The sequence below is a fragment of the Streptomyces sp. S3(2020) genome, assembly GCF_013044505.1.
Taxonomy (GTDB): domain Bacteria; phylum Actinomycetota; class Actinomycetes; order Streptomycetales; family Streptomycetaceae; genus Streptomyces.
Genome location: NZ_JABERD010000055.1, coordinates 1 through 53,100, shown reverse-complemented (window position 1 = coordinate 53,100; position 53,100 = coordinate 1). Strand labels below are relative to the sequence as shown.

Genomic DNA, 53,100 nt, shown 5'->3' with positions numbered 1-53,100 from the left:
CCCCTCACCTTCTCCCTTCCCCTCCTCCCCGGACGACCCCGTCGCGCTGATCTTCACCTCCGGCTCCACCGGCCGCCCCAAGGCCTCCCTGATCAGCCACCGCGCCCTGGTCTCCCGCGTCGACGCGCTGCAGACCACGCACCCGATGACCGAGGACGACCGGATCGTCCACCACACCACCTGCACCTTCGACATGTATCTCGCGGAGATCTACTGGCCGTTGCTCTCCGGCGCCACCCTCGTGCTCTCCGCCCCCGGCGGACAGCGCGACGCCGACCACCTGGCCGCGCTGATCCGCGACCACCGCGTCACGACGATGTACTTCGGGGTGTCGCTGCTGGAACTGTTCCTGCTGGCCCGCGACGAGAGCGAGCGCTACGACGGTCTGCGCCAGGTCCTGACCGGCGGCGAGCCGCTCCCCGCCGACCTGGTGCACCGCTTCCACGCCCGCTCCACCGCCTCCCTGACCAACCTCTACGGCCCCAGCGAGTGCACGATCCACTGCACCGCCTGGGTGTGCCCGCGCGACCCGGCCCTCGACATGGTCCTCATCGGCTCCGCCGTCCCCGACACCGAGCTGTGGGTCCTCGACGACGAGGGCCGTCCGGTGCCCGAGGGCGAACCCGGCGAGCTGTACATCGGCGGCGCGGGCCTGGCCCTGGGCTATCTCGACCGGCCCGAACTGACCGCGGAACGCTTCCTCGACTCACTCCCGGTGGCACCGGGCCACCGCCTCTACCGCTCCGGCGACCTCGTACGGGCCCGTCCCGGGGGCGAGTTGGAGTTCCTCGGCCGGGTCGACCGGCAGGTGAAGATCCGCGGGGTCCGGATCGAGCTCGGCGAGATCGAGTCGACGGCCCGGCGCTGTGCGGGGGTGCGTCAGGCGGTGGTGGTGGCGCACGGCACGGGCGTGGAGAAGGCGCTGGCCGCCTTCGTCGTACCCGAGACGCCGTCCGCACCACCCGCCGAGCTGACGGCGGCGGTCCGCGAGACGCTGCGGGCCTGGCTGCCGCCCACGATGGTCCCGGCGACGGTGGAGACGCTGGACGCCCTGCCGTTCACGCCGAACGGCAAGGTGGACCGGCTGCTGCTGGAGGCCCGGGCGGCCCGTACGACGCCGTCGCGCCCGGCGCCCGCGGCCGGCGCGGGGATCGAGGAACTGGTGGCCGCCGTGTGGTGCGAGGCCCTCGGGCTGGACTCCGTCGAGCCCGACGACGACTTCTTCGACCTGGGCGGGAACTCCCTCTCGGTCGTCCACACCGTCACCCGGCTCAGGGAGCGGCTGGGCGCCGAGATCCCGCTGGCGGCGCTGCTGGAGGAGCCGACCGCGCGGGGGTTCGCCGAGGAGGTACGGCGGGTCACGGAAGACGCGGGACGGCCGGCCGTTCCCTGAGCCGGGTCGTCACCCACGCCCCGACCAGGGCCACCGCCGCCATCGGCAGGAACACCGCGGCGAACGCGGCCGGGTGGGAGCCGGTGGTCTCCGCCGCCGTATGGCTCACCGTGCCCCCGCCCAGGGCCGCGAACGCGGCGCCGCCCATCGCCAGCAGGACGACGTTGAACAGGGCGTCGGAGATCTGGAGGGAGGCGGAGTTGGTGCCCGCCTGGGCCGGGGCGGAGAGCTGGAGCAGCAGCACACTGGTGGCGGCGATCACCAGGCCCATGCCGAAGCAGCCGAGCCCCCAGACCACGGCCAGCGTCCAGACGGGCACCGCGGCGATCAGTACGCTCGGCGCGGCGGCGATCGAGGCGGCGACCAGGACCATGCCCAGCGTCATCAGGCGCTGCCGGTAGGGCTCCACCCGTGGCCGTGACTGCACCCACGAGCCGAGCGCCCAGGTGACGCCGCCCGCGGCGAGGGAGAACCCGGCGAGTGTCGGGGACAGTCCGCGCTGGGTGACCAGCATCAGCGGTACGAAGGACTCGGCGGCGATGAAGGAGCCCGCGGCGACACCGCGCAGCAGCACCACGGAGGGCAGTCCGCGCGCCGCCCGGTAGGTGCCGCGCGGGAGCAGCCCGAGCACGGCCGGCACCAGCAGCGCGGCACCGGCGACGCCGGGGACGAGGGAGAGCCAGCGGAGGTCCTGGGCGGCGTACTGGAGGAGTCCGGCGCCCAGCGAGACGGCGAGGGCGAGCCGGATACGGCGGCGGTCGAACGCCCCGGCGCCCGTGCCGTCCACCGGGCCCGCGGCCCTCCGCCGTATCTGCGGCAGCGCGAGGGCCAGCGGAAAGACCACCAGCACCGGGATCCCGACGAACACCCAACGCCAGCCCAGATGCTCGGTCACCGCGCCCGAGGCGAGCGGCCCGACGATCGACGGCACGATCCAGCCCGCCGCGAAGGCCGCCATGATCGCCGGCCGCAGCCGCTCGGGATAGGCCCGCCCGACGACGACGTAGAGGGCGACGATCACCAGCCCGCCGCCCAGCCCCTGCACGGCCCGCCCGAGGATGAACAGCCACATGGCGCCGGCCGTCCCCGACAACAGCAGCCCGGCCGCGAAGGCGGCGATCCCTCCGGTCAACGCCCCGAGCGGCCCCCGCCGGTCGGACCACTGTCCGGCGAGCACCATCCCGAACAGGCTCGTCGTGAAGTACCCGGAGAACGCGAACGCGTACAACGACACCCCGTCCAGCTCCCGCGCCGCGACGGGCATAGCCGTCCCCACCGCGGTCGCCTCGAACGCGATCAACAGCACCACGGACACGATCCCGACGCTGAGCGCCCGATAGGACCGGCTCAGCACCCCCTCCTCGACGACAGTGGCCAGGTCGGGGGCGGTGTCCGCGGCATCGGCGCCGCGCGGTTCGAGGGCAGTCATGGTCGCCAGCGTAAGGTCCACGACCCGGTTTGACCCCTGTCGAGAGACGGTACGACGCCACAACCTTGGTCGTACGACCACCGACGGACTCCCCCGTTCATGAACGGCGTATGGCAGTCCCGTTGCAGCCCCCGCGATCCCCTTGAGTCACCCCCTCCCCCCGCCATACGGTCGTTTCACCCAGTCCGGGAAGGAGTCCACGCCTCCGCCCCGAACACGGCCGTGTGCCCGAGTGGTTCAGGGACTCGCCTGCACCGCATCCATCAGCGAGCTCCGCTCGCGGGGAGTTACGTGGGTTCGATTCGCACGGCCGTGGACGGGAAGCCCGGAGCGGGCACAGCCAGCCAGGGCTACACCTCCGCGCGAACGAGCAGCGTACCGATATGCCCAGCCTTGGGAGGTTCGATGACGACTGCCTCAGCCGCGAGGAACCCGGCCCCGGTCAGTAGCCGCTCCCAAACTGCGGGCCGGTAGCTGTAGCGGTACGTGTACATGGCCTTGCCCGCGAAACCACCCTTGTACATGCCCTGCGGGCCGTACGCGCCAGGGATGGCCGGTGGCTGCGAGAACACGAACACCCCGCCAGGACCGAGGCGCTCACGCACCAGGGGGAACAGGCGTCCGGGGTCCGCGAACCAGGCCGCGCCGAAGATCGAATAGACCGCGTCGTAGGTGTCCGTGCATGCGGCGAGCCATTCGATGACCTCTCCGCACGCGAAACTGGCACCGGTGTCCGCCCACCGTTCGCTGGTCTTCTTCACCATCACCGGAGACAGGTCGACGCCTTGGGCCTCGATCCCCCGCTGTGCCAGATGGGCGAGGGCGCGGCCCGTGCCGCAGCCGATCTCCAGCACCCGGGCGGGACTTCCGAGAACCTCGGGTCCCGGACCGTGCCCGGCGTACTGGGTCCAGCAGAAAACCGGCGCAGCGTCCGGTTCGAAAGCGGACTCGGCGAAGGTATCCCACAGTTCGGTCTCCGCGGCGATGTCGTGCGGTACGGGCACGGCGAGTTCCTCTGCGTTGTCGGCGTGTGCGGGCCCCACACCCCCCAGAAACCCAAGGGCGGGGCGACTGTAGCGAGCTCAGTGGCTGTCGGGCACCTTGTTGTCGCACGGCGAGCAGTTTGTGCCGTCGATGGCCCACAGCTCCTCGTCGATGTCGAAGCCGATCGACTTCAGGAAGTCTGCCGTGCGCAAGCACAGGCCGTCGCGGCGGCGCTCGATGAACGGGGCATGGTGCTTGTAGGCGCCGCCGTTGTAGAGGCGGCAGATGCCGAACCAGACGGGCGTGTCGAGGATGAGTTGATGGACACCGACATCGACGAGCTTCCCCACTCCAAGATGCACTTCGGGGTGTTCGATGCAGCCGACGGTGTACATGACGGCATTACCGAGGATGCGTTCGGCCATGTCACGGACCATCATGTGATCGCGCAGCAGGAGAGCGATCTCGCGGTCCCACAGATTCATCCCGGAGTCGAACACGTTGAGGGTCAGTTCCGTGATGTGCGGTGCGACCGCGTTGAGGAGTTCCCTTGGGTCCCGCGTACGGGTGTTGGCAGGCTGCTCGATGATGACCGTCATGGGCTTTCCCTTCTGAGGTGTCGTGCACTACAGGGGTGGCCCGTCCCGAGGCTGGGTCCGTCCAGGGTTCCGGGCTCGGGACGGGAGTTCAGATGTCGGCCTGTCGGCGAAGGGCCAACGGGCGCCGCTCGGCTACGGGATGCCGCTGCCCTCGTCCTCAAGCGCCTTCGCCACGGAGGCCTGTCCCGCGGCGATGATCCGCGCGACCGCGAGCGGCGTACACAGCGCGAACTCGGGTGACAAGGGCACTGACCAGTACGACGTGTGGGTCTGTTGGTCGAATCGCACCGCATCCACCCGCGGCACACCCAGGTATGTGCCGCCTCCCAGGCAGGCCACGTCGAGCGCTCGCCATTCCTCCGCTGCCGCATGCCACGCGATGGGCACGCCGACTGGCACGAGTGCGTAGTAGCGAGGTCCGACCGGATCGCAGATGACCGGGCCGCCGTCCAGTGCCTCGTCGAGAAAATCGTCCACTTGTACGAGTTCCGGGCGGCAGCGGCCAGCCGCCAGGACCAGTTCGCCAGGCAGCCGGACGGCAGAGAAGAGCGTGCCCAAGGCGAGCAGCGCCACCCGGTGCTCCTGCCACTCCGTCCGGATCCGATCGTGGCTTTCTGCTGGTTGCGTCGACAGGAGCCTGTGCTCGGTCGCAAGTCGTCGGTCGGAGCCGGCATGCACGAGCACGCCGGGCTCTGTCTCTACGGGGCTCAAAACCTGAGGCCGCCTTTTGGAGTTCATCCGCCCGCCTCCGCAGTCATCGTGGTCCGTCTCACATCGGGACCGTAGGTCGCGGTACAACAGCAGGGGGCACACAGAGCGTGTGCCTTGTCTGGGGGCGCGCATTGGACACTTCAGGCATCGGCCGACGCATCGCCTACTGGCGAGACCGGCGCGGCTTCACTCAGAGCGACTTCGGCCAGCTGATGGGGCAGACGAGGCGCTGGGTGCAATCCCTTGAGGGTGGGCAACGCCAACAGGACCCACGCCTGTCGGTGCTCATGCGCGCGGCCGATGTCCTGCGCGTCCCCCTGGAGTACCTCTTGTCCGACCGTCCGTTGCCGCCACCCACGGGAAGCGCCCCGCCCGGCGAGGCGCTCTCCGTCATCGACGCCCTCTACGCCCCCGCGCCCGACTCCGAGCCGCCCACGCTCGCCGCCCTCCGGCGGAGGCTCGCCTACTGCTGCGAGGCGTTCCAGGCCTGTCACTACGGAACGCTTGCCCGGGAGCTGCCCGCCCTGATCACCGGTGCCGAGCAGACCGCACACGCCGTCGGCCGGTCCGACGCGCAGGGGGTGCTGTCCCGGGTCTACCAGCTGGTGACGTCGTATCTGCACAAGTACGGAGCCGGAACCGCGATCCCGGCCGCACTCGCCGCCGACCGAGCCCAGGTCGCTGCCGAGCGGTCCGGGGACCCGGTACAGATAGGGGCGGCAGCTCGCAGGGTGGCCAAGAGCCTCGTCCACCAGCAACGCCCGCAAGCCGCCGTCGAGTTCGTGACCGCGGCCGCCCGCCGTCTCGAACACGGGCTCGTCGAGCAGGGCGCGCTCGGCCTGTCCACGCTCGGCATGCTGTACCTGTCCGCGGCCGTCGCCCTGTCGTCCGAGGACCGCACCACCGCGCGGGTGCGCACGGCCCACGAGTATGTCGACGAGGCGGCTGACGTCGCCGCCCGGCAGGGCGCCGACCTGAACGAGGACTGGACCATGTTCGGGCCGACCAATGTGGGACTGCACCGGGTGGACATCATGATTCGCTTCGAGGACGGGTGGTCGGCGCTCGAAGCAGCCGACGCTCTGGAGCCTGGCGCGCTGGCTCAGATGACTCGGGAGCGAAGGGCCGGACACCACGTCGCCATGGCACGGGCTTCGCTCCTTACGCGGCGCAAGGACGATGCCGCAGCCGCGTTGCTGGAAGCCGACAAGCTGGCGCCGGAGGAGGTACGCGGCAGGCCGGAAACCGTCACTCTGGTCAAGGACGTCGTCGGAGCGATCTCCGCCCCAGGCGGTGAGTTGCGCGCCTTGGCGGGACGCTGTGGACTGCGCGCATGACTCGCGTGCTCTACCTCATCGCCTGTGCCGCAGGGCCCACCCAGTACATCGATGAAGGCGTTCGCGCCGCCCAGGCCGACGGATGGGACGTATGCCTGATCCTCACCCCGTCCGCAGCGCTCTGGTGGGAGCCTCGAATGGAGGAACTCGTCGATCTGACCGGACACCCGGTGCGATCCCGATACAAGCTGCCCTGGGAGCAGGACGCCCTGCCGAAAGCGGCCGCGATACTGGTCGCGCCGATGTCGTGCACGACGCTGAACAAGTGGGGCGCCGGCATCTCGGACACGGTGGCCATCGGGATCCCGTCCGAGGCGGTCAACATGGGCGTTCCCGTCGTGGCAATGCCCTACTTCAATCAGGCCCAAGGTGCGCAGCCCGCGGTGACCCGCTCTGTCGCCATGCTTCGACAGCAAGGTGTCGTCGTACTTGACGGGCCCGACGGGTACGAGTCACATCCGCCGAAGCAGGGAAACCCGAAGGCTTACCCGTGGGAGAAGGCTCTCTCTGCTGTGCGGCACCGAGCCGGCATGTGACGAAGGACGACACTCGACGAAAGGCCCGATCGTGTCTGTGTGGCAGAACCTCGGCGAGCGCGTCGTGTACGCGAACCGGTGGGTCGACGTCGCCATGGCCGATGTGGAACTGCCCGACGGGCGGCGCCTGGACCACACCGTCATCCGGCTGCGTCCGGTAGCTGTCGCCGCGGTGGTGAACGAGGCCGACGAGGTGCTGCTGCTGTGGCGCCACCGGTTCATCACCGACGCCTGGGGGTGGGAACTGCCGTCGGGCGGTGTCAACGAAGCCGAGGACCCCGCCTTCGCGGCCGCGCGCGAGTTCGAGGAAGAGACCGGTTGGCGACCGGGCCCGATGCGTCTCCTGCTCGCCGTCGATCCCATGCCGGGGATCTCCACGAGTCACCACCGCGTGTACTGGTCGGATCAGGCCCAGCAGGTACGGGACGTACCGGTCGACGCGATCGAGTCCACGCGCCGCGACTGGGTACCGCTGGAGAAGGTTCCCGAGCTGGTGACTCGCGGCGAGATCCGCTCAGCAAACGCAGTGGCCGCGCTGCTGATGCTGCATCACCTCCGTCTCGGCTGACAACCCGGACAGACCGTGGTCGCACACCCGGAGGCGGACACCTCCCATTCGTGAACGGCGTATGGCAGTCCCATTGCAGCCCCCGCGATCCCCTTGAGCCACCCCTTCCCCCTGCCATACGGTCGTCTCACCCAGTCCGGGAAGGAGTCCACGCCTCCGACCCGAACACGGCCGTGTGCCCGAGTGGTTCAGGGACTCGCCTGCAAAGCGAGTTACGTGGGTTCGATTCCCGCCACGGCCTCCACTACAGGGTCTGACCAGGATATTCCTCGGTCAGACGCACTCCCCCAGGGCTGTGACACCCAGTCCGAACGGGGCTAGGTAAGTCGCTTGGTCCACTCCGGCTTGCTTAGCCCCTGACCAAGGGGAGTCACACCCATGTCGGCACAGCCATCCAGGCGTACGGCGCTGAGGAGCGCCACCAGGACGCCGGAGAGCCAGGCGCAAACACAACCCACCTCCGCCCCCTTGCGGGTCGTCAGTGGCCACTCAGGGGCAGACATCCGTACGGCCATGCTCGATGAACTGGACCTCCACCTCAGCACGATCACGAATAGGTACGGACGGCCGTTCCAGCGCAAGAGCATCAATGCGTACAAGTTCGCAGGGGTGGCTCTGAACAACTGGATGACGGAGGGCGGGATCGAGGGGGACTTCACCACCTGCGACGTGCCCACCCTCAACCGGTTCTTTCGTTGGTACTACGAGACCTACGACGTACCCAAGAGCCAGGACGGAAAGGGCGGGTACACCGGAGGAACCAACACTCTGCAAAGGAACCTGCGCCCCCTCTTCAAGTACTTGGAAGAGGAGTACGACCACACCAGCCCGTACAGCAGCAAGAAACTCCACCGGTACGCCACTCCCCCTCTCGGCAAGCCGAAGACCCTGTCTGAGGAGTTCGTGGCGGATGTACTCAAGGCGACTGGCAACGGGTCATCCAAGGTGCGGGATTTCGAGACGGTCAGAGACCATGCCATGATCCGGGTTCTCACAGAGGGCCTGAGAGCTGAGGAGCTGCTGAACCTCCGCGTACAGGACTTGGACCTCACGGGACACACGTTGGTAGTGGTGCCGCTCAAGATGGACCGCAACAGCCTTGACGGCCGGACCATCCCTCTCCAGCCCAAGACGGTAAAGGCGCTTACTCGCTATCTCAGGGTGCGCTCATCTCACGCCCTAGCCGACTCAACCCCGTTCCTGTGGCTTGGCACTCGGTCACGCAAGCCCATGAAGTACATGGGGCTGTACCGGATGGTGAAGAAGAGGGCCGAGCAAGCCGGATACGACCCTGCCGAGGTAACCCCTCACTCGTTCTGCCACACGTGGGCGGATGACCTTAAAGCAGCTGGAGTCTCCGGGGAGCACATCATGGCTATCCGGGGCTGGAGGAGTCCCGCCATGCTCCGGAGATACGGAGCAGACATGGCCAGCACGAGGGCCGTGAACGCCGTGAAGGGTCTTGGCGACCGGTACTGACCGAGGGGACTGAGGGGCGCACGCAAGGGCGTTGCGCCCCTTCTCCATGTTCAGGGGAGGCCCACGGTAAAGATGCGGAAATGATCACCATCCCGTAGAATAGGAGGTACAGCAGGTGCGCCCGGAAACGCTCACCCGCCGAGTGCACTGCATCACACCCCAAGGATGTCCTGTCCCAGAACCGTCAAGTGACGGGTATATACAGGGTGAGGGGGTTCCCGCAGGGTTCAGCTCCCCAGCATCCGTTCACGGTTGGTCCCCGTGGCATGAGTGGTTATACGGCTTGAGGGTCGGTTCTCTCCCCCGAGAGGATCGGCCCTCTTGCTTTTACCCAAGGTTTCAAAACTCGCCACGGACCAACGAAACAGGACCACAGCCCCAGCACCCCAAGGTGCGTGGGGCTTTTTCTATGACCAAGTGTTTCAACATATGAGGAGTACCAACGTGAAGCGCCACTACGCCCGCACCCTAACCGGCTTCAAGTGCGTACTGTGCCGACAGGAGTTCAGCACTCGCAAGCAGTTCGGTCAGCATTGCGGTAACCCGAGAGCCAAGTGCACGCATCCACTATCCATGGGACTAACGATCAACCTAGATGTATCCCCACGGCACTGGACCGAGGCAGCGTGACATGTGGGAGACCAGACTGATTGACGGAGTACCCGCCAGAAAGTGCCCATATTGCGGGGCAACATTCATCTTCATCTCTGAGGCCAGGAACCATTCGAACCAGTGGCTGAGGAAGTGCCAGCAGAGAGCCATCCGAGAGTCACTGCCGGACGAACGAAGGCCGAACCCGCCCCAGGGGCTAGACAACCATCTGGTCAGGTAAATATCTGCCAGACATCAGAACCACTCATGAGGCCGGACCCAATGGGGTCTCGGCCTCTTCCTGTAAGGGGCCACGAATGACCACGGGAGACAACGCAAGTGCGATAGTCGCGGGAGCCTGCGTAGCAACCGATACCGAGACTGGCGGAGTATGCGGGAAAGAAGGGAATCCGAAGCGGGTGCTCTCGTTCTCCTTCCCGCTCTGCCCAGAACATCAGACAGAGTTCTACAGCTACAAGCAGCACCTAGCGGCAGCGGTTACACACCGACTCGACAGGGACGGAGTTCTGTGGGGAACCAGCCCCGGACACACTTACGTTGTCCGGCTCAAGGATGGGAACGTGAAGATAGGCAAAACCACGACCATCCTTCTAAGTCGCCTGACGAACGTGAGCCGGGATTACAACGAGGGTGAGCCAGTAGAGATCCTGGCAGTACTTCAGGGCGGAGAGAGTACCGAGCTACTGGCACACGGCAAGTTCAAGCACCTCCGCCTAACCAAGCAGACAGGCGAGAGGTTCCGGCCTGAGCCGGAACTCATGGCATGGATCGCAGAGAAAGGCATTGCCAACTCTGCCGGTGAGCAAGTGAAGCAGTACGAGGAATGGCGACAGACTCGGCTCAAGCAGCGAGAGAATCTGGCAGCCATCAAGCAGGTGGCCAGGGCCACCTTTGACCAGTTCGACGATGACGATTGGAAATAGGGACATGAAGGTACCAAGCAGCACAGTGCGGAATGACTTCACAGACCTGATGAACCGAGTAGTTCAGTCTGGGGAAGTCATCGAGATTCAGAAGTACGGAACGACGCAGATAGTGATGATCTCGAAGGAGCACTACGAAAGGCTCACCAGAGATCTCATGCGGGGCGACTGAGCCCATTCGATTAGAGAAAGACCACACCTGAAGGGCCCCGGCTTATGGCTGGCGGCCCTTTCTCATGCAATCACCGCAGAGAGTCAACACATGAACAACAACGCATTCGGTATCAAGCGACTGTCAGAGGTAACCCCCTCCAGCGAGACCCCGTTCCTCATCGAGGGACTGGTGCACAGGACGGCCACCATGATCTATGGCAGGCCCAAGGCCGGTAAGTCCTTTGTGGCACTATCCGCAGCAATGGCCCTGGGTGAGGGAACTCCCTGGCTCGGCCGAGAGGTAGAAGCTAAGAACACTCTCCTATGGGCACTCGATCCTGGACAGGAAGACGAGACTTGGCAAAGGTTCAATACCGCCAATGGGGCTAAGGAATCTCGCCTTTTCATTACGGATGTGAGGCCAGAAGACACAGACGAGTGGTGGGCAGAGTTCTCAGATGTACTGCTATCCACTGGTGTTGAGGTTCTGATAGTGGACAACCTCTCGGCCCTACTCGGCCGAGGTAGCTACAACAACGACGCGGACGTAAGGCCAGCACTCGGAAGGCTTCAGGCTCTGCTGGATGAGGGCATTGCCATTGTTCTCGTACACCACGCAGGAAAGTTCAACGAGGAGCAGGGTTCCCAGAAGAGTCCTATGGGCTCTACTGCCATTGAAGCTTGGGGGCGACAGTTCGTGCAAGTGACGGATGACCAGGAGCTACGCATCCTGCGGGTCTATGGAAACAACACTCCCGAGAAGGAGCTAGGTATTGCCCTGAACTTCAACGGTGAGGGAGACGATGGAGCGTTTGTGACGCTCATCGGTGAGGAGGAGACGGTAGCCATGTCGGCAGAGCATGAGGAGCTGGTAGCAAAGGCCCGAGCACGTTGGGAGTCTCGCAAGGAGAGGCAGAAGAAGCAGGGGCGCAGTCCTCAGCAGAAGGCAGGGAAGAAGCTTGAGACCGTCAGGGCGCCCAAGACCAACGGAATCCCTGAGCGCATCATCGATGCTCTGCGAGAGAATCCGGTGGGCATGGGGTGGAACGAGCTGGACAAGGCCGTGACTGGAGCCTCTGGAGCAAAGAGCAAGGCAGCGAATGAAATGGTCCAGGCAGGAACGCTCACCCGCTCCAAGGAGGGCAACCGCACCATCTACCGACTGGCCCGCTGAACGGTTCTGGTTCTCGGTTCCCCCCATACGTATATGTAGAACCGAGAGAAGCGTTCGGTTCTCCAATACTCCCCCCGCTTGACAGTTAGAACTGACGGGCTACGGGGGCTAAGGCCCTCCGCCCGTATCCATCGGAGAGGAAGTGGCAGTGACTCTGGTGGTGAAGCCCTAGCGGAACCACCAGCAGGACTGACCTTGTTAAACCCTATGCAACTCAAGCGCCGTGCGGCTTGTCGAGAAGCGGGGCATGGCATCTAAGGATGCCAGCCCCTTGACCGGAGGATGAGTGGCGAAGGTCCAAGGGTCCTGATTCTCCCTCCGTCAGAGCGAAGCGGCAGGCGCCTTAGCGACTGGAGCGGGAGCGATACACAGAGCCGCACGGCGATTGAGTTGCATGAGGGCTGGCCAGGGATTAAGTGGCTCGACTTTCCCCCAGTCAGTCACCATCCAATCCTGCGGGATCGCTCCTTGGGGTCGCTTCCCCGATCCCCCGCTCCGGCATTCCCTCTCCGTTAGAGCGATAGCGGTGCAGCGCCTTAGCGCTGTGCAGCGGTAGCGATGTCCGTTAGGCCGCGCGGCCTGAGCTGCACAGGACTAACTATCCGTCCTGTCGAGAGTCGGCATCCAGCATTAGCGATGCCGTTGGCTCACCCCGTTACTCATCCTCCACTAGCCGTTACTGGCCAGCGTTACTCAACCAAGGAGATTCGATGTACGACGTTACCAACGAACTGCGTTCCATCCGATGTACCCGTAAGACCGTCAACGCGATGGTGTGGGTCATCGTTACTGGAGCAGTTTTCTACAGCCTCATGACTACGACTCCGTTAGTCGCTGCACACTCGGAATGGGAGTGGTCTGGATGGGCTCTAGGAGTCCTCACTGATGCCGCATTCATTCTCTCCATCAGTGCAGATGCAACCCTGTCCAGACATGGGGTCAAGGGGGGAAGGTGGCCAACGGTATTCCGTTGGGTCACCGGTCTTGCTTCCCTCTTCCTCAACACGTGGAGTTCAGTAGATACCGGGGATTTGGTGGGAGTAGCTATCCACTCCATCTCTCCGGGAATCCTCATCTGTGCCGCCGAGGTTTCACCTATCTACCGCCGTAAGTTCCGAGACCTTGAACTAACGCTAACGGAGGCAGTAACGGTGAAGGTAGTAACGCAGTCACTAACGCCAAAGAAGAGTCGGCCGGCCAGGGCTGCTAACGGACGGAGGAAGACGGAGCAGAACAAGGCAGCTATCCGTCAGGCATACCTAGACGGACTAACGCCCACAGAGGCAGCAAAGAGCATCGGAGTAACGAGGGGGTACGTCTCCCAGCGTTACAAGGAGATCAGGGAAGAACTGAAGCTTACGACATAAGAAAGAGGGCACACCGACAAGTGTCGGTGGCCCCTCATCCTGAACAACTTTAGTCCCGAGACTCCCGATCCTTGTTGTAAAGGGCCACTCCACCCCAAGCTATGAGTCCAGCGAGCGCTATTGGGGCGTAACTCTTGAAGTCATCATCTGCAACGGTAGCAACAAGGAAACCACCGAACGGAGCGAGCCCCGCCCCGACTGCCTGCCCGATAGGAGGTCTCGCCAGTATGCCGATGATCCATGCAACAGCTATGAGAAGGAGAGACCCCCACCAAGGAAGGAAGAAAGAGGAGCCAACCACACTTAGCCCAAACACGAAACCCAAGCATCCCAATTCCTGCACAATCCCTCCCGATTCAGTTAACGGAGGGAGTATGACAGCAACTCCCCCCAGGAACACAAGAGACCGGGGATCAAAGGGCCCCCGGTCTCCTCTTCCTGCCTCTCCGTCTCCCTATTCAGTCAGCACACGCCGAAGCCTCGTCCGTGGTTCCTGTGCCCCTTCGCGCCACCCTGAGCACTGCTCAGCCCCCATGTCGAGCCGGTTTCCTGTTCTGGCAACTCAACACCCTTGCGCCTGTGGGTTGGTGATGGCCAGCATCGGGCAGGGACATCAGCAGACCAGGGAGGGACTCCATGAAGGTGACCATGCTTGCGACTACCTGTGACATCAAGGACTGCCCCACCATCTACGCCACGGACAGGGGAACGCTTCTCTTCCAGGGTGAGACTCCCACCGACCACGGCCTAGAGATTCCCGCTCATGAAACGGTCGTTGAACTCCCCGTGGAACTCATCAGGAAGGCCATTGCCGATGGGCTCATCTAAGAGCCTTGCTGAACTCTTCGACACGTTCGAGCGGGAAGCCTTCCGACTTGAGACCCTGGACGACTACAGCAACTCGGGAAACACGAACGCCTATCAAGCGTTCCTCGCCAGCGAACCTCAGCCGGACGACTACAACAGTGCTTGGGTGTCGGAACTCCTCTCCCACACGAGGAAGGGCAAGCGGGTCTATCGGGTGCACATCCTGTCTCGTCCTCTCACTCCCTACCTCCGGTTTGAACTCGGGTGGGGCTACCGGAAGAACGCGACGGGTGGTGAGGAGTTCTTCATCCTCGACACCACGGATAGGCCCAATCCTCTTGACGGAGTAGGAGACTTCTGGCTCTTCGATTCTGCGAGCGCTGCTGTCATGAGCTACGACGACAATGGAGCATTCACGGGGTCTGAGGTTCTCCCAGAAAGCCGGGCACAGGAGTTCATCGAGTACCGGGACAGGGCACTCTCTCAGGCTGTTCCGTTCCTCGAATGGTGGACGAAGTACGGCGAGTGAACAGAGGAGAGCTAGGGGCCGCACTACGGGCACTTCGGCAAGCATCCGGAAAGGAAGCCAAGGCCGTCGCCCGTAGTGCAGTCATGTCCACAAGCAAGCTGAGCAAGATTGAAACGGGGAAGGTTGCCCCTTCTGTTGTAGACGTGGAGAGCATCCTCACGGCCATCGGTGTCTCTGACGAGGTCAAGGCCGAATACCTGGAAGTCGTCCGGGCTTCTACGACGGAAACCACAGCTTGGCGACTTGTCCGACGCATGGGAGTCCATAAGGCTCAGCAGCAGACCAGGGCTCTAGAGACCCAAATGACTTTGCTGCGTCTGTTCCAACCCGCCCTGATTCCCGGACTCCTGCAAACCCCTGAGTACATCCGGGCAATCCTCTCTCGACATGACCTCACTGAAGACGTCCTGAATCGGACCACTACCGCACGCCTTGAACGGCAGCAGGTTCTCTACGATGACGACAAGGCTCTGCGTTTCGTCATCACTGAGAATGTCTTGCGGTGGCGTATCGTGTCGGCCCCCAGGATGGCCGAACAGGTAGACCGGCTCATCTCTCTTTCTCGCTTGCCCAACATAGACATTCACATTGTCCCGTTCACTGCTTCACAGATAGACATCGCCAATCATGCATTCGTTATTCGGGACGACAGGACTGTGTCAGTTGAGACTGTTCATGCTGAGCTAGTGGTCACGGACCCTAGAGATGTTGCAACGTATGTAAGCAAGTTCGAGGGATTCACATCCCTCGCCCTTTCTGGTGACAGCATGCGAGAGATGCTGTCAGGGGTGCGGGATGACTTCTTGCGTGAACAGGAAACTGGGTAGGTCGCTCTGTGCGGTGCCTCTAGCCTTCTGGGGAAGCGACATAGGCCCCAGGGAGCACACCGTGAAGACGACAGTGCCGGAGGATACGGAAAAGCCGGACGTCAAGGAATGGCGTTGGTCGTGCATCGAAGGTAGTGCGCCGCTATCCCGGAAGATACTCAGAAAATGGCTGGCCGGTAGAGGCGCGTCTGACTACGAAGCGGACGCATGTCTTCTCTTCATGGAGCTTTTCTCTAACGCTCTCCGCTTCTGCCCTCCGGATAGGCTCATCCCAACTCGCTGGATGCTCTATGAGGACAGGCTCAGGGTTGAGGTAGACGACGCGTCCGCCCAAGAGCCGGTTGTGACTATCACTTCTGATGAGGCCGAGAACGGCAGAGGTCTCGTCCTGGTGACCTTCCTTGCCGATAAGTGGGGGTCAAGCCACCGGGTCTTCAATGATGGGAGCGGCAACTACATTGCCGGCAAGACTGTGTGGTTCGAACTGCACAGGGCATGAGTCTCCGCCCCGGCGAGGATTACTTCTGTCCAGGTCTGAGAAAAGTATGGCACGAGCCCACGGATTCACGAGTTGGTACAGCATAGCTCTGCACTACTGGGGATTATGGGCATGAAAGAGCGGACCGTGAACTAAGCATCCGCCCCCTAACCTCTTCCTACTTCACTGCATACCCCTCCAATGAGCTGGGGTACGTGACGTAGGGCACACCTATTTATGGTGGATTTTTCAGGGGACTCACCTCCACCTCCACCCAGCCATTTAATAACCCCCGGGTGTGATTCTGGGCAAATCGGGGCATCGAAAAAGAATTGCTGCACCCCTTGGTATTCCTGCTCATGATGGAAGTCCGTGTTCACCGGAGAGAGAAAATCTGGGCAGGGCTAGGCTGTGGTCTCTATTCATTAGGGCATTGCTTCTCATCCATATGATCCAGTGCTTTACCTCCCTATTCACGGCCGGAGGGAGAGTCACCACCACAGCAGGCCAGTCACACGATCCGGCCCACCCCTGAGCTACCCCGTGAGCGTCCGTCTCCCGTGCTGTAGGCGCCACAGCGTCAGGGGTCGACAGAGCCCCTGAGTGGACCCTGGAGGGCCTCTTGAGGGGTCGATGGACACGGGGCGCCATGGCTTCCTGACAGGGCCTCACATGGGTTCGGCCCTCACCTGGTTGAGCTAGGCAAGTCGCTTCGGTACTCGCTGAGCCACTTGACTCAGACTCCGTCCCTGGTCACACTCGTGCCCCTCACAGCTCTAGGTGAGTTACCTGCAAAGCGAGTTACGTGGGTTCGATTCCCGCCACGGCCTCCAGTTGCCTGATCAGGCAGAACGAAATGGCGGCACCTCAGCCGACAGAGCACGAATGCCATCACTCTTTGCCCGGGCATTCTCGATGCTCACGGGAGAATTACCGGGTTCAGACTGCGGCATTGATTTGAGTTCCCCCACAGCTCAGCTCGGCTCCCCTTCACCGCAGCCCACAGAGCTTCACAGCCCTTGCATGCGATGCTCGATGTGGTGAATCTCGATAAACGAAATACGCATCCCCACATAGGCCATTTTTCTCCCCCGGCGCATGATCCGCTGCCATGCTGCCCGCACTGGAGCCGCTGCAGGCTCCTCGCCGGCATCAGGGGGATGTCATGGGCGATCAGGCTTTCTGGAATTCCGGGGACCGCCCCCGGATCTTCATCAACTGGCAGAGTTTCACCGCACAGGGCATCGACAATGCCTGGCAGGGTCCGGTCACGGAAGCGGTGATCAATGCGTATACGCGGTGGCAGAACGCGGGGGTCGACTGCCGATTCCAGTTCTGGAACTACACCGACCGGACCGAGCCGCAGGACGGCGAGATCCTCATCTCGATGAACGAGCGGCACTTCGACACCACACGCATCGCGTCGACCTTCGGCAGCTGGCGCAAGTTCAGTCTGGTCGTCCACCGCAGGAACGGTGCCGACCTCACACCGTGGCCACTGGTTCCCTTCAACGCCCAGCCGGGGCAGATCGACCTCCAGGGCATCTTCCTGCACGAGCTCGGACACTGCTTCTGGCTCGACCACAGCGCCAGCGACCAGGACGCCATGTTCGGTGGCTACGGCTACCACCGCGCCCGCTTCGGCCCGTGGGAGGGCGACGTCGCCAAGGCCAAGGCGATCTACCGCGACTTCGACCGCAACCGGCTGCGCGAGTTCCGGTCCGTCGACGGCGGCAGCTCCTGGTTCGCGCAGGGCACGCAGATCACGGACTACAACAACTACCAGGCACGGACGTGTCTGACGCCGGGTGTCACCTCCGTCGGGACGAGCGGGTTGTTCGCCCTCGGCTGGAGCCACCCCAACCGGATCCCCACCTGGCTGCGCACCGACGGCATCAACTTCCTCTTCAACGGCTGGGTCTACTACGGCGGCGAGCGCTCCGTGCACGGCCCCGCGCTCGCGGACGAGCCCGGTGGGCTGATGCTCATGGCCTGGGTGCACAGCGACGACAACGGCAGCCTCCGGGTCGTCCGCTCCACCAACCAGGGGCAGAGCTGGGCCTGGGCCAACACCCCGGCCGGCGCCACCACCTTCGGCACCCCCGGTCTCGCCTCCACCGTGGTCAACGGCCGCCGCGCCTGGGTGCTGGCCTGGGCGCACTTCGACCGCGCGGACCACGTCGGCACCGGCCGCATCCGCGCCAGCGTCTCCTACGACGACGGCTGGACCTGGTCGACGCCGACCGTGGTGCCCACGAGCTTCGACTACAAGTCGCTGGCAGGTGTGTCCCTGGGTGCCGCTCCCGACAACCGGCTCGTGCTCGGGTTCTCCTGGGCCGGTCCCGACATCTTCTCCATGAACCTGGTCCGCAGTCTCGACTGCGAGGTCGCCGGAGACCGGCTCGTACAACGCGGCACCGGATTCTCCAACGACCGCACCCGCACCCAACCCGCCGTCACCTACGATCCCGGGCGCAATCTCTTCCACCTCTCCTTCCGGGAGCAGAACTTCCTCACCTCGCTGCGCGTCGCGCAGAAGGAGTGGCTCAAGACGTCGTGGTCCGCGGCCCAGCAACTGCCCAACTCCACGTCGAGCACCGCCCCGGCGCTCACCCACAGCCGCGTCGGCAACAACCTTCTCCTGTGGTACGGAGGCGAGTGAGCCATGACGACGCATCTCACGACCACACCGACCCTGCTGCAGCGCATCCGCGACTGCCAGGCGGTCGTCGTCCTGCGCGAGAGCACCCTGGAGTCGGTCACCGAGGACCACGAGGCCCGCGCAGCCCGCCGGTTGGGCACCTTCCGGACCGCGCCCGCCGAGGTACTCAAGGGCAGTGACGAGGGTGAGCTGACCATCCGGATGCTCAGCATCGAGGGCATCGAGGGTTCGGCCGAGCAGCCCGCCTGGCGCCTCTCCCCCGAAGCCGACCGGCCGCAGGTCGCTTTCCTCGTGCGGGAGAACCACACGTCCTGGGTGCCGTACTTCTCGAGTGTCTTCCCGCTCGACGGAGAGCACGTGCTGCTGCCGGACGACGTCGAGGACGACCGGCCGGACCGCGGCTCCCTGGATCTCACCGAGCTGCGCGCACTGATCACCCGGTCTGCCGAGGAGGCACGCGAACGGCAGACGAAACTGTGGGAGGCCGAGCCCGAGATCGCCGCCCGCACGGAGCCCCACCCGGTGCTGGAGACCCCCGAGGCGCCTGCTCCGGGCGCCACGTCCGCCGCGCCGGACGTGGCGGATCCCGGCGGTTCGGCATCGGAGCCTGGTGGTCCGGCGACGGGTCCCGGGGCACCGCAGGCCTGAGCGGCGGGCCGCGAGCGGGGTCGGTCGAAACGTCACGCGGATGACGTCACTGGGCGCTGAGCACCCCGCCCGCCTCGTCCTGGAACGCCTCCGTCCAGTAGTGCCAGGCGACGTCCGTGCCGGTCGGGTCGACGGTCGACAGGACCTGGGTCATGGTGGCCGCCAGCTGGGCGTACGGGCCCTCTGACAGGCCGTGTTCCAGGTTCTCGTCGAGCGCTCGCTCGTGGTGCAGCAGCCAGAGGGTGAAGGCCAGCGTGGAGACGTCCGTGTTCAGCGGGTACAGCCTCGCCTCGGGCTCGCTCCAGTGCAGGACCGCGCCCGTTCTGCCGTCGAGGACGAGGCTGTTGTCCTCGACGAGGTAGCCGAGGCGGATCAAGTGGTCGGCGCCGTCGGGGAGTTCCGCGCCGGGGTCGTCCGCGTGGTGCTCGGCGAGGGTCGGCAGCGGGACGTCCGTGTCCAGTTGGAAGAGGACGGCGTCCTCGGGCAGGCCGGTGTCGCGCAGGAAACGGCGGGTCGGTTCGTGCGTGAGCGTGGCGGGGAAGTCGACGTCCTCGAAACGCCAGACCCCGCCCTGCCCGAACTCCTGGTCCAGGAGACGGGCGGGAAGGTCCAGGGCCGACCCGGACGATGTGCCCGGGCCCGCGACGAGGGACAGCGGGCGGATCAGCGCCGCCATCCGCCAGTACGACGGCACCTCACCGTCCACACCCTCCTCGAAGACCGCGAGCAGCTGACGCGAGGCCTCCGCCGCCACCTGCGGTCCGAAGCGGCCGGCGTAGGAGGCGAACTGTCCGCGCAGCCCGGCCAGTTCCTCCGCCGCCGTCGCGAAGCGCACCAGCTTCTCCAGCGAGGGGGCCAGCGGGCGGCGCTCCATCAGCTCCGGGGTGTCGTACCAGAAGTCGGTCGTGGACACCTCGCCCGTCGCGCCGTCGAGCAGGACCGGTTCCGTCTCCTGGCCCTCGATGTCGAGCAGTCCGCCTATGACCAGCTGGTCCCGCAGCTCCTCGGCCAGCCGCCCCTCGGGGTCGCCGGTCGCGTCGGTCACCGTCCGCAGGCCCTCGCGCTCCAGCTCCGTGAAGCTCAGCAGGCCGATGCCGGAGGGCAGTCCGGGCCCCGCCAGCCAGCGGCGCGTCGAGGCGTGGGTGACGAAGCGTTCCAGGTCGTCGTCGGTCAGGGTGATCACCGCGGTCGCGGTGGCGGTCGTGCTCATTGGTCCCCCGTGCGTGCAAAGAACTCGCTGTCCCCGAACAGGGCAGGACGGGCCGAACGGCGCAGATCCCAGATCCCGCCGTCGTTCCCCACTGACAGGAACCCTACGCGGCACCACTGACAACGCCCCTTGGCTCAGAAGACGTCAGGCGACCCTCGCGCGTTCCCTCCCCGCCAGAATCGCCTCCACCGTCTCCCCCACCGACAGCTCCGAGGTGTCCAGCCACGGACCGATCCGCGGTGTCCGCTCCCGCAGCACCCGGTCCAGTCCCGTGACCGACCAGTACGCCCCGTACCCCGCCTTGCCCCTCGTCGCCACCGTCGTAGTCCCGGCGTACGGAGACGATCATCCGTCGGAAGAGGTCCCAGCGGACGTGCGCGGCACGCGGCAATCGCTCGGCGAGTGCCTGGGCAACCGTCGACTTCCCGTACGCCCATCACGCCGGTCACGAGGACCGCCCGGGCGTCACGTCAGATAGACGCCACCGAGCACGACCACGATCGCCGCCAGCGCGAACACCAGGATCCACACCAGCAACTTCCCCACGCTGGGCGGAGGTTCGTACCGCTGCGGATCCCGCGCGCTCACTGTGCCGTCACCACCGCGGCCTGCGGCCGGATCGGCAGCCGGTTCACGGGGCGCCCGGTGGCGGCCCGTACGGCGGAGGCGATGGCCGCCGGTGACGTCACCACCGGCACCGCGCTGACCGCCTTCGCGCCGAAGGGGGCGACCACGTCCCGCTCCTCGACCAGCTTCACGATCCGGATGTCCGGTGCGTCCAGGGCCGTCGGCAGCGAGTAGCCCGTGAGGTCGGGGTGGCGGATCAGCCCGCGCGCGGTGCGCAGGTTCTCCGTCAGCGCTATGCCCACGCCCTGGGTGACGCCCGCCTCGATGCGCGCGGCGAGCTGGGCCGGGTTCAGGATCCGTCCCACGTCCTGGGCGACGGCGAGTTCGACGACGCGGACCGAACCGAGTTCGATGTCGACGTCCACCACCGCGCGGATCGCGCAGAAGGCCATGCCCACGAAGGCGTCGCCCTGGCCGGACTCGTTCAGGGGTTCCGTGGGGTGCGGACGGCACTGCGCCGTCGCCCACAGCTCCTTGCCGTCCATCGCCTCGGTGACGGTGGTCGACAGGACGCCGTCGTACGAGGTGATCTTGCCGTCGGTGATCTGGAGCAGCTCGGTGGACATCCCGAACTTGTGCGCGAGCGGCTGGAGCAGTTGCGTACGGACCATCTTCGCGGCCCGTTCCACCGCGCCGCCCGAGACCCACGTGTGCCGGCCTCGGCAGCCGGGGCCCGCCGGGGGCTGGTCGGTGTCCACGGGCGCGACGTGCACCTCGTCGATACCGAGGGTCTCCTGGACGATCTGGCGGGCCAGCGTCGTGAAGCCCTGGCCGCTCTCGACGGCCGCGCACAGGACCGTGGCCACCCCGTCGTGGACCTTCACCGTGGCGGTGGAGACCTCGTCGGCGCCCTCCGCGCCGAGCATGTGCACCATGCCGAGGCCGTAGCCCACACCGCGTCGGATCGCGCCCGGCTCGCCCGCGCCCTCGGGGCCGCCGGGCAGCAGCCACTCGTCCTCGGGGGTGTCCTTGGGCAGCGCGGGCAGCGGGAAGTCCCGCACGGCCTGCAACAGCTCCGCCACGGGTGCGGGGCACGTCACCGTCTGGCCGGTCGGCAGCACGTCGCCGGTGGCGAGCGCGTTGCGCAGGCGCAGCTCCGCCGGGTCGATGCCGAGCTTCTTGGCCAGCTTGTCCATCTGCGCCTCGTAGGCGGCGCAGACCTGCATGGCGCCCTCGCCGCGCACATGGCCGGAGGGCGGGTTGTTGGTGCGTACGGCCCAGCCCTCGATGAAGGCGTTCGGGACGACGTACGGGCCGCAGGCGAAGCCCACGGCGGCGGCGAGGGCTTCGGCGGAGGTGTCGGCGTAGGCGCCCGCGTCGAGCAGGATCTGCGCCTCGACCTTCACCAGCCGGCCCTCGGCGTCGGCGTGGTGGCGGTATCTGAGGAGCGTCGGGTGGCGGTGCGCGTGGCCGAGGAAGGACTCCTCGCGCGTAGCGGTGAGTTTGACCGGGCAGCCCGTCTTGAGTGCCAGCAGGCCGAGCGGGAGCTGGACGCCCTGGTCCTCGCGGTCGGCGGTGGCGCCGGGGACGCCGGTGACGACGATCTTGACGCGCTCGGGTTCCAGGCCGTAGCAGGCGGCGGCGGTGTCCCGGTCGGTGTGCGGGTCGGTGGAGGCCAGGTACAGCTCGACGCCGCCGTCGGGGCGCGGCACGGCGAGGCCGGCCTCGGCGCCGATGGGGGCGGGGTCCTGGCGGCCGATGCGGTACTGGCCCTCGACGACGATCTCGCCGTTCACGGACGGGTCGCCGTGGTGCAGCGGGATGTGCCGGATCAGGTTGCCGTCGGCGTGCAGCGGCTCGGCCTCGAAGGCCTGTTCGGGGTCGGTGACCGGGTCGAGCACCTCGTACTCGACGATGACGGCCGCGGCGGCCATCCGCGCGGTGTCGGGGTGGTCGGCGGCGACGGCCGCGATGGGTTCGCCGTGGTGGCGTACGACCTCGGAGGCGAAGACCGGGCGGTCGGCCTTGCCGCGGCCGTGCACCGGGCTGCCGGGCACGTCCTCGTGTGTGACGACGGCGCGTACGCCGGGCATCTCGCGCGCGTGGGACGTGTCGATGGACACGATGCGCGCGTGCGCGTGCGGGGAGCGCAGTACGGCCGCCCACAGCAGGCCCTCGGCCCACAGGTCGGCCGCGTACGGGAAGGTGCCCTCGGTCTTGGCGCGGGCGTCGGCGGCCGGCAGGGAGACGCCGATGCCGTGCGGGATCGGCTCGGGGGCGGGGGCTGCCTCCGCGGGGGTGGTCGCGGTGGCGGCTTCGTTGCTCACGCCTGGCCTCCGTCCTGTCCGTACGCCTGGTCATGGCGCGGCTCGAAGGCCGACGGGTTGACGCCGCCGGCTCCGGGGCCCGCCTGATGCGGGATACGTGCCTCGTCCGTGTCCGACTCAGATTCCGCCGCGGCGTGCGCCTCGCGCTCCGCGACCACCGCCTGAACGGCGTCCACGACGCCTCGGTAGCCGGAGCAGCGGCAGAGGTTGCCGCACAGCGCCTGGCGGGTCTCCAGCTCGGACGGCGCCGGGTTGCCCTCCAGGAGGTCGTGCACGGTCATCGCCATGCCGGGCACGCAGAACCCGCACTGCACCGCGCCGCACTTGGCGAGCGCGCGCTGCACGTCGGAGGGCCGCCCGTCCTCGGCGAGGCCCTCGACGGTACGGACCTCGCTGCCGGCGGCGGTGACGGCGGGCACCAGGCAGGAGGCGACGAGCCGTCCGTCGACCTGGACGTTGCACGCCCCGCACTCGCCCTGCGAGCAGCCGTCCTTGGCGCCCGCGAGGCCGAGCCGCTCCCGCAGCACGTAGAGCAGCGACTCGCCGATCCAGGCGTCGGCGACGGGGCGTTCGACGCCGTTGACGCGCAGGACGTAGGAGGCGAGGGGGTGTTCCTCGCCGGAGGGCGCGGGGGCGTGCTCGTCGGCGGCCTCGGGATCGGCGGCGGGCTCGTCCGCGGCTTCCGGTACGGCGTCGTCGTCGCCGTCCGCCGGGGCGTGCTCCGCGTGCGGCTCAGCGGCCTCCACGGCGTCCGGGGCGGCCTCAAACGCCTCGGTGTCCGCCGCTGCCTCACCGGGGCTTCCAGCGGGCCGTGAGGCGGCTCCGGTGTGGCGGTGCGGCGGAGCCGGGTCGTGCGGCTGGGCCGGGTCGTGTTCCTGAGGCGAGTCGTGCGACTGCCCGGGATCGTGCGCCTCCGGGCCCGCCGCCACGCGTGCGTGGGCGTCCGGCTCGAGCCGGTCCGTCGGAGCGGCGAGCGCGTCGGCCGGCGCGTGCCCGTTCCCGTCCGGTCCGCCGTGCTCGTGCACGGCCGCGCCGCCGTCCGCGCCGTGGTCGTCCCACGGCTGGCCCGTCGGTGTCGCCCACGGGGCGGCCGCGCCGCCGGGCAGGGTGGCCGGCGGTGTGCCGCCCCACTGCTCGACCAGGGACGAGGTGGTGAACTCTCCCGATTCGTCCGGAAGGTCACCGCCGGCGACGGGGATCGACCACTGCCCGGTCACGTCGTGACCCGGCGCGGGGGCGAGCTCCGCGGCCTCCGTGTGCTCCTGGAAGTTCCACTGCCCGGTCGCGCCCGGGTTGTACATGAACCGGTCGTCCCCGGCGCCCTGCGGCACGGCGTTCGGGTCGGGCCACCGGGTGCCGTCGGCGGGCACCGCCCAGGCGCCGGTGGCCGCCGGGTCGGCGGCGTCGGGAGCCACCGCTATCTGCGGCGGCACATAGCCGTGTCCGGGCGCGGCGAGCGGGCTGTCGGAGGCCAGCAGGGCCTCGATCCCGCCCTCGGGGAGCTTCACGAAGGCGGTCGCGCCGTCGTCGTAGTCCCCCTGGGGCAGCGGGTCCCAGCGGCCGCCGCCCTGGGGTGTGCCCTCTCCGTGCCGGTCGTCGGTCACGACAGCGCCCTCCCCAGTGCTCGTCGGGCCAGCGCGGCGACGGTGCGCCGCAGGTGCAGTACGCCGGGCGGAAGCGGTTGCACGGAGCCGTCCGGCTCCGGGGCCGCGTCGGGGATGCAGGCCGCGGCGACGTACTCGCCGAAGGCGTTCAGCGCCTCCGGGACGAGTGTGCGGTTGTTGTCCCAGTCGATCAGCCGGCCCACCCACTGCTCGGCGTCCAGGGGCCGCAGCGGCATCGGCGCTATGGCTCCGACGGCGCACCTGACTCCGCGCCGGGCGGGGTCCAGGACGAGCGCGACGGAGGCCATCGCGCGGCCGGGGCCGGTGCGGCCGGTGGCCTTGAGGAAGACCTGCGGCGCGTGCAGCAGCGGCACGCGCACGAAGCCGATGAGTTCGCCGGCGCGCAGCATCTCCATGCCGGCCAGCAGATGCGACACCGGGATCTCCCGGCGGGCTCCGTTCGGGCCCGCGATGATCAGGGTCGCTTCGAGGGCGGCGAGGACCGGGAGCGCGTCGCCGGTCGGGGACGCCGTGGCGATGTTGCCGCCCAGGGTGCCCGCGTTGCGGATCTGCGGCGGGCCCGCCGCGCGTGCCGAGGCGGCGAGCGCGGGGATGAGGGCGGCGAAGTCGGGGCGGCCCATGCGCGCGTGCGTGAGTCCGGCGCCGAGCAGGGCGTGTCCGTCCTGGTACTGCCAGCCGCGGATCTCGCTGATGCGGCCGAGGCCCACCAGGGCGGCGGGCCTGAGCTGGCCGGAGTTGACGGCGGCCATGAGGTCGGTGCCGCCCGCGACGGGCACGGCTGCGGGCATGGCGGTGAGGGCCGTCACTGCCTCGTCCAGCGTCGTGGGCAGCGTGACGGTCTGCGCCGCCTGCGGTGCGTGCGTGCTCAAACCGGCTGCCCCTTCCCGCTGCCCCACCTGGTCCCAGCTGGTCCCACCTGTTGCTGCCGTACGGTACGTGCTGACAGGGCGGACGTGGCAACTCTGGCACATCTTCGCAGGGGCCGAAGACAGGGGTCCGCTAGGAGGCATTCACCCACGTCGTCGGGGAGATGGTCCGTTTTCGTACGGCATCACCGGTGCGTACGGATTGACACTCTTCGGTGACGCTTGCGGGTTTTATCCATAACCTGTTCGGGAGACCTACCGGTTCGGGGGCGGCCCCTCGATCGGCCGGCCGAGCACTCCTGGGCGCCGCTGCCAGGGCAGCGGTCCGGTGGGCGGCCGGTAGGAGACACCCAGGGCGTCAAGTCGCTCGTAGTGCTGTTCCATTCGCCGCTCGAAGTCGGGGTAGTCGCGCTCCGCCGGGGCGGGCAGATCACTCCAGGCGACCTCGGCGAAGGCCGAAAGCCTGGGGAAGGCCTGGTAGTCCACGCGTGCGTGGTCCTCCATCACCTCGGTCCACAGGTTGGCCTGCGTGCCGACCACATGCGCCGCTTCCGCCGAGGTCAGCTCGGGTGGAACGGGTTCGAAGCGGTACACGTCCTCCAGCGTGCGGACGTAGCCGATGGGGACCGGCTCGTCCGCGCCCTCGTGCTGGCGGTGGTCCAAGTACACCTGCTGTTCAGGACACATGACGACGTCATGGCCCGCGCGCGCGGCCGTGACGCCACCGGCGTACCCGCGCCACGAGGACACGGCCGCGCCCCGGGCGAGACCGCCCTCCAGGATCTCGTCCCAGCCGATGAGCCGACGGCCGCGCGCGGTGAGCCAGGTGTCGAAGTGACCGATGAACCACGACTGGAGCCCGTCCTCGTCGCCGACCCCGAGTTCCTTGATACGGGACTGTGCGAGGGGTGAGGCCCGCCACTGGTCCTTGGGGCATTCGTCGCCGCCGACGTGAATGAACTCACTCGGGAACAGTTCCAGGAGTTCCTCGAAGACGCCCTCGTAGAAGCGCAGGGTGTTGTCAGTGGGGGCGAGTACGTTTTCGGAGATGCCCCAGGTGTCCCAGACGGAGAGGGAGGTCGTGTCGATGACGTCGGTGTTGCCGAGTTCCGGGTACGCGGCGATGGCGGCCTGCGAGTGGCCGGGTACGTCGATTTCGGGGACGACGGTGATATGCCGCTCGGCGGCGTAGGCCACGATCTCCCGGATGTCGTCCTGCGTGTAGTAGCCACCGTGCGGCTTCTCCTCCCACAACGGCGAGGCCCGGTGGCCGAATTTGGTACGCGCCCGCCATGAGCCGACCTCGGTCAGCCGGGGGTACCTCCCGATCTCGATCCGCCAGCCCTGGTCGTCCGTCAAGTGGAAGTGGAAGACGTTGAGTTTGTGGGCGGCCATCAGGTCGAGGTAGCGCAGGACACCGTCCTTGGGCATGAAGTGCCGGGCCACGTCGAGCATGAGGCCGCGCCAGCGGAAGCGGGGGGCGTCCTCGATGGTCTGGTGCTGGACGCCGTATTCGAGTCCGGGGCCGATCGGAGCGCGCCGGAAGGCGTCGGGGCCGAGGAGTTGACGCAGTGACTGCGCGGCCCAGAACACCCCGGCCGGGCCGCCGCCCGTGATCTCGACACCCCAGCCGGAGGTCACCTTCAGCCGGTACCCCTCCGGGTCCAGGCTGTCGTCGAGCCGCAGCGTGACGCTGTTCTCGGCGCCTTCCTGCCCCGGCGGCAGCGGCAGCCCGAGGGCCGCGCCCAGCGTGGAGCGCAGCCACCGCTGCGTGCCCTCGGTGCCCGGCGCGCCCCACAGGGCGGTGTCCGCCCCGAAGACGAACCCGCACCGGGCGGGTCCCTCGACGGCGCGCGGCGCCGGAATCAGATCCGCAAGTGAAGTCACGTCAGTCCTTTACCGCTCCGCCCAGTCCGGAGACCAGCCGTCGCTGTACGAGTACGAAGAACACCAGCACCGGAATCGTCATCACCGTCGAGGCCGCCATCACGCCACCCCAGTCCGGCTCGTCCGGCTTGTAGAACACCAGCAGGGCCATCGGCAGCGTCGACTGGGACGTGTCGCTGATGATGAACGACTTGGCGAACAGGAAGTCGTTCCAGGCCGAGATGAACGAGAACACGCTCGTGGCCACCAACCCCGGGAACACCAGCGGGAAAAGGATCTGCCACAGGAATCGCGACCGGCTCGCCCCGTCGATGTACGCGGCCTCCTCCAGCGCCTCGGGCACCGCTTTCACGAACCCCCGCAGCATCCAGATCGCGAACGGCAGCGAGAAGGCGATGTGCGGAAGGATCAGCGAGCCCAGCGAGTTCAGCAGACCGAGGTCCCGCATCTGGAAGAACAAGGGGATCGTCAGGGCCTCCACGGGCACCATCTGCGCCACCAGAAACATGATCAGCAGCGTGGTCCGGAAGCGGAACCGGAATCGTGTCACGGCGGTCGCCGCGAGAAACGCGATCAGCGCGGAGGCGATCACCACCGTGCAAGCCACGACAAGGCTGTTGACGAAATACCGACCGAAATCCTGTTGGCCGAACACGCGCCGGAAGGAATCCAGGGAGGGCGAAAGCGTCCAGGGCCGCGGCTCGGCCGACTCGATCTCCCCGGCCGGTTTGAAGGCGCTCAGCACCATCCAGTAGAGGGGGAAGGCGACGACCACCGCGATCAGCAGCGCGGAGGCCTCGGCGGCCAACCGCCACGGACGCCTCACAAAAGACGGACGCCTCGCAAAGGGCCGCGCCCCGGCTCGTACAAGATTCACAGTTCCTCCCCCTGTCTCCGGAGCAGTCGCAGATATCCCAGCGTCACGGCGAGCAGGATCAGCAGCATCACGACCCCGATCGCCGCGCCGAGGCCGTACTGCGAGGAGGCGAACGCCTGTTGGTAGGCGTAGACGTTCAGGACGAGGTTCTGTCCGGCGATGCCGCCGCCGTTCGTCATGACGTAGATCTGCGTGAAGACCTTGAAGTCCCAGATGACCGACTGGATGGTGACGACCACCAGGATCGGCCGCAGCATCGGTGCCAGCACGGACCGCCAGATCCGCCAGTGCGAGGCACCGTCGAGGGCCGCGGCCTCCAGCACCTCGCCCGGGACGGCGCGGATACCGGCGTAGACCGTGACCATCACGAACGGGAAGGAGCACCACACCACTTCGAGCAGGACGAGGAAGAAGGCGCTGAACCGTCCGTACGTCCACGAGTGGTCACCGAGGCCCAGGACCCGGTTCACCGGCCCGAAGTCCGCGTCGAACAGGAACAGCCACACCGTCGACCCGGTGACGGCCGGCGTCGCCCAGGCCCCCAGCGCGGCCAGCATCAACGCCAGCCGCGGCACGGCCCGCACCCGCGTGAGCAGCACGGCGAGCGCGCACCCGACGGCGAGGGTGGACACGACACAGGCCGCTGCGAAGACGACGGTGGCCAGCAGCACCTGCCAGAACTGGTCGTCGGAGAAGACCTCCGCGTAGTTCCCGAACCCTTCGAAGGTGGTGGGTTCACCACCGCTGACCTGGGCCTGGGTGTACTTGAAGAGGGAGATCAGTCCGAGCTGGTAGATGGGGTAGACGAGCAGCGAGCCGAGAACGACGAGAGCGGGGGCGAGGTAGAGCCAGGGAGCCTGCTGACGCCGCGAACCCCCACCCACCCAGGGGCGCGGGGAACTGCGCGACCAGCCACGACCTTCCCGCACCCGCGAACGCTCCGCAGCCCCCGAGCTCGTAGGCGTGACGCTCACCCCGCGGAGCCAAACGCCTCGTCCATCTTCACGGCCGCGTCCTTCGAGGCCGCGGCCACATCCTTCTTACCGCTGATGACCTCCTGCAACATCGTCGGCAGCACCAGCGACGAGTCGATCTGCGACCACCCCGGCGACGCCGGCACGAACTTCGTCCCCGCGCCCAGCGTCTGCGCGAACGGCTTCACATACGGCTCCCGCGCCGCGACCTGCTGCCGCACATCGGTGAACGTCGGCAGAAAGCCCATCGCGTCGAACATCGAGGTCTGCGTCTTCTTCGACGACAGCTGCTCCATCAGCTCGACGGCCAGCGTCCGGTGCGACGTGCTCTTCAGTACGCCGATGTTGTTGCCGCCCGCGAACGCGGGAGCGATCGAGCCGGAGGCGACCCCCGGCAGCGGGACGACCGCGTACTTGCCCTTGACCTTGCCCGCCTCGACCGCCGTGTGGCTGAAGTCGCCGCCGATCGCCATGCCCGCCTTGCCGGCCGCGAACGCGGTGATCGTGTCGTTGCCGCCGAAGCCCGCGCACTTGGCGGCGGGACAGTTGTCGTCGGAGAACAGGGACGTGTACGCCTTGATGCCCTTCTGGGCGGCCGCGCTGTCGATCGCGGAGGTGTACGAGCCCGACGTGCCGGTGGCGAGTTCGCCGCCGTTGGCCCACACGAACGGCATCGCGCCGTAGGTGTAGGCACCGCCGACGACCAGGCCGTACAACCCGGGCTCGGCGGCCCGGATCCTGCGGGCCGTGGAAGCCAGCTCGGCCATCGACGTCGGCACTTGGAGGCCGAGTTCCTCGAATATGTCCGTGCGGTAGTACAGGGCGCGTACGCCGACGTAGAACGGCGCCCCGTACACCTTGCCGTCCACGGTGACGGACTGCTTCGCCGTCGGGTCGGTGTCCTTGGCATCGCTCCAGGCGCCGAACTCCTTCGTGACGTCGAGAAGTCCACCGTCCTTCACATAGCCGGCGGTGTCGGTGTTGCCGTACTCCATGACGTCCGGCGCGGACTTCGGGTCGTTGAAGGCGGCCTTGACGCGCTGGGCGCGGGTGTCGATCGGGATGTACTCGACGTCGACCTCGGTGTCCTTGTGGGCCTTCTCGAAGGCGGCCACGACCGAGTCGACGACCTTCTCCTTGGGCTTGTTGCCGACCTCCTGGAAGAGCCAGACGCGCAGCGTGCCGGTCTTGTCGTCCTTGTCGGAGGAGGAGTTGGTGGAGGTCTGCGGGGCGCAGGCGGTGAGGGCGAGGGCCGTGAGCAGGACGGCCAGGTGGGGGGGGCGGGGGGAGAGCTTCATGGAGTGGGCCTCCGGGCATGCGTGCGTTGCAACATGTGCAATGACGGTTTCGCTCTGCACAACGGAGGCTAGGGACTACATGAACATGGCCACAAGAGGTCTCAACCACTTCGTGACATGCGAAAGGCCCCCGGAGCGCGTCGGAACGCGCCCCAGGGGCCTCGCGAAGCCAGATCGGGCGGAGGGCTTACTTGTCGCCGCCGCCCTTGCCGTCGCCGTCCCCGCCGACGCCCATGGACTCGTAGATCTCCTTGCACATGGGACACACGGGGTACTTCTTCGGATCGCGGCCGGGCACCCACACCTTGCCGCACAGCGCCACGACGGGGGTCCCGTCGAGGGCGCTCGCCATGATCTTGTCCTTCTGGACGTAGTGGGCGAAGCGCTCGTGGTCGCCGTCGCCGTGGGACACCTGTGGCGTCGGCTCTACGAGGGTCCCCGTACCAGTCCCGCGCTCGGGCTCAAGAGTGCTCATAAACGCAAGGGTACTGAAGGTCACACCCGTCAGTTGAGCGAAGGGTCGTCCGGATACGTGGCCACCATCGCGAGCTCGTTGCGCTGGCGGCGCAGAACCTCGCGCCAGAGTCTCTCCGGGGACGGGGAGGAGACGTCGCCGGGCTCGGACTCGACGACGTACCAGGCACCCTCGACCAGCTCGTCCTCCAGCTGGCCGGGCCCCCAGCCGGCGTATCCGGCGAAGATCCTCAGCGACCCCAGGGCCGAGGCGAGGAGTTCCGGCGGTGCCTCCAGGTCGACCAGACCGATCGCGCCGTGCACCCGGCGCCAGCCCAGCGGGGCGCGCTCACCGGAGGCGCCGCCCGGGATGACGGCGACGCCGAGCGCGGAGTCGAGGGAGACCGGGCCGCCCTGGAAGACGACGCCGGGCTCACCGGTGAGGTCCGCCCAGCCCTCCAGGATGTCGCCGACGTCCACCGGGGTGGGCCGGTTGAGGACGACACCGAGGGAGCCCTCCTCGTCGTGGTCGAGAAGGAGCACCACCGCACGGTCGAAGTTCGGGTCCGCCAGGGCGGGCGTTGCCACGAGCAACCGCCCTGTGAGCGAGGACACCTCGGTCATGCCAGACATGATCCCGCATCTTCCCCGCGAGCGGGGAGGCAATGCGGGGACGACGGTGAATGCAGCTATGAATCTGAGAAGCGGCCCGTCAGGGCCTCGTATGAGGGTGGTGGTGGGAGACGGGTGGGCGCAACCACGCGCCCCACGCGCACAACTGTCACCGTGACCCCATGTGCCCGGCGGCCAACCGTTCGTGTTGTGACACAGCTATGACGTGGCTGGGCGGCACTTGGGCTTACGGAAGGGGGGTGGGCGGCGATTACCCTTTCCCTTCTGGCCACCTGCCCCACCAACCGGAACGCGAGATACATGACCGTCAACGGCTCTGACGACGTACTGCTTGTCCACGGCGGCACCCCGCTGGAGGGCGAGATCCGTGTTCGCGGTGCGAAGAACCTCGTACCGAAGGCCATGGTCGCCGCCCTGCTGGGCAGCGGGCCGAGTCGACTGCGCAACGTTCCGGACATCCGTGACGTGCGGGTCGTACGCGGTCTGCTGCAACTGCACGGGGTGACGGTCCGTCCGGGTGAGGAGCCGGGCGAGCTGGTGATGGACCCGACGCACGTGGAGAGCGCGAACGTCGCCGACATCGATGCCCACGCGGGTTCGAGCCGAATCCCGATCCTGCTGTGCGGCCCGCTGCTGCACCGCCTCGGGCACGCCTTCATCCCCGGCCTCGGCGGCTGCGACATCGGCGGCCGGCCCATCGACTTCCACTTCGAGGTGCTGCGGCAGTTCGGCGCGACGATCGAGAAGCGGGCGGACGGGCAGTTCCTGGAGGCGCCGCGGCGTCTTCGCGGTACGAAGATCCGGCTGCCGTACCCGTCGGTGGGCGCGACCGAGCAGGTGCTGCTCACCGCGGTCCTCGCCGAAGGTGTCACCGAGCTCTCCAACGCCGCGGTGGAGCCGGAGATCGAGGACCTCATCTGCGTCCTGCAGAAGATGGGCGCCATCATCGCGATGGACACCGACCGCACGATCCGCGTCACCGGTGTGGACCAGCTCGGCGGCTACAACCACGCCGCCCTCCCGGACCGCCTGGAGGCCGCCTCGTGGGCTTCCGCGGCGCTGGCGACCGAGGGCAACATCTACGTCCGCGGCGCCCAGCAGCGCTCGATGATGACGTTCCTGAACACCTACCGGAAGGTGGGCGGGGCCTTCGAGATCGACGACGAGGGCATCCGCTTCTGGCACCCCGGCGGCCAGTTGAAGTCCATCGCGCTCGAAACCGACGTGCACCCGGGCTTCCAGACGGACTGGCAGCAGCCGCTGGTCGTGGCGCTCACCCAGGCCACCGGCCTGTCGATCGTCCACGAGACGGTCTACGAGTCCCGCCTCGGATTCACCTCCGCGCTCAACCAGATGGGTGCTCACATCCAGCTGTACCGCGAGTGCCTGGGCGGCAGCGACTGCCGCTTCGGCCAGCGCAACTTCCTCCACTCGGCCGTCGTGTCGGGCCCGACCCGGCTCCAGGGCGCCGACCTGGTCATCCCCGACCTCCGCGGCGGCTTCTCCTACCTGATCGCCGCCCTCGCCGCCCAGGGCACCTCCCGGGTCCACGGCATCGACCTCATCAACCGCGGCTACGAGAACTTCATGGAGAAGCTCGTGGAGCTGGGCGCGAAGGTCGAACTGCCGGGCAAGGCGCTCGGATAGACCGGTTCCTGAGTACGACGATGGGGCGGCCCCCGGACAAGGGGGCCGCCCCATTGGCGTTACTGCGCCTCGTACGCGTACGTCGTACCGGACGTACCGTCAGGCTTACTTGCCCTTGGCGGCTTCCTTGAGCTTGCTGCCCGCGGAGACCTTGACGCTGTAGCCGGCGGGGATCTGGATCGGGTCGCCGGTCTGCGGGTTGCGCGCGGTGCGAGCGGCACGGTGGGTGCGCTCGAAGGTCAGGAAGCCGGGGATGGTGACCTTCTCGTCGCCCTTGGCGACGATCTCGCCGACGGTCTCGGCGAACGCGGCCAGCACGGCGTCGGCGTCCTTGCGGGTCACCTCGGCGCGGTCGGCCAGGGCGGCCACCAGCTCACTGCGGTTCATGTTGTTACTCCCGTGTTCTTTTGCCGTTGGGGCGTGCCACGCGGCGAAGCCGCATATTCGGCACAGCGATGCCGATGCTGCCAGGGTTCTCGGTAAGGCCCCGGACCCGGGTCCGTCGTCAGACCCTCGCGCCCAGAGACGCATCCTGCCCCCACCTGCGGCGCGAAAGCCAATCCGGCACCCGCAGGAATCGTGAGAACACCCTTGGGTGTCACACGAAGAGAGGCCCCGAGCCTGGCCGACACGATAAACGGCGGCCGGCAGCCCCGGGTTCCACGACGCGCCGATGCAAGGCCTTGCCGTGGCGATCCTCACAGCCCGCGCACATCGTCCTACGAGGACGCCGCCGCCTTCGCCGCCTCGCGCACCGCTCCGGCGACCGCGCCCGCGACCTTGTCGTTGAAGACGCTGGGGATGATGTAGTTCGGGTTCAGCTCGTCCTCGGTCACCACGTCCGACAGGGCGGTCGCGGCGGCCAGCATCATGTCCGTGTTGACCGTGCGGGACTGGGCGTCCAGCAGACCGCGGAAGACACCCGGGAAGACCAGCACGTTGTTGATCTGGTTCGGGAAGTCGGAGCGGCCGGTGGCCACGACCGCGGCCGTCTGGCGGGCGACCGCCGGGTCCACCTCGGGGTCGGGGTTCGCGAGCGCGAACACGATGGCGCCCTCGGCCATGGCGGCCACGTCGTCGCCGTCCAGGACGTTCGGGGCGGAGACGCCGATGAACACGTCCGCGCCGCGCACGGCCTCCTTCAGCGTGCCGGTCAGGCCCTCGGGGTTGGTGTTGTCGGCGATCCAGCGCAGCGGCGAGTCCGCGGCGGCGGACACGAGGTCCTCGCGGCCCGCGTGCACGACGCCGTGGATGTCGGCGACGACGGCGTTCTTGACGCCCGCGGCGATCAGCAGCTTGAGGATGGCCGTACCGGCCGCGCCCGCACCGGACATGACGACGCGGATGTTCTCGATCGCCTTGCCGGTGACGCGCAGCGCGTTCTTCAGGGCGGCGAGGACGACGATCGCGGTGCCGTGCTGGTCGTCGTGGAAGACGGGGATGTCCAGGGCCTCGCGCAGCCGGGCCTCGATCTCGAAGCAGCGGGGCGCGGAGATGTCCTCGAGGTTGATGCCGGCGAAGCCCGGGGCGATCGCCTTGACGATCGCGACGATCTCGTCGGTGTCCTGGGTGTCCAGGCAGATCGGCCAGGCGTCGATGTCGGCGAAGCGCTTGAAGAGGGCCGCCTTGCCCTCCATGACCGGCATCGCGGCCATCGGGCCGATGTTGCCGAGGCCGAGGACCGCGGAGCCGTCCGTCACGACCGCAACGGTGTTGCGCTTGATGGTCAGACGCCGGGCGTCCTCGGGGTTCTCGGCGATCGCCATGCAGACGCGGGCCACACCCGGCGTGTAGACCATGGAGAGGTCGTCACGGTTACGGATGGGGTGCTTGGACTGCATCTCGATCTTGCCGCCGAGGTGCATCAGGAACGTACGGTCGGAGACCTTGCCGAGGGTGACGCCCTCGATGCCGCGGAGCTGCTGGACGATCTCGTCGGCGTGGGCCGTGGAGGTCGCCGCGATGGTGACGTCGATGCGGAGCTTCTCGTGGCCGGAGGCGGTCACGTCGAGGCCGGTCACCGAGCCTCCGTGGGACTCCACGGCCGTGGTGATCTGGGAGACCGCGGTTCCGCTCGCGGGCACCTCCAGACGGACCGTGATCGAGTAGGAGACGCTGGGCGCCGTTGCCATGGCCGACTTCCTCTGCTTTCACCTGTGGTGCTGTATGCCGTCCGATCGTCGCACCTACTGATGAGTAGGCGTTAGCCGCGACGGATTGCGAACGTTTTGTTCACGGTGCGGCGGGAGGAAGAGGGAGGAAGTGACACCGACCCGCCATGCTCGCCTCGCGGCAAGTGGTCCCTCTGAGGGACGAAGGTTGGGCCCGGGGGCTTGGATCGGGCCGGTGTCACACCCAGGCTAACAAACGGATCCCGTAAGGCCATTCCCATCCCGCGAGTTCAGTCCCTCAGCAGATCGGGCACCCCGTTCGTGTCCGGTTCGTCCCGGTCCGCCGAGACGACCGTCAGCTGCTGGGTCGCCCGGGTGAGGGCCACGTACAGCACCCGCAGGCCGGCCGGGGACTCGTCGGCGATCTCGGCCGGGGAGACGACGACCGTCGCGTCGTACTCCAGACCCTTGGCCTCCAGGCTGCCCAGGGCCACCACCCGGTCGCCGAGCCCGGCGAGCCAGCGGGCGGCCTCCTCGCGGCGCTGCATGGCGACGACCACGCCGATCGTGCCGTCTACCCGGTCGAGGAGACGCGCGGCCTCCTCGCGGACGGTGGCCGCGAGGGATTCGCGTACGACGGCGAAGCGGGGTTCGACGCCGGTGGACCGTACGGCCCGCGGGGACTCGGAGCCGGGCATCGCCAGAGCCAGCACCCTGGCGGCGAGTTCGGCGATCTCCGAGGGGTTGCGGTAGTTCACGGTGAGCTCGAAGCGCCGGCGCGGACGCGTGCCCAGGGCCTCGTCGCGGGCCTCCGCCGCCTCGTCGGGGTCGGACCAGGAGGACTGGGCCGGGTCGCCGACGACCGTCCAGGTGGCGTGCCGGCCACGGCGGCCGACCATGCGCCACTGCATCGGCGTGAGGTCCTGGGCCTCGTCGACGATGACGTGGGCGTACTCGGTGCGCTCCTCGGCGAGCCGCTCGGCGCGTTCGCGCTGGGTCTCCTCGCGGACCGGCATCAGCTCCTCCAGGCCGGTCAGCTGGTCGAGCGGGTCCAGGTCACGCCGCTTCCTGGGGCGGGCCGGGGTGCCGAGGATCGCCTGGAGCTCGTCGAGCATGGCGATGTCGTGCACGGAGTACCCGTCCCGCCGCAGCGCACGGGCGACCTTGCGGACCTCGCCGGGGTTGAGGATCCGGCGGGCCCAGCGGCCCAGCCGGCGCTCGTCGGCCATGGCGGTGAGGACGGCCTTCGGGGTGAGCTCCGGCCACCAGGCGTTGAGGAAGTCGATGAAGCTGTCCTCGGTGCTGACGTCCTCGTCGAAGGAGGACCGCAGTTCGGCGGCGAGCTCCGGGTCGGTGTGTCGGCCCGCGGCGCCCGAGCGGGCCCACAGGGCGTCCAGGAGGAGCTTGCGGGCTCGGGGGCGCAGCAGGTTCACGGGGGCGGTGCCGCTGAGCGCGGAGTGGCGGATACGTTCCAGCTCCGGCGCCTCCAGCTCCAGGCGGCGCCCGAAGGCCACCACGCGCAGCCGGGCGGGCGAGCCCGCCGGGGCCTGGGCGGGGGTGTCGTCGTCGCCGAAGGCGAGCTGGCCGACGGAGGCGTCGTCGGCGCCGAACGGAAGCCGGCCGTTCGCCTCGCCGCGACCGCGCCGGCCCGCGCCACGGGGGCCGCGCTGCCCGGCCGGGGCGCCCGTGGGACCGCCGTTGCCGGAGGTTCCCTCCAGTGCCCCTCTGGCCGCCTTCCGCAGCACCTTGAGCATCCGGTACGAGCCCTTGGCCCGGGCCGTGGACGGAGAGTCGTACAGCGTGGCCTCCACGCCGTCGACGAGCGAGCCGATCGCCCGGATGGCGACCTGGCCCTCCTCGCCCAGCGAGGGGAGCACACCTTCGGTGTACGCGACCAGGAGCGGGGTCGGCGAGACGATGAGGATGCCGCCGGAGTAGCGGCGCCGGTCCTGGTAGAGGAGGTAGGCGGCGCGGTGCAGGGCCACGGCCGTCTTGCCCGTGCCCGGGCCTCCCTCGACGTAGGTCACCGAGGCGGCGGGCGCCCGGATGACCAGGTCCTGCTCGGCCTGGATGGAGGCGACGATGTCCCGCATGGTGTGGCTGCGGGCCTGGCCGAGGGCGGCCATCAGGGCGCCGTCGCCGATGACGGGCAGCTCGTGGCCGTCGAGGAAGGCCTTGAGCTCGGGGCGCATGAGGTCGTCCTCGACGCCGAGGACGCGGCGGCCCTTGGAGCGGATGACCCGGCGGCGCACCACCCGGCCGGGGTCGACCGGGGTGGAGCGGTAGAAGGGTGCCGCGGCGGGGGCCCGCCAGTCGATGACCAGCGGCGCGTACTCGGAGTCCAGGACCCCGATGCGGCCGATGTGCAGGGTCTCGGCGATGTCGGCGGTGTTGTCGTCCCGCACGGTGCCTTCGGCGGGTTCTACGGCGGTGTAGGCGCCGTCCGGGCCCTTCTTGCCGTCCTTCCCCAGGAGCAGGTCGATCCGGCCGAAGAGGAAGTCCTCGAACTCGTTGTTGAGCCGGTTGAGGTGCACCCCCGCCCGGAACACCTGAGCGTCCCGCTCGGCGAGTGCGCCTGGCGTGCCGACCTGGCCGCGCTTGGCCGCGTCGTTCATCAGGAACTCCGCCTCGTGGATCTTCTCCTCAAGACGCTGGTACACCCGGTCGAGGTGTTCCTGTTCGACGCTGATCTCACGATCCCGAACCGAGTCCTGGACCGAGCCGACCGCGGTTGGTTGAGCCTGAGCGGCCACCGGGCCCCCTTCTGACGTGCTGGGCAGCCGTCAACCGTACGCGAAGGGGACCCGATGCAGCTACGTCAGCTACACATCGACTTCGACGAGTCGCTTGCCGCCGAAGGTCATGACCTCGAAGTGATCGATGTCGTTGAGGTCGAAGGCGGCGCCGCCGTGGACGTAGAGCGGCTCCTTGGCCTGCTCGGTCTTGGCGTTGGCGATGCCATAACCCCAGGTCGGGACGGACCAGGAGGTGACCGTCTCACGCTCGCCGTTCTTGCCCACGGCGATGAGGGAGCACTTCTCCGGACCCTTGACGTTCTTCAGCTGGAGGACGGCGTGGGTGCCCCAGGCCTTCTCCTCCACCGCGACGGTCGCACTGACGTCCGTGCTGGGGTCGGTAGCCGTCAGCTTGTCGTCGATGGCGTCGAAGGCTTCCTTGGCGGGGCTGCTGCTCGTCGTGTGCGCCGAGACGTTTCCGCCGGAGTCGTCTCCGGTCGCCCCTACGGCGACCAGGGGACCGCCGATGATCAGCGCGGCCGCCGCGGCCACCATGTAGAAGGCGCGCCGGCGCTTCTGGGCGCGGCGTTCGGAGACCTCGTCGACGAGCTTGGTCACCAGCCGCGGACTGGGCTTGGCGGACAGGGACTCGCCGATCGCGGGGGTGCCGGAGCCGGGCAGGTCCGCGAGCGCGGCCAGCATCGGTTCCATCCCGGCGAGCTCGTCGAGCTGCTGGGCGCACCACTCGCAGGTCGCGAGGTGCATCTCGAAAGCGGTTGCCTCGGCGTCGTCGAGAATCCCGAGGGCATAGGCACCGACGGTCTCGTGCTCGTTCGGCGCCGGAGAACCCTGCATGGAGCCAGACATACCCGAACCGCCACTACCGAATCCCTGGTTTCCCCCGTAAACACTCATCACGCCGTCACCCCCCGCTCCTCCAGCGCCAGCTTCATCGACCGCAGGGCATAGAAGACCCTTGAGCGAACGGTGCCGCTGGGTATCCCGAGCGTCTCAGCCGCCTCATTGACGGTACGCCCCTTGAAGTACGTCTCGACGAGCACCTCCCGGTGTGCGGGAGTCAGGTCGTCGAGCGCGTCCGACAGCGTCATCAACCACAGCGCCTTGTCGATCTCGTCCTCCGCGGGGATGACCTCCAGCGGCGACGGATCGACCTCCTGCGGCCGGGCCTGCCGGCTTCGGTGGCCGTCGATGACGATGCGCCGGGCAACCGTCACCAGCCAGGGGCGTACAGATCCGGTCGCTCGATTGAGCTGACCGGCGTTCTTCCAGGCACGGATCAGCGTCTCCTGCACGACGTCCTCTGCTCTTTGGCGGTCTCCGGCGACCAGCCGCAGCACATAGGCGAGCAGGGGTCCTGCGTGCTCTCTGTACAGAGCACGCATGAGCTCCTCATCAGGTTCCGAGGGCTGGGACATGCGATGTCGGGCCCTCGATCCACGTTCATTGGCCACGACGGAATCCTTGCGCACGCCCACCTCCGATGTCCGGGGGTTCCCCCAGCCGGTCGCTCAACACGGGGTACGGACGCGGGCCGTTGAGTGTTCAAAGTGACATGACAGATTTCTTATGTGTGCCGAGACGAGGGGGACATGGGTGCACATTCCCACCCCCCGATCTTTACATTTCCGCCACATTGGCGCGAACGGCGCAGCTGCCCGTGAGGCTTCACGAGTAAACGGGGTGTAATCGAAATCACTTCGACACCCGTTCCACAGAAGGGACATAACGCCCCCTCAGGCGCGTGCGAGTGCGGCCCGACGCCGGTGCCGGGCCACTCTTTCCCGGTTCCCGCAGACCTCACTGGAGCACCAACGCCTCCTGCGCCCCCGGGACGTATCGAGATAAACGATCGGACAGTTGTCGCCGGCGCACTGCCGCAGACACGCCCTCGCGACGGGGTCGGTGAGCAGTTCGACGGCGTCCCGGGCGATCGCGCCGAGCAGCGCGGCGAGTTCGGGAGGGCTCGCCAACTTCCTGACGAGCGTGCCGTCCTCGCCCCGTACGGCACGAGGTGCCGGGGGTGCGGTGCGGGCCAGGTCGTTGACGCGGGCGAGCGCGAGGTCGTACGACGGCCGGGGTTCGGGGGCGAGTCGTGCGCGTACCAACTGGCTTGTCTGCCCGCGAAGTTCGCGAAACCCGACGAGCCAGGACGTATCGGCGTGCGCCAGCGGGGTATCCGGCGGTACCAGCCCGGCTCCGGTGATCCAGGCCAACAGCGCCTCGGTCGAGTCGAGCCGTTCGGCGGGGTGGGTGGTCGCGAGGAGATCGAGGCAGATCCGCCCCGCGTCGAACCGCAGCTCGTACGGGGCCGTGGCCGTGCCCAGTGCCATGTGCCTGTCACCGCCTAGGGGTGCCCTGCGTGTGAGGGGCCGGTGAGAAGGGGCCGGGAGAAAAGGTTCCCTCACACAGTGCCTTCCCGCTCACGCCGTCGGAACCCCTCGTACCGGTGAGGCGTGGACGGGTGCGTATGGGGATGCGTCTTTGGACCATGTTCCGGTCGCTGTGGCGGCCGTTGACTGGAAGGCATGACGACGAAGCAGAGCGCGGGAACCGTACTGGGGGCGGCCACGGTCGCGATGGGCCTGATCGCCGGGGCCTTCTACGTCTTCGCCTGCGCGGTGATGCCGGGGCTGGCGCGCAGCGACGACGAGGTCTACGTCGAGGTGATGCGGAACATCAACGACGTGATCCAGAACCCGGTGTTCATGCTGAGCTTCCTCGGGGCGCTGGTCCTCACGGGGGTGGCGGCGTGGCAGGCGCGGGGTTCCGGCTACCGCCGGTGGGTGTGGGCGGCGTTGCTCGCGTACACCCTCGGCTTCCTGGTCACGGTCGCCTTCAACATCCCCCTGAACAACGCCCTCGACCGCGCGACGGACTCCGCCGCGGCACGGGACGATTTCGAGGACGCGTGGGTGGCGTGGAACGTGGTGCGGGCGCTGCTGTCGACGGTGGCGCTCGGGTGCCTGGCCCGGGGGCTGGTCCTGTACGGCCGCCTGCCGAGGAATGGCCGGAGGGGCTGAGTCGGGGTTTTTCAGCCTGTCTGGGGGTGCCCCCTCTGGGGGAGTTTGAGGACCAGGCCCGTTCAGGGCCGGCAGCGGGGGTCTGGGGGCGCAGCCCCCAGGGATGGGAACGGGTAAGGGCGGCGGGGGCGAGGAAAGGCTCGGGGGTCAGGTGTCCGAGTACTTCGCGTCGGCCGCCGGGTCCAGGGCCAGGCGGTAGCCGCGCTTGACCACCGTCTGGATCAGTTTCGGCGCCCCGAGGGCGGTACGCAGTCGCGCCATCGCCGTCTCCACCGCGTGCTCGTCGCGACCCGCGCCCGGAAGCGCCCGCAGGAGCTCCGCCCGGGCCACCACCCAGCCCGGCCGGCGGGACAGAGACCGCAGGAGCGACATGCCGGCCGGCGGTACCGGACGGAGGACACCGTCGACGAGGACCGCGTGGCCGCGGATCTCGACACGGTGCCCGGCGATCGGGAGGGAACGGGCCCTGGCCGGGAGTTCCTGGCACAGAAGCTGCACGAGAGGGCCGAGGCGGAAGCGGTCGGGCGAGACCGTGTCCACGCCGCGGGCCTGGAGCGGGAGGGCGGTGACCGGCCCGACACAGGCCGGGAGGACGTCGTGGTTGAGGGCCGCCAGCAGCTCCGGCAGCAGCCCCCGCTCCTCCGCCCGGTTCAGCAACGACGCCGCGGCAGGCGCACTCGTGAAGGTCAGCGCGTCCAGACCACGGGACACGGTCGCGTCGAGAAGCCGGTCCACGGGACCGATGTCCTCCGGCGGCATCCACCGGTAGACAGGGATCCCGAGCACCTCCGCTCCCCCGGCCCGCAACGCCTCCACGAACCCGGGCAGCGGCTCACCGTGCAGCTGGATGGCGATACGCCGCCCCTCGACACCCTCCTCCAGCAGCCGGTCGAGCACCTCGGCCATGGACTCGGACTCCGGCGACCAGTCCTCGGTCAGCCCGGCGGCCCGTATGGCCCCCTTGACCTTCGGCCCGCGCGCGAGCAGCTCGACCCCGCGCAGCCGCTCCAGCAGGTTCTCGCCCAGCCCCCACCCGTCGGCGGCCTCGACCCAGCCCCGGAAGCCGATGGCGGTCGTGGCGACCACGACATCCGGTACCTCGTCGATGACCCCCTTGGTCGCGGCGAGCAGCTCGCTGTCGTCGGCGAGCGGCACGATCCGCAGCGCAGGTGCGTGCAGGACGGCGGCTCCCCGTCGCTGCAGCAGTGCGCCCAGCTCGTCGGCCCGGCGCGCGGCCGTCACGCCTACCGTGAATCCGGCCAGGGGGCCGTGTTGCTCTGGTCGCTGCTGTTCGTCGTACATATAACTCTCGTCCCGCACTCGAGTCGTTTGCACCTACACGGGGTGTGATGGCACCTGCATGCCGAGCGAGCCTGTCAACGGTGCGTGACAGGCTCGGTTCGACTTGATGTCGCCAGTGTTACGTCACACCTCGGCGTAGCTGAGCTGCGGCTTCGCCTCGGAGGTGGCCGAGGAGGCCTGAATCCGCGAGGCGGAGCGGCGAAGGTATACGGCCCAGGTGACCACGAAGCAGGCCGCGTAGAAGGCGAGGAAGACCACGAAGGCGCCGGTGCCGGAGCCGTTGGAGAGGAAGGACTGGCGGAAGGCCAGGTTGATGCCGACACCGCCGAGCGCGCCCACCGCGCCGATCAGTCCCATGGAGGCACCGGAGAGACGACGGCCGTAGGCGGCGGCCTCCTCTCCCTGGAGTCCCTGGGCGAGGGCCTTGGCCTGGAAGATGCCGGGGATCATCTTGAACGTCGAGCCGTTGCCGAGTCCGCTCAGGATGAAGAGGACGACGAACACGGCGACGAACAGCCCCAGCGACTTCTCCATGCTCGCCCAGATCAGGACGGCGGTCGCGGCGGCCATGGCGACGTAGTTGTAGAGGCTGATCCGGGCGCCGCCGTACTTGTCGGCGAGCCAGCCGCCCAGCGGCCGGATCAGGGAGCCGAGCAGCGGGCCGATGAAGGTGAGGTACGCGGCCTGGAGCGGGGTGCGGCCGAACTGGACCTGGAGGACCTGGCCGAAGGCGAAGGCGTAGCCGATGAAGGAACCGAAGGTGCCGATGTAGAGGAAGGACATGATCCAGGTGTGGGCGTCCCTCGCGGCGTCCTTGGCGGCACCGGTGTCGTTCTTCACGGAGGCGAGGTTGTCCATGAACAGGGCGGCGAGGACGGCGGCGATCACGATCAGCGGGATGTAGATGCCCAGCAGCACCCGCGGGCCGGCGCTGGCGCCGATGACGGCGAGCGCGATGAGCTGGATGACCGGCACCCCGATGTTGCCGCCGCCGGCGTTGAGCCCGAGGGCCCACCCCTTCTTCCGGAGCGGGAAGAAGGCGTTGATGTTGGTCATGGAGGAGGCGAAGTTGCCGCCGCCGATACCGGCCAGCAGGCCGACCAGGAGGAAGGTGTTGAACGAGGTCCCCGGCTCCATCACCGTGAACGCGGCGACGGTCGGGATGAGGAGGAGAGCGGCCGAGACGATGGTCCAGTTCCGGCCGCCGAAGATGGCCACGGCGAAGGTGTACGGAACCCGGACGACGGCGCCGACCAGCGTGACCATCGAGGTCAGCAGGAACTTGTCCGCCGGGGTCAGCCCGTACTCCGGGCCCATGAAGAGCACGAGCACGGACCACATGGTCCAGATCGAGAAGCCGATGTGCTCGGAGAGGACGGAGAAGACAAGGTTGCGGCGGGCGATCTTCTCCCCGCCCTCGTTCCAGAAGGTCTCGTCCTCCGGATCCCACTGCTGGATCCAGCGGCCGCCCCTGCTCGGGGGTGCGGGGACGGTGCTAGGGGCTGTCATTGCGCCTCCACGGGGCTCCGGGGCTCGCTGGTGCATAGGTGCTGAGCGGTGATGTCCCGAAGGTAGGGAGGGCGCGTTTCCTGACTGTGGCACCCGGTGACCGGAAAGGAACTTTGCTCTCACCCCGAGCGAACACGGGATGAGAGGTTCTGTCGCCTCACGTTACGAACAGCTCCCACCGGACCGGTCAGCGCTGAGGGGACTGCCAGTTCGGGTTCTGCTGGGGGTAGGGCGGCTGCTGCGGGTAGGGCTGCTGCTGGGGATAGGGCTGCTGACCGTACCCGGGGGCGGGAGGCGCGGCCGGGGCATGGCCGTACGGGCCGTTGGCGTAGGGACCACTGGCGTACGGGCCCGCGGCGTACGGGTTCCCCTGCTGACCCGGCGCCTGCGCCCCGGGCGGCAGGTACCGCACCCTTCCGGTCACCTCTCTCACCGGCGTGAACCCGGCGGCCTGGAGCAGGGCCGCGAACCTGGCGTTGCGCCGGCGGGTGACGAGGACGCCGATCCCGAAGATCGCCATGAAGATCACCCACGCGCAGGCCGCCCCGACGAAATCGGCGGTCTCCCCGCCGAGCCGGTACCCGAGAAGCACCGACCCGATGGTGACACCGAGGGCGCCGTACCTCATCCGCCGCTCGGCGCTCTTGCCGGTGAGGTCGAAGTTGATGCGGGCCTGGAGCAGCCGGAAGGCGTCGGGGACAAGGGGCGGTACGGAGACCCCGTCACCGGCGTTCGGGTACTGGGCCCAGTTCTGCGCGGCCCGGGCTCGGGCCTGCGGGCTCGGGTCAGGGGCGAGCAGCATGACGAGGGCGCCGTTGCGCCCGGGGCTCTGCCGTACGTCGGCGTACTCGTAGCCGAACTGCTGGGCGATGAAGGCGAGCCGGGCGAGCTTCGTCACGGAGGCCATGGCGCTGGTGAGCTCGACGGGCTCCCCGCTCGCCATCGACCGCAGCATCTTCTGGACCTGCCGCTTGCTCATCGCCGCCCCGCTCCCCACCGGCCCTCTGGGGCCACCCCGTTCACTCCCGCAACCGCCGCAGTCTCGCACGGCCGTACGTCGCGGGGAAACCGCTGTCCCCTGGGTTTGACAGGACCTTGGCATGCCCGCGCGGCCCGGTAACCTCTGGGTCACTTGTGATCTGTGGGGGGACTGTGCGAACAAGAACGACCGTGGCGACGGCTGTGCTGGCGTGCCTGGTGACGGCCGGCTGCGGCGCGGAAGGCGACGGCGGTGGCGCCGGCGCGACGGAGCGCTCCGCGCAGGAGATCCTCGACGACGCGAACGAGGCGATGAGCGAGCTGACGTCCGTGACCGTCGAGGGGAACACCATCAAGGTCGGCAGCTCCTCCGGCCGCTCCAGCCGTCTGACGACCGACCTCGACAGCAGGTGCACCTCCGAGGTGACCTGGGACGCCACCGGTGCCGTCCTCGAACAGATCCGCATCGGCGAGACAGACTACGTCCGCCCCAATCGCGCCTACATCGAGAACTGGTCGGGCAAGCCCATGGCCGGGCCCCAGAACATCTGGTTCAAGACTCCCGTGAGCGACGCCCAGCCAGGAGACGGCCTCTCCGCCTGCCCCCGGGACTTCACCTCCTTCGGCACCGCGAAGAAGGGCGAGCCGACCGAGGTCGACGGCACCCCGGCGATCGCGCTGCTGGTGACCGACAAGTCGGTCAAGGAAGGCGCATACACCTTCTACATCGCCACCGAGGGCGAGCCGTACATCCTCAAGGTCGCCTACAAGGGCACCGACTATCGCACCACCACGACGTACAGCGCCTTCAACAAGCCGCTGGACGTGCGGCCGCCGGCGAAGTCCCTGGACGCGAGCAAGCTGGGCGAATAGCGCGGGGCGGGCACGGTCAGGCCCGGTGGCCCGCCCCCGCCCGCTTCTTCGCCCCGTTCGGCCACAGCCGTGGCTTCCGCTTGGCCGCGAGGTCCTCGATCCAGCCGACGGACAGGATCGCCAGCCCGATCAACGGCCAGACCAGGAAGAACATCCAGATCATGTACGTCGAGTCGAGCGCGGCCGTCGCCCGCTCGCTCTCCATGAAGGGGAGGCTGTACAGCTGGTCGATGATCGGGACCGTGGCCATGATCAGCATGTTGTGCCAGAGGTAGATCGTGACCGCGCGGTTGTTGGAAAGCGTGATCAGCTTGTCCCACTTGGCCAGCCGGCCCGGCAGTTCCTGCCAGGACGGGGAGTACACGAGCAGGATCACCACGAAACCGAAGGACCAGGTCGCCTGGGCCAGCGGGATGTCGTTGAGGTCCCAGCCGTCGGGGCCCAGATGGCCCGAGGCCCACCACAGGCCGAACGCCATCAGCAGCACCGAGCAGGAGACCGCGAGATAGCGCGGGACCTTGGCCAGCAGACCCTCGTGATGGGCGAAGCCCATGACCCAGCAGCCGCCGTAGACCGCGAAGTCGGTGACCGCGTTGCCGGTCTCGCCGGGGATGGTGACAAGTCCCGTACCCACCACGGCCGTCAGGCCCAGCGGGGCGAGCAGTGTCGGCCACGGTGCCCGGCGGAACGCCCACAGCAGGAGGGGGGAGGCGACGACGAACCACAGATAGGCCCGCAGGTACCAGAGCGGTCCCGCCGCCTGCACGGCCCAGGTGTCCTCCAGCAGGCCCGACTCGGAGCCGATGTTCCAGGGGAAGGGCGGGGCGCCGAACGGGATGACGTAGTTGACCATCTCGACCAGACCCCAGGTCCCGCCGTGGTCCGGGTCCTTGGACAGGTCCCAGCCGCCCGCGAACAGCAGCACCAGCACCACCGCGCTGAACGCCCACAGCGGCGGGAGCAGTCTCCTGATCCGGCCCCGGATCACTCCCCAGGCCGGACGCTTCAGCGAGCGCGCCATCAGCGAGCCCGCGAGCGCGAACATGACGCCCATGGAGGGGAACAGGACCGTCAGCCAGGCCCAGCCGAACAGGTGGTAGGCGACCACGCGGACCAGGGCTATGGAGCGCAGCATGTCCAGGTAGCGGTCGCGGCCCGGCTTCTTCGGGGCGGCCCCGGCAGGTGCGGGCGCCGGCTGCGCGGGCACGCCGGGCGTGTCGTAGGACTGTGTGTATCCGTGGGTCATCCCACTGGCTCCCTGGGTCATCCCACCGGCCTCCGATCGCTCCCGCTGCCCGTCCGCTGGCGCGGTACCGCCCCGCCGGGCGCCTCGACGACACCCGTGCGCCGCAGCTTCTGCCAGCGCAGCCGGCCGCCGGTCAGGGCGGTGATCCAGGACTGGAGCAGGACGACGTACATGAGCTGGCGGTACAGGATCTGCTGGAGGGGCAGCGAGATGAGGTGGGTCATCTTCTCGCGGTCGAGACGGAAGGCGTAGGCCGCGCAGACCAGTTGGATCGCCAGGACGCCCAGCCAGGCCACGACCGTCTTCTGGGTGGGGCCGAAGACCAGGCCGTAGATCAGGAACACGTCGATCAGCGGGGCCAGCAGCGGCGCCAGGACCATGAAGAGCGAGACCAGCGGCAGGCCGACGCGGCCGAAGCGGCCCGAGGGTCCCCGTTCCACGAGCGCCCTGCGGTGCTTCCAGATCGCCTGCATGGTGCCGTACGACCAGCGGTAGCGCTGCGACCACAGCTGCTGGACGGTCTCCGGCGCCTCGGTCCAGGCGCGTGCCTTCTCGGCGTAGACGACCCGCCAGCCGTCGCGGTGCATCGCCATGGTGATGTCGGTGTCCTCGGCGAGCGTGTCGTCGCTCATGCCGCCGACCCGCTCCAGAGCCGTCCTCCGGAAGGCGCCGACGGCGCCCGGGATGGTCGGCATGCAGCGCAGCATGTCGTACATACGGCGGTCCAGGTTGAAGCCCATCACGTACTCGATGTGCTGCCAGGCGCCGATGAGCGAGTCCCGGTTGCCGACCTTGGCGTTGCCGGCCACGGCTCCGACGCGCGGGTCGCCGAAGGGCTGGACCAGTTCGCGGACGGTGGACGGTTCGAAGACGGTGTCGCCGTCCATCATCACGATGATGTCGTAACGGGCGTTGGCCAGACCGCGGTTGAGCGCGGCGGGCTTGCCCGCGTTCAGCTGGCGGACCACCCGCACGTTCGGCAGACCCATCGCCTCGACGATCCGCGCGGTGCCGTCACTGGAGCCGTCGTCGATGACGATGACCTCGATGGGGTGTTCGCTGGCCATCAGGGAACGGACGGTGTTCTCGATGCACTTGGCCTCGTTGTACGCCGGCACCAGCACCGACACCGGTTCGAAGACCGGGTTGCCCCAGCGGAAGCCGCGGCGCCGCACCCGGCGGGCGTGGACCGCGGACAGGACGAGCATCAGGACGAAGCGGCTGATGACGAGGAAGCCGATGATCGCGAGGGCGACCACCAGGACGGCGGTGATGTTGTCGGAGGCGCCGACCAGGAAGACCCACGCCTTGCCCTTGAGCAGCTCGGCTCCGGCGACCTGGGTGTGCGCGCTGGGCGCGCCGAGGGCCTCGGTGAGGTTGTCGAACTCGTAGCCGTCGTCCTTCAGCTGGGGCAGCAGCCGGTCGAGCGCCTGCACGGTCTGGTGGCGGTCGCCGCCGGAGTCGTGCATCAGGACGATCGCGCCCTTGCCGCCCTTGGGCGTGGCCTTGCGGATGATCTCCTCGACGCCGGGCTTGCGCCAGTCCTCGCTGTCGGTGTTGTTGACGATGGTGATGTAGCCGCGGGTGCCGATGTACTCGGTGACCGGCCAGGACTTGTTGTCCATGGCGTCGGCGAAGGAGGAGTACGGCGGGCGGAAGAGCGAGGTGCGGATGCCGGCGGCGCCGGTGATTGCGAGCTGGTTCTGGGACAGCTCCCAGTCCACCCGCTTCTTCGACTGGTAGGACAGGTCGGGGTGGTTGAAGGTGTGCAGGCCGACCTCGTGGCCCTCCTCGACCATGCGCCGCACCAGGTCCGGATAGCGCGAGGCCATGGTGCCGGTGACGAAGAACACCGCGTGGGCGTTGTGCTCCTTCAGCACGTCCAGGACCTTGGGCGTCCACTCCGGGTCCGGGCCGTCGTCGAAGGTGAGGACGAGACGGTGGTCCTTGAGGCTCAGGCTCTGGGTGCGGCCGCTGCGGGTGTCGATGACCGGCCCGCCCTCCAGGATCTCCTCGGGGACCTTGTCGGAGGCCGCGGGGGCCTGGACGCGGTGGTCGGCGAGGATCTCGCTGTGGACGTAGCCGCGCAGCATCAGCATCGCCATCAGGGCGACGAGGAACAGGCAGGGCAGCAGCAGGCGCATGGGCAGGCGGCGCCGGGAACCGTCGCGGGATCGGGCTCGGGACGCGGCCCCGGGACGGCGGGAACGGGTTGCCATCAGACGGTGTTCTCCGGAGGCGGTGTCGTGGAGCTGAGCGGGGTGGAGTCGTTCGTGCCGCCGGCCACCGTGTCGGTGCCGGTGCCCCCGTTGTCGCCGACCTGCGTCTCCGTCGGGCCGGGCGTGGGCTCCTCGGTGGCCGTCGGCTCGGGCGGACTGCTCGTCGCCGGGACGGTCGGGTCGGGGTCCGGGGTGGGGTTGCTGCCGGTGCCCGAGGTGGTCTTCGTCGCCGTCGGCTCCGGGTCCGCCGTGGCGTCCGGGTCCTGGGCGGTCGCGGTGGCGCCGGGCGCGGTGGCGCCGGCGGTCGGCGACGACGTGGTGGTGTCGCTCGGGGACGGTGAGACGCCGGGCGAGAGAGTGCCGGCGTCGGTGGGCAGGGCCGTCTCCCCTGGCAGCGGGGAGTTGTCGACCTGGCCGGCCTCCTCGCCCTGGCCCTGGCCCGGCACGGGCAGCCAGGGGGCGTTGGAGTTGCCGGACAGCAGGGTCGTCACGATGACCACGGCGTAGATCGCGCAGGCGAGCCCGACGAAGATGCCGATACGGCGGTATCTGCGGCTTCTGCGGCCCGACTCGTCGACGAAGACCGGGCCGTCGGAGCCCTCGGCGGTGTCGCCGCCGGCCTGGCCGACGAGGCTGTTGTCGGCCCGCAGGGCGACGGCGTCCAGCTGGACGGTCACCTCGTGCGGGTCGTGGGTGTTGCCCCACGGGTCAGCGAAGTCCGACCTCTCGGGGCTCACCCTGGGCAGCACCTCGGTCTGGTCCGCCGACGCGAGGACATCCGCTCCTCTTGTCTCCGGAAAACCCTGGGTGCCATCCCCCGACGCAGGGAAGCCCCTGGTCCCGGCGGCCACTGAGGGCCATTCCGGTTGGGCGTCTTCCCGCCAATTGTTCTCGCGCACGCACATCCCCCCACGGGACAGTTCTGGGTGCGCATACGACGCCGAGCACTCGTCGATCGAACCGAGCCCCCACCCGGCCCGAGCGCCCCCTTTACCACAGCGTGCTCAGGCCACGAATGTAGCGCACCGAGGGGCGATGTGTTTGACGTGTGTCAGTTGTGGACATTGACGATCTTCATGTCGATGGCCGGAATCCATGCCCCGGCGGGCCGGTGAAGCCATTCCTCCGCCGTCGAGAGCTCGGCCGCCGCCCGGCGTAGTGCCTCGATTCCGGGATGCACCAGCCCCTTGCGCCACACCAGTGACACCGGTGACAGTGGCACCGGGTCGACGAGCGGGCGCAGCACGCTGCTCGGCATGGCCGGAAAGTCCACCACCGCGAGGACCGGGGTGCGTGTTCTGGCCATGACACGCCGGAACTCCTCGTGCCCGACCGCGAGCGGCGCGGGCGGGGCGACCTCGATCCCCCGTCCGTCGAACAGCCGGCGCGCGAGATCGGTCCACTCCGGCGTACGGGGATTTCCCGCCCCCGCGTACACCTCCTCCCCCGCCAGCTCGGCGAGCGGCACCTGCGCCGACGCCGCCAGCCGGTGGTCCTCGGGCAGCACGACCGCCATGGGCTCGAAGCGGACGATCTGGTGGTCCAGGCCCGCCCGCAGCGCCGGGTCCAGCCCCGCGTACCGGCCGAAGGAGGCGTCGAGGCGGCCCGCGAGGACCTCGGCCGCAGCCCCGGTCAGACCGCTCTCGTAGCGGGCCATCAGCTCGATGTCGGGGGCGAGTTCGCGGGCCCGGTGCAGCACCCGGCTGCCGGTGCCCAGACCCGGTGAGTTGATGTCGACCAGCAGGGGCCTGGCCTGTCCGAAGGCGGCGATCAGCGCGTCCTGCGCGTCCAGGACACGGCGGGCGTGCGGCACCAGCCGCTCCCCGTCGGCCGTCAGCGTCACCTGCCGGGTGGTCCGTACGAAGAGCTCGGCGCCCAGCTCCCGCTCCAGCCGCCGCACGTCCCGGCTGAGCGCCTGCTGGGCGACGTAGAGCCGGGCCGCGGCACGGGTGAAGTGCAGTTCCTCGGCCACGGCGAGGAAGGCGCGCAGGAGGCGGGCGTCGAGGTGCGGCGGGGCGGGCATCCGGCGAAGCTACAACGCGGGCGCGTGGATCGGCACCGGGAATTCCCGCGGATTCACAACAGGGGTGCGTGAATGCCCGCCGATCAGGTGTTGGACCCCTCGATCACTCGCGGGCGACGGTGGACGCATGCCGCAACCCCTGTTCACGACGACCTCGGACATGCTCGTCGTCGTCGACTTCACCCCCCGGACCCGCCACCGGGAACCCGGCCCCTACCGCCGTCTCTTCACCCCCCCCGGCACCCGCGCCTTCACCGTCGGGAACCTCCTGGCCCGTCTGCCCATGGGCATGTTCAGCGTGAGCGCGGTCGTCATGATCGTCGCCGCGCGGGACTCGTACGCCCTGGCCGGCGCCGTCACCGCGACCGGCCTCGCGGCGACCGCGCTGGTCGCGCCCTGGACGGCACGGCTCGTCGACCGGTACGGACAGGCCCGGGTCGCCGTGCCGGCCACGCTGCTCGCGGCGCTGGGCTCGCTCGCCCGGGTGCTGTGCGTCCACGGGGGCGCCCCGGACTGGACGCTGTTCGCCGCGTACGCCGCCACCGCCACCACCCCCAACACCGGCGGCATGTCCCGGGCCCGCTGGGCCCATCTGCTCAAGGGCGACGACACCGCCCTGCACACCGCGAACTCCTTCGAACAGGCCGCGGACGAACTGTGCTTCATGCTGGGCCCGGTGCTGGCGGTGCTGCTGTGCGGTGCGCTCTTCCCTGAGGCGGGGACGCTGGTCGGGGTGGCGCTGCTGGTGACGGGGATCCTGCTGTTCGCCGCGCAGCGCTCGACGGAGCCGCCGGTACAGAGGGGCGGCGCACCCGCCAGGCCCCCGCTCCGCGCCCCCGGCATCCCGCCTCTCCTCGTCGTCTGCCTGGCCATGGGCGTCGTGTTCGGCTCGATGGAGGTCGTCACGCTCGCGTTCGCGGACGCGCGCGGTCATCCGTCGGCGGCCGGAGTCGTCCTCGCCCTCCAGGCGGCCGGTTCCTGTGCGGCGGGTCTGCTGTACGGCGCGTGGAAGCCGTCCGGTCCGGCCGGGCGCCGCTACCCGTGGTGTGTGGCCGCGATGACCGTACTCATGACGCTGCCCCTCCTCGCCGCATCCCTGACCGGCTCCCTGTTCCTCCTCGCCGCCGCACTCCTGATCGCCGGAATGGCCACGGCCCCGACCATGGTCACGGGCCTGACCCTCATCCAGGAACGCACCCCCGAGGGCCGCCTCAACGAAGGCATGACCCTCGCGGTCACCGGCCTCCTCGGCGGCATCGCCGCAGGCAGCGCGCTCGGCGGCTGGACGGCGGAGCATGTGTCGGCGACGGCGGGATTCGGAGTGCCGGTGACAGCGGCGGCGGTGGCGCTGGCGATCACCTCGGGATGGGCGGTACGCCACTGAACACCGGACTTGTTTGGGCTTTTTCAGCCCGTCCGGCGTTTGAGGACGAGGCCCGTTCAGGGCCGGCGGTGGGGGTCCGGGGGCGGCAGCCCCCGGGGA

General features: G+C 68.3%; 46 protein-coding genes, 1 tRNA gene and 1 pseudogene. 19 read left to right on the top strand and 29 right to left on the bottom strand.

The window, feature by feature from the left end; translation table 11 throughout:
* On the top strand, positions 1–1,393 hold a 1,393-nt coding region (locus tag HLK59_RS19570), incomplete at its 5' end, for a non-ribosomal peptide synthetase (protein ID WP_171142758.1).
* Here the strand turns inward: HLK59_RS19570 and HLK59_RS19565 are convergent.
* The 4 genes from HLK59_RS19565 to HLK59_RS19550 form a co-directional block, all read right to left on the bottom strand.
* Positions 1,359–2,822: an MFS transporter gene (locus HLK59_RS19565; RefSeq protein ID WP_171142757.1), complete on the bottom strand. Its 1,464-nt coding sequence runs from the start codon at positions 2,820–2,822 to the stop codon at positions 1,359–1,361. The two genes, HLK59_RS19570 and HLK59_RS19565, sit on opposite strands and share 35 nt — an antisense overlap.
* Positions 2,823–3,172: 350 nt before the next feature.
* Positions 3,173–3,826 carry a class I SAM-dependent methyltransferase gene (locus tag HLK59_RS19560; RefSeq protein WP_171142756.1) on the bottom strand — a complete coding sequence of 218 codons (654 nt, stop codon included), beginning with the start codon at positions 3,824–3,826 and terminating at the stop codon, positions 3,173–3,175.
* A 78-nt stretch (positions 3,827–3,904) separates the two neighbouring features.
* Entirely contained in the window at positions 3,905–4,405 is a 501-nt protein-coding gene (locus HLK59_RS19555) for a hypothetical protein (RefSeq protein WP_171142755.1), read from the bottom strand.
* Between the two features lie 132 nt (positions 4,406–4,537).
* Positions 4,538–4,978, bottom strand: coding sequence for a hypothetical protein (locus HLK59_RS19550; protein WP_240982516.1), 441 nt, complete (start codon positions 4,976–4,978; stop codon positions 4,538–4,540).
* Positions 4,979–5,247: 269 nt separating this feature from the next.
* Here HLK59_RS19550 and HLK59_RS19545 point away from each other — a divergent pair, with 269 nt between their 5' ends.
* The 14 genes from HLK59_RS19545 (at position 5,248) to HLK59_RS19475 (ending at position 19,216) form a co-directional block, all read left to right on the top strand.
* Positions 5,248–6,453, top strand: a complete 1,206-nt coding sequence (locus tag HLK59_RS19545; RefSeq protein ID WP_171142753.1) for a helix-turn-helix transcriptional regulator — start codon at positions 5,248–5,250, stop codon at positions 6,451–6,453.
* A complete protein-coding gene (locus HLK59_RS19540) occupies positions 6,450–6,989 on the top strand; it encodes a flavoprotein (protein ID WP_171142752.1) in 540 nt (179 codons plus the stop codon). Before HLK59_RS19545 ends, HLK59_RS19540 begins: the two co-directional genes overlap by 4 nt.
* A 31-nt stretch (positions 6,990–7,020) precedes the next feature.
* Positions 7,021–7,557, top strand: a complete 537-nt coding sequence (locus HLK59_RS19535; RefSeq protein ID WP_171142751.1) for an NUDIX hydrolase — start codon at positions 7,021–7,023, stop codon at positions 7,555–7,557.
* A gap of 169 nt (positions 7,558–7,726) precedes the next feature.
* Positions 7,727–7,801: transfer RNA gene (locus HLK59_RS19530), tRNA-Cys, on the top strand.
* A 269-nt stretch (positions 7,802–8,070) separates the two neighbouring features.
* On the top strand, positions 8,071–9,036 hold the full coding sequence (locus HLK59_RS19525; RefSeq protein ID WP_240982515.1) for a site-specific integrase: 966 nt from the start codon (positions 8,071–8,073) through the stop codon (positions 9,034–9,036).
* Between the two features lie 908 nt (positions 9,037–9,944).
* Positions 9,945–10,571, top strand: a complete 627-nt coding sequence (locus HLK59_RS19520; protein WP_171142749.1) for a GIY-YIG nuclease family protein — start codon at positions 9,945–9,947, stop codon at positions 10,569–10,571.
* A 262-nt stretch (positions 10,572–10,833) separates the two neighbouring features.
* The gene (locus HLK59_RS19510; protein ID WP_171142747.1) at positions 10,834–11,898 is read left to right on the top strand and encodes an AAA family ATPase; all 1,065 of its coding nucleotides are present in this window, start codon (positions 10,834–10,836) and stop codon (positions 11,896–11,898) included.
* A gap of 710 nt (positions 11,899–12,608) precedes the next feature.
* Positions 12,609–13,265, top strand: a complete 657-nt coding sequence (locus HLK59_RS19505; protein WP_171142746.1) for a sigma factor-like helix-turn-helix DNA-binding protein — start codon at positions 12,609–12,611, stop codon at positions 13,263–13,265.
* 636 nt (positions 13,266–13,901) lie between these two features.
* The gene (locus tag HLK59_RS19500; protein ID WP_171142745.1) at positions 13,902–14,093 is read left to right on the top strand and encodes a hypothetical protein; all 192 of its coding nucleotides are present in this window, start codon (positions 13,902–13,904) and stop codon (positions 14,091–14,093) included.
* On the top strand, positions 14,080–14,601 hold the full coding sequence (locus HLK59_RS19495; protein WP_171142744.1) for a DUF6879 family protein: 522 nt from the start codon (positions 14,080–14,082) through the stop codon (positions 14,599–14,601). The genes HLK59_RS19500 and HLK59_RS19495 overlap by 14 nt, the downstream gene beginning before the upstream one ends.
* Entirely contained in the window at positions 14,598–15,428 is an 831-nt protein-coding gene (locus tag HLK59_RS19490; protein ID WP_346779769.1) for a helix-turn-helix transcriptional regulator, read from the top strand. The genes HLK59_RS19495 and HLK59_RS19490 overlap by 4 nt, the downstream gene beginning before the upstream one ends.
* Positions 15,409–15,927: an ATP-binding protein gene (locus tag HLK59_RS51115; protein WP_240982514.1), complete on the top strand. Its 519-nt coding sequence runs from the start codon at positions 15,409–15,411 to the stop codon at positions 15,925–15,927. The genes HLK59_RS19490 and HLK59_RS51115 overlap by 20 nt, the downstream gene beginning before the upstream one ends.
* Before the next feature lie 1,144 nt (positions 15,928–17,071).
* Positions 17,072–18,568, top strand: a complete 1,497-nt coding sequence (locus tag HLK59_RS19480) for a hypothetical protein (protein ID WP_171142742.1) — start codon at positions 17,072–17,074, stop codon at positions 18,566–18,568.
* 3 nt (positions 18,569–18,571) lie between these two features.
* On the top strand, positions 18,572–19,216 hold the full coding sequence (locus HLK59_RS19475; protein ID WP_171142741.1) for a hypothetical protein: 645 nt from the start codon (positions 18,572–18,574) through the stop codon (positions 19,214–19,216).
* A 46-nt stretch (positions 19,217–19,262) separates the two neighbouring features.
* On the opposite strand, the gene HLK59_RS19470 is transcribed toward HLK59_RS19475, so the two are convergent.
* The 12 genes and pseudogenes from HLK59_RS19470 to HLK59_RS19420 form a co-directional block, all read right to left on the bottom strand.
* Complete coding sequence (locus HLK59_RS19470) at positions 19,263–20,426, bottom strand: SUKH-4 family immunity protein (protein ID WP_171142740.1); 1,164 nt, start codon at positions 20,424–20,426, stop codon at positions 19,263–19,265.
* Positions 20,427–20,570: 144 nt separating this feature from the next.
* Positions 20,571–20,863 (bottom strand): annotated as a pseudogene (locus HLK59_RS19465) (hypothetical protein).
* 28 nt (positions 20,864–20,891) lie between these two features.
* Complete coding sequence (locus HLK59_RS52010) at positions 20,892–21,014, bottom strand: hypothetical protein (RefSeq protein WP_277349501.1); 123 nt, start codon at positions 21,012–21,014, stop codon at positions 20,892–20,894.
* Positions 21,011–23,320, bottom strand: a complete 2,310-nt coding sequence (locus HLK59_RS19460; RefSeq protein WP_171142739.1) for a xanthine dehydrogenase family protein molybdopterin-binding subunit — start codon at positions 23,318–23,320, stop codon at positions 21,011–21,013. The genes HLK59_RS52010 and HLK59_RS19460 overlap by 4 nt, the downstream gene beginning before the upstream one ends.
* Positions 23,317–24,924, bottom strand: coding sequence for a 2Fe-2S iron-sulfur cluster-binding protein (locus HLK59_RS19455; protein ID WP_171142738.1), 1,608 nt, complete (start codon positions 24,922–24,924; stop codon positions 23,317–23,319). Before HLK59_RS19455 ends, HLK59_RS19460 begins: the two co-directional genes overlap by 4 nt.
* Positions 24,921–25,814: an FAD binding domain-containing protein gene (locus tag HLK59_RS19450; RefSeq protein WP_171142737.1), complete on the bottom strand. Its 894-nt coding sequence runs from the start codon at positions 25,812–25,814 to the stop codon at positions 24,921–24,923. The genes HLK59_RS19455 and HLK59_RS19450 overlap by 4 nt, the downstream gene beginning before the upstream one ends.
* Before the next feature lie 252 nt (positions 25,815–26,066).
* The gene (locus tag HLK59_RS19445) at positions 26,067–27,698 is read right to left on the bottom strand and encodes a beta-N-acetylhexosaminidase (RefSeq protein ID WP_171142736.1); all 1,632 of its coding nucleotides are present in this window, start codon (positions 27,696–27,698) and stop codon (positions 26,067–26,069) included.
* Between the two features lies 1 nt (position 27,699).
* Positions 27,700–28,575: a carbohydrate ABC transporter permease gene (locus tag HLK59_RS19440; RefSeq protein WP_171142735.1), complete on the bottom strand. Its 876-nt coding sequence runs from the start codon at positions 28,573–28,575 to the stop codon at positions 27,700–27,702.
* Positions 28,572–29,459, bottom strand: coding sequence for a sugar ABC transporter permease (locus HLK59_RS19435; protein ID WP_346779768.1), 888 nt, complete (start codon positions 29,457–29,459; stop codon positions 28,572–28,574). The genes HLK59_RS19440 and HLK59_RS19435 overlap by 4 nt, the downstream gene beginning before the upstream one ends.
* Positions 29,460–29,545: 86 nt before the next feature.
* Entirely contained in the window at positions 29,546–30,847 is a 1,302-nt protein-coding gene (locus HLK59_RS19430; protein WP_171142733.1) for an extracellular solute-binding protein, read from the bottom strand.
* Between the two features lie 187 nt (positions 30,848–31,034).
* Positions 31,035–31,322 (bottom strand): DUF3039 domain-containing protein, encoded by a 288-nt coding sequence (locus tag HLK59_RS19425; protein ID WP_171142732.1) that lies wholly within the window; start codon positions 31,320–31,322, stop codon positions 31,035–31,037.
* Between the two features lie 29 nt (positions 31,323–31,351).
* A complete protein-coding gene (locus HLK59_RS19420; protein ID WP_046258927.1) occupies positions 31,352–31,924 on the bottom strand; it encodes a YqgE/AlgH family protein in 573 nt (190 codons plus the stop codon).
* Between the two features lie 309 nt (positions 31,925–32,233).
* On the opposite strand from HLK59_RS19420, the gene murA reads away from it, so the two are divergent.
* Positions 32,234–33,580 carry a UDP-N-acetylglucosamine 1-carboxyvinyltransferase gene (murA, locus tag HLK59_RS19415; protein WP_171142731.1) on the top strand — a complete coding sequence of 449 codons (1,347 nt, stop codon included), beginning with the start codon at positions 32,234–32,236 and terminating at the stop codon, positions 33,578–33,580.
* Between the two features lie 105 nt (positions 33,581–33,685).
* Here the strand turns inward: murA and HLK59_RS19410 are convergent, their stop codons facing one another.
* The 6 genes from HLK59_RS19410 to HLK59_RS19385 all read right to left on the bottom strand — a co-directional run bounded on the left by HLK59_RS19410 (position 33,686) and on the right by HLK59_RS19385 (position 40,777).
* The gene (locus HLK59_RS19410; protein WP_007382399.1) at positions 33,686–33,967 is read right to left on the bottom strand and encodes an HU family DNA-binding protein; all 282 of its coding nucleotides are present in this window, start codon (positions 33,965–33,967) and stop codon (positions 33,686–33,688) included.
* Between the two features lie 332 nt (positions 33,968–34,299).
* Complete coding sequence (locus HLK59_RS19405; protein WP_171142730.1) at positions 34,300–35,712, bottom strand: NAD-dependent malic enzyme; 1,413 nt, start codon at positions 35,710–35,712, stop codon at positions 34,300–34,302.
* 269 nt (positions 35,713–35,981) lie between these two features.
* Positions 35,982–38,444: a UvrD-helicase domain-containing protein gene (locus tag HLK59_RS19400; RefSeq protein ID WP_171142729.1), complete on the bottom strand. Its 2,463-nt coding sequence runs from the start codon at positions 38,442–38,444 to the stop codon at positions 35,982–35,984.
* A 69-nt stretch (positions 38,445–38,513) separates the two neighbouring features.
* Positions 38,514–39,341 (bottom strand): zf-HC2 domain-containing protein, encoded by an 828-nt coding sequence (locus HLK59_RS19395; protein WP_277349500.1) that lies wholly within the window; start codon positions 39,339–39,341, stop codon positions 38,514–38,516.
* Complete coding sequence (locus HLK59_RS19390; RefSeq protein ID WP_010039908.1) at positions 39,341–39,862, bottom strand: sigma-70 family RNA polymerase sigma factor; 522 nt, start codon at positions 39,860–39,862, stop codon at positions 39,341–39,343. The genes HLK59_RS19395 and HLK59_RS19390 overlap by 1 nt, the downstream gene beginning before the upstream one ends.
* 318 nt (positions 39,863–40,180) lie before the next feature.
* Entirely contained in the window at positions 40,181–40,777 is a 597-nt protein-coding gene (locus HLK59_RS19385) for an ABATE domain-containing protein (RefSeq protein ID WP_171142727.1), read from the bottom strand.
* 195 nt (positions 40,778–40,972) lie between these two features.
* Between HLK59_RS19385 and HLK59_RS19380 the strand changes: the two genes are divergently transcribed.
* Entirely contained in the window at positions 40,973–41,467 is a 495-nt protein-coding gene (locus tag HLK59_RS19380) for an anthrone oxygenase family protein (RefSeq protein ID WP_240982513.1), read from the top strand.
* Positions 41,468–41,614: 147 nt separating this feature from the next.
* Here HLK59_RS19380 and HLK59_RS19375 read toward each other — a convergent pair whose 3' ends face one another.
* The 3 genes from HLK59_RS19375 to HLK59_RS19365 all read right to left on the bottom strand — a co-directional run bounded on the left by HLK59_RS19375 (position 41,615) and on the right by HLK59_RS19365 (position 45,257).
* Positions 41,615–42,769 (bottom strand): uroporphyrinogen-III synthase, encoded by a 1,155-nt coding sequence (locus HLK59_RS19375; RefSeq protein WP_171142726.1) that lies wholly within the window; start codon positions 42,767–42,769, stop codon positions 41,615–41,617.
* Positions 42,770–42,892: 123 nt separating this feature from the next.
* The gene (locus HLK59_RS19370) at positions 42,893–44,278 is read right to left on the bottom strand and encodes a nitrate/nitrite transporter (protein WP_171142725.1); all 1,386 of its coding nucleotides are present in this window, start codon (positions 44,276–44,278) and stop codon (positions 42,893–42,895) included.
* 187 nt (positions 44,279–44,465) lie between these two features.
* The gene (locus tag HLK59_RS19365; RefSeq protein WP_171142724.1) at positions 44,466–45,257 is read right to left on the bottom strand and encodes a hypothetical protein; all 792 of its coding nucleotides are present in this window, start codon (positions 45,255–45,257) and stop codon (positions 44,466–44,468) included.
* 191 nt (positions 45,258–45,448) lie between these two features.
* Between HLK59_RS19365 and HLK59_RS19360 the strand changes: the two genes are divergently transcribed.
* On the top strand, positions 45,449–46,129 hold the full coding sequence (locus HLK59_RS19360) for a hypothetical protein (protein ID WP_346779767.1): 681 nt from the start codon (positions 45,449–45,451) through the stop codon (positions 46,127–46,129).
* 16 nt (positions 46,130–46,145) lie between these two features.
* Here HLK59_RS19360 and HLK59_RS19355 read toward each other — a convergent pair whose 3' ends face one another.
* The 4 genes from HLK59_RS19355 to HLK59_RS19340 form a co-directional block, all read right to left on the bottom strand.
* Positions 46,146–47,375: an acyltransferase gene (locus HLK59_RS19355; protein ID WP_171142722.1), complete on the bottom strand. Its 1,230-nt coding sequence runs from the start codon at positions 47,373–47,375 to the stop codon at positions 46,146–46,148.
* Positions 47,376–47,392: 17 nt separating this feature from the next.
* Positions 47,393–49,594 (bottom strand): glycosyltransferase, encoded by a 2,202-nt coding sequence (locus tag HLK59_RS19350; protein ID WP_171142721.1) that lies wholly within the window; start codon positions 49,592–49,594, stop codon positions 47,393–47,395.
* Positions 49,594–50,331: a hypothetical protein gene (locus HLK59_RS19345; RefSeq protein ID WP_171142720.1), complete on the bottom strand. Its 738-nt coding sequence runs from the start codon at positions 50,329–50,331 to the stop codon at positions 49,594–49,596. The genes HLK59_RS19350 and HLK59_RS19345 overlap by 1 nt, the downstream gene beginning before the upstream one ends.
* A 314-nt stretch (positions 50,332–50,645) precedes the next feature.
* Entirely contained in the window at positions 50,646–51,617 is a 972-nt protein-coding gene (locus HLK59_RS19340; protein ID WP_171142719.1) for a LysR family transcriptional regulator, read from the bottom strand.
* 127 nt (positions 51,618–51,744) lie between these two features.
* Between HLK59_RS19340 and HLK59_RS19335 the strand changes: the two genes are divergently transcribed.
* Positions 51,745–53,001 (top strand): MFS transporter, encoded by a 1,257-nt coding sequence (locus tag HLK59_RS19335; RefSeq protein WP_171142718.1) that lies wholly within the window; start codon positions 51,745–51,747, stop codon positions 52,999–53,001.
* The last annotated feature ends 99 nt before the right edge of the window (positions 53,002–53,100 follow it).

Bases quoted from the DNA above. Each gene is read 5' to 3' on its own strand.
- HLK59_RS19395 (WP_277349500.1), bottom strand. From the start codon at position 39,341: ATGAGTGTTTACGGGGGAAACCAGGGATTCGGTAGTGGCGGTTCGGGT.
- HLK59_RS19410 (WP_007382399.1), bottom strand. From the start codon at position 33,967: ATGAACCGCAGTGAGCTGGTGGCCGCCCTGGCCGACCGCGCCGAGGTG.
- HLK59_RS19565 (WP_171142757.1), bottom strand. From the start codon at position 2,822: ATGACTGCCCTCGAACCGCGCGGCGCCGATGCCGCGGACACCGCCCCC.
- HLK59_RS19475 (WP_171142741.1), top strand. From the start codon at position 18,572: ATGACGACGCATCTCACGACCACACCGACCCTGCTGCAGCGCATCCGC.
- HLK59_RS19365 (WP_171142724.1), bottom strand. From the start codon at position 45,257: ATGAGCAAGCGGCAGGTCCAGAAGATGCTGCGGTCGATGGCGAGCGGG.
- HLK59_RS19335 (WP_171142718.1), top strand. From the start codon at position 51,745: ATGCCGCAACCCCTGTTCACGACGACCTCGGACATGCTCGTCGTCGTC.
- HLK59_RS19500 (WP_171142745.1), top strand. From the start codon at position 13,902: ATGAAGGTGACCATGCTTGCGACTACCTGTGACATCAAGGACTGCCCC.
- HLK59_RS19495 (WP_171142744.1), top strand. From the start codon at position 14,080: ATGGGCTCATCTAAGAGCCTTGCTGAACTCTTCGACACGTTCGAGCGG.
- HLK59_RS19430 (WP_171142733.1), bottom strand. From the start codon at position 30,847: ATGAAGCTCTCCCCCCGCCCCCCCCACCTGGCCGTCCTGCTCACGGCC.
- HLK59_RS19350 (WP_171142721.1), bottom strand. From the start codon at position 49,594: ATGGCAACCCGTTCCCGCCGTCCCGGGGCCGCGTCCCGAGCCCGATCC.
- murA (WP_171142731.1), top strand. From the start codon at position 32,234: ATGACCGTCAACGGCTCTGACGACGTACTGCTTGTCCACGGCGGCACC.
- HLK59_RS19420 (WP_046258927.1), bottom strand. From the start codon at position 31,924: ATGACCGAGGTGTCCTCGCTCACAGGGCGGTTGCTCGTGGCAACGCCC.
- HLK59_RS19380 (WP_240982513.1), top strand. From the start codon at position 40,973: ATGACGACGAAGCAGAGCGCGGGAACCGTACTGGGGGCGGCCACGGTC.
- HLK59_RS19505 (WP_171142746.1), top strand. From the start codon at position 12,609: ATGTACGACGTTACCAACGAACTGCGTTCCATCCGATGTACCCGTAAG.
- HLK59_RS19470 (WP_171142740.1), bottom strand. From the start codon at position 20,426: ATGAGCACGACCGCCACCGCGACCGCGGTGATCACCCTGACCGACGAC.
- HLK59_RS19370 (WP_171142725.1), bottom strand. From the start codon at position 44,278: ATGACAGCCCCTAGCACCGTCCCCGCACCCCCGAGCAGGGGCGGCCGC.
- HLK59_RS19385 (WP_171142727.1), bottom strand. From the start codon at position 40,777: ATGGCACTGGGCACGGCCACGGCCCCGTACGAGCTGCGGTTCGACGCG.
- HLK59_RS19510 (WP_171142747.1), top strand. From the start codon at position 10,834: ATGAACAACAACGCATTCGGTATCAAGCGACTGTCAGAGGTAACCCCC.
- HLK59_RS19425 (WP_171142732.1), bottom strand. From the start codon at position 31,322: ATGAGCACTCTTGAGCCCGAGCGCGGGACTGGTACGGGGACCCTCGTA.
- HLK59_RS19405 (WP_171142730.1), bottom strand. From the start codon at position 35,712: ATGGCAACGGCGCCCAGCGTCTCCTACTCGATCACGGTCCGTCTGGAG.
- HLK59_RS19520 (WP_171142749.1), top strand. From the start codon at position 9,945: ATGACCACGGGAGACAACGCAAGTGCGATAGTCGCGGGAGCCTGCGTA.
- HLK59_RS19525 (WP_240982515.1), top strand. From the start codon at position 8,071: ATGCTCGATGAACTGGACCTCCACCTCAGCACGATCACGAATAGGTAC.
- HLK59_RS19375 (WP_171142726.1), bottom strand. From the start codon at position 42,769: ATGTACGACGAACAGCAGCGACCAGAGCAACACGGCCCCCTGGCCGGA.
- HLK59_RS19555 (WP_171142755.1), bottom strand. From the start codon at position 4,405: ATGACGGTCATCATCGAGCAGCCTGCCAACACCCGTACGCGGGACCCA.
- HLK59_RS19355 (WP_171142722.1), bottom strand. From the start codon at position 47,375: ATGACCCACGGATACACACAGTCCTACGACACGCCCGGCGTGCCCGCG.
- HLK59_RS19540 (WP_171142752.1), top strand. From the start codon at position 6,450: ATGACTCGCGTGCTCTACCTCATCGCCTGTGCCGCAGGGCCCACCCAG.
- HLK59_RS19340 (WP_171142719.1), bottom strand. From the start codon at position 51,617: ATGCCCGCCCCGCCGCACCTCGACGCCCGCCTCCTGCGCGCCTTCCTC.
- HLK59_RS19390 (WP_010039908.1), bottom strand. From the start codon at position 39,862: ATGTCCCAGCCCTCGGAACCTGATGAGGAGCTCATGCGTGCTCTGTAC.
- HLK59_RS19480 (WP_171142742.1), top strand. From the start codon at position 17,072: ATGGGCGATCAGGCTTTCTGGAATTCCGGGGACCGCCCCCGGATCTTC.